Below are 56,920 nucleotides of genomic sequence, written 5' to 3'. Positions count from 1 at the left end.
GCGGGTCGGCGTGGAGCGACAGGTGGGTGAGGTCGGCGTCCCCGTCCGCGTCGATGACACGGGCGGGCCGCGGCTCGGGCACGGTGAGCGCCTTGACCGCGTACCCGGCCGCCGCCGCACAGCCGACGACGGCGGCCAATGACGTCAGACGCCGCACACGTTCCCCCCGAGGCGTGCCACGCATATTGCCTGGTCACAGGCCAGGCTACTCGCCGGGAGGCGGGAAGGCGATCACCCCATGTGGGGGTACCGGTGGTCCGTCGGCGGCGCGAACGTCTCCTTGACCGCGCGCGTGCTCACCCATCGCGTCAGGTTGAAGATCGAGCCGGCCTTGTCGTTGGTGCCGCTGGCCCGCGACCCGCCGAACGGCTGCTGCCCGACGACCGCGCCGGTCGGCTTGTCGTTGACGTAGAAGTTGCCGGCGGCGAACCGCAGCTTCTCCGACGCCTCGGCGATGGCCCGGCGGTCCTGCGCGATGATCGATCCGGTCAGGCCGTACGGCGCGGCGCCCTCCATCTGGGTGAGCACCGTGTCGTAGTCGGCGTCGTCGTAGACGTGCACGCCGAGGATCGGGCCGAAGTACTCCGTGGTGAAGATCTCGTCCTCCGGGTCGGCGCTCTGCAGCACCGTCGGCTGGACGAAGTAGCCCTCGGAGTCGTCGAGGCCGCCGCCGACCAGGAGGTCGATGGCGTCGTGGGACCGGGCCCGCTCGATCGCGGCCCGGTGCTTGGCGAACGCCCGGTCGTCGATCACGGCGCCCATGAACACCGACAGGTCCTCGGCGACGTCGCCCATCGTCAGCGACTCGACCGTGCCGAGGAAGTCGTCGCGCATGGTGTTCCACACCGAGCGCGGGACGTACGCCCGGGAGGCGGCGGAGCACTTCTGGCCCTGGTACTCGAACGCGCCGCGGATCAGCGCGGTGGACAGCACCCGCGGGTCCGCCGACGGGTGGGCGACGACGAAGTCCTTGCCGCCGGTCTCGCCGACGAGCCGCGGGTAGGTGCGGTAGCCGGCGATGTTCTCCCCGACGGTGCGCCACAGGTGCTGGAAGGTCGCGGTCGAGCCGGTGAAGTGGATGCCGGCCAGGTCCGGGTGCCGCAGCGCGATGTTCGAGACCGCCTCGCCGTTGCCGGTGACCAGGTTGATCACGCCGGGCGGCAGGCCGGCCGCCTCCAGGAGGCGCATCGTGAAGTGCGCGGCGAACGCTTGCGTCGGCGAGGGCTTCCACACGACGACGTTGCCCATGAGCGCGGCGGAGGTCGGCAGGTTCCCGGCGATCGCCGTGAAGTTGAACGGCGTGATCGCGAGGACGAAGCCCTCCAGCGGCCGGTACTCCAGGCGGTTCCACACGCCCGGCGAGCTGATCGGCTGCTGGGCGTACAACTCGCGGGCGAACGAGACGTTGAAGCGCAGGAAGTCGATGAACTCGCACGCCGCGTCGATCTCGGCCTGCTGCACCGACTTCGACTGCCCCAGGATGGTCGCGGCGTTCAGCGTGTTGCGCCAGGGACCGGACAGCAGGTCGGCGGCCTTCAGGAAGATCGCGGCGCGGTCGTCGAACGACAACGCCCGCCAGCCCGGTGCGGCCCGCCGCGCGGCGTCGATGGCCGCGCGCACGTCGTCGTCGGTCGCCTCACGTGCCTGGCCGAGGACGTGCCGGTGCTTGTGCGGCTGCACCGTGTCGATCGGCCGCCCGCCGCCGAGCCGCTGCTCGCCCCCGATGGTCATCGTGAGGTCGATCCGCTCGCCGGCGAGCTCCTTGATCTTCGCTTCGAGGCCGGTCCGGTCCTGGCCGCCGGGGGCGTACGCCCTCACCGGCTCGTTCACGGGGACCGGTACGTTCGTGACAGCGTCCATGAGGCAGCTCCCCGCAGTTCGTGACAGCGTCGTCAGAATGATCCGGGTGAGGATCGTGGGCACGGCCCCTCGTGAGGACCGCACTCCGCATCCTCGCACGTCACGGCCGACCCGACAAAACGCTCATTACGCAGGTCAGATGTACGCGGAGACCTCGGTCAGCCGCTCCACCACGGGAACCCCGAACCGGTCCAGTTCGGCCCGCCCCTGCATCCCCCCGGCGTACAGGATCGCGCGCGCCCCCGCGTGCCGGGCGGCGACGGCGTCGTCCACGCTGTCCCCGATCGCGATGACCTCCGACGGGTCGACCCCGAGCCGGGTCAGGTGCCGGACCATGAACTCCGCCTTCGACCCGCCGGCCTCCTCCGGCCGCAGGCCGTCGACCCGGCGGAAGATCTCACCGATCCCGTGCTCGCGCACCGCGACGGTCAGCCGGTCGTGATGCCACATCGACAGCAGGGACTGGCTGTGCCCGGCGCCGGCCAGCGAGTCGATCGCGTGCCGGGCGTCCGCCGCGAGCCGGCACCGCTCCATCAGCCGGTGGTAGGAGTTGTGGAACGCCGCGTCGAGCCGCTCCCACTCCCCGTCCTCCAGCGCGCGCCCCAGCATGCGCTCGTAACAGGCCCAGATGGGGCGCGTGTACACCGAGCGGAACCCCGCCAGATCCACGATCGGCAGGCCGTACGACGCGAAGATCTCATTCGTCGCGTCCACGATCGCGTCGAGATCGTTGAAGAGCGTGCCGTTCCAGTCCCAGACGATGTGCGCCATAGCCAATCGAGCATAAGCCAGGACACCCGCCGGCCGAAACGTCATGGGAACAGGTGCCGCAGCTCCTGGGTGGCGTACCACATGAGGTCGTGCCCGGCGGCGCCGTCGACGGTGAACCGCGCGTCGTCGTCGCCCGCGTCGGCGGCCTCGATCGCGGCGCGCGCCGCGCGGACGTCCGGCTCGGCCTCGGCGTCGTCGATGTGCCCGGACACGATCCGGCCGAAGGGAACCGGCTCGGAGATCCGCACGACGGCCCGGTCGTCGGCGTCGACGAGGTCACCGACGGCGAAGGTCACGGCCTTGTCGGGAATCTCCGCGGCGATGACGACCCGGCGGGACGGCGCCTCCGGATCGTCGGCCAGCAGCCGGAGGGACGCCTTCGCGGCGTCCGACATCGCGGCGTACTCGAGCTCCTCGAGGTCCGCGGAGGCGTACCACTCGCGCAGCGCCGGCGTAACGGCGTAGGCGGTCAGCGGCACCGGCCCGAGCTCCCGATCGTCGAGGATCCGGGCGAGGCCGTTCAGTGTTGACGGAAGATACACGCGCATGTTGCTGCAGAGTGTGCCAGCAGGAGGCCACGAATGCGCGCCGTATCCCGGCGACACCCCGTTCCGGGTCTCAACTGAGCGAGATGCCCAGCAGTCCCTCGAGCCGGGCGACCGTGCTCGTGGCATCGACGTAGTGAACGCCCGTGATGCCGAGCTCTTCCGCCGCGCGGACGTTGTGCTCGATGTCGTCGATGAACGCGCACTCCTCCGGCGACAGGCCGATCAGCTCCAGCGCGTGATGGAAGATCGCCGGGTCCGGCTTGCGTAGCCGCACCTCCGACGAGATCACGACCGCGTCGAACATCTCCGCGAACAGCTCACGCGGGTAGGTGTTGCCCCAGGAGTTGGACAGCAGGCAGGTACGGACGCCGGCGGACTTCACCCGGCGCAGCGCGTCGTACATCGGCTCGACCGGCTCGAACGCGAGGAACATCCGCGTCAGCAGCCCGTCGGCGGGCACCGGCGTGCCGGTCCGGGTACGCAGCCGCTCGGCCAGCAGCCGCTCGAACTCCGCGGGACTCAGCGACCCGTCCTCCAGCCCGTGGATCGGGTTGACCGCGCCGTCACCGGCGTACGCCTGGTCGACCCACTCCCTCATCACGAGCTTGTACGCGTCGGGATCGATGTCGTCCGCCTCGATCCACGCTGTGATCGTCTCTTTCAGCGGCGTGGTGAGCACGCCGCCCCAGTCGGTGATGAGCCCGCGAACCGTCACGCAGCCGATCGTAAGCCACCACCCCACAAGAACCGAACGCGGTTCTACGACACGGAGACCGGCTCCACCGCCACAGACGGCTGACCGAATCGGGCCCCGGCTCCGCTGGGCAGGGCCGGTACTCTTCGGCCGGTTCGAGGAGCCCGGTCCCCGCGGGCTTCATCAGCGCCGAGGATTGCCTGCGGGCTGGCCGGTGTGGTCGCCCAGACCGACTGAAGTCCCCTGATCCACTTCCCCGCGGAAGGAACCGAAGCGTGCGTTATGAGATCTGCCTGGAGTCGGCCGACGGCGTCGCCGCCGCGGCGGAGGCCGGCGCGGACCGGGTCGAGCTCTGTGCCGCCCTGCTGGAGGGCGGGATCACGCCGAGCATCGGAATGGTCGAACAGGCCGTCGCCGCCGCGGCCGGCCGGATCAAGGTCCATGTGATCATCCGCCCGCGCGGCGGGGACTTCGTGTACGGCCCGGCCGAGGCCGCGGCGATGCTGCGTGACATCGAGGCGGTCAAGGCCGCCGGGGTCGACGGCGTCGTCATCGGCGCCCTGACCCCGGACGCGGACATCGACACCGAACTGTGCGGACGGCTCGTCGAGGCCGCCCGCCCGCTCAGCGTCACCTTCCACCGGGCGTTCGACGTCACCCGCGACCCAGAGGCGGCGTTCGAGGACGTCGTCGGTCTCGGTGTCGACCGGCTGCTCACCTCCGGCGCGGCACCCTCGGCCCTGGAGGGCTCCGACCTGATCGCGCACCTCGTCGAGAAGGCCGCCGGACGGATCGTCATCCTGCCGGCCGGCGGCATCAACGAACGCACCGCCGCGCGCGTCGTCCAGCAGACCGGCGTGGAGGAACTGCACTTCACCGCCTCGGAGGCGCTGCCGTCCCCGTCTCGCTTCACCCGGCCGGGTATCCACATGGGCGGCGCGCTGTACCCGCCGGAGAGCGTCCGCGCTGTCACGAGCGCGGCCCGCATCCAGCGCGTCATCGCCGCCATCGGCTGACCGAAAGGCCCCGGAAGCGACCGAAATCATGCAAACTGCAAGGGATGAAGATTTCCGACGGCGAGCTACGGCGTATCCGGCTCGGCCCCACCGAGGATGACGACGAGGAAGGCCTGTTCCTCGTACGAGTGTTCTTCACGGCGACCGACCCGGAGGCCGTGATCGCCCGTGCGCGCGAGGTACTCGGCAGCGTCATCGAGCGGGTGGACTCATGGCCGGCGGACGAAGAGTGGCCGAAGATCCTTCCTTCCTGGTTCGTCGAACGGTTCGTGACGGAGGTCGAGCCACCCGCCCTGGAGCCGATCTTCGATCCCGCCGCCCGGGCCGCCGCCTGGCTGCAGCTCTGGCAGGCGGCGACTCCGGCAGAAGAGGCCACCCCCGACAAGGCGGACGACACGGACGAGGCGTCCTGGAGCCTTTCGGACTGGCTCTTCCATTTCGACCCGAGCGAGGAAGAGGGCGGCGGCGACCGGAGCTGGTGGTGGTGGGACGCCGGAATCGACGTGCTGGGCAACGGCTGGATCGACGTCGCCACGCCCAGGCTGCCTTTCGGGACCGAAACTTTGTACCGGCTGATCGTGGCGAGCGGCGGTGCGAACCCCGGCTACTGATGGCGGCCCGCCGCTCCTGCGGGCCGCCATCGGTTCAAAACCGGTCAGTCCTTGAGGATGCAGAGCACGCCGCAGGCGATCGCGGACGACGGGTCGGTGGTCGTCCGCGGGAAGTCCGCGGGTGCGCCCGCCGGGACGTACGACGCTGTGACGGTGTTCTTCAGCGGCAGGACCAGCAGGAACGTCGAGCAGTAGAACCGCTTCGTCTCCCCTGCCGCCAGGGTGAACTCCCCTGCCGCCGCCTCACACGACGACTCCTTCGGGTCGTCGAGCGTGACCTTCGCGGCGTCCAGCGGGCCGGTGTCGGTCACGGTGATCCGCCAGTAGGCCGTACCCAGCAGCCCGAGCAGGCCGCCCGGTGTCTGTTTGACCCACGGGCCGCAGCCGCACGGGCCGCACTTGCTCGCCGTCGTCGATGAGCAGATCTCCTTGTTCACGCTGACGTGGGGCATGCAGGCCGAGCCCGGCGTGATCCAGAGGTCGACGGTGTTGGACCGGAGATCCCCGGTGCTGTCCGAACCGGTGGCGGTGTTCGACACGCCGGTGACCGTGCAGGTGTCGGTGACCTTGGTCTGGAAGCAGACCTGCGGCGCGTCGCCGTGGAAGGCGACCACCAGCGCGGGATGGTTCGTTCCGGTGAAGTCGCTCCCGTTCCTCAGCACCAGATGGGTGGTGACGTTGATGGACGGATGGGCCGAGGCGGAGATGCCGGACAGGTCGAGCGATCCGTCCGCGCCGAACGACGGATTCGCGATCGTCGTCCCGTTGTCGGTCACCGTGGCCGTGGAGGCGGCCAGGTCGACATCGGCCACGTCGATGTTCTCCAGGCGGGCGTTCTGGTAACCCTGCACGTGCCCGGTGCCGCCGTCGCAGTAGTACGCCGACGGTTTCATCGTCACGCTCGCGCCGCTGTGCAGGCACGGCGTCCTGGCGGTGTCCGGGTCGACGGAGAACAGCACGCCGGCGTCACCGAGGCCGAACAGGCAGCCGCTGGTGGTGTCGTAGGCGTAGCCGTAGTCCCGCGTCGCCCCGCCGTTGACGGTGGGGTGCGTCGCCGGAAGCGGGAATCCGGCGCATGCCGCGCCGGCGGTCCAGTCGTGGCAGACCGTCGCGCCCGCCACCGAGCCGCCCCAGATACCGAAGTAGCTGCGCAGATGCCCATCCGACGTCGTGATCGTCTCCGGGCTGAACGCCTGCGCGCCGCTGGACAGCCCGTCGAACTCCGTGGGCGCGGTGACCGCCGTACCGCCGAAGTCGAAGCACGTGGACTTCATCGCCGGGCTGGTGACGGTGGCGCACACGCGGTCGGCGTGAGCTCCGGTGTCGTATCCGACATAGGCGTTGTAGGAGTACGAACCGGCGGAGCCGACGACGTGCGGCGTGGTCCAGCCGTCGCACGCGGCCTTCGTGCCCGGGTCGAAGCAGCCGATCGCGGGCGGGCGCTGGCCGGCCGAGGAGTCGAGCGGTGACGACGACGCGAAGACCTTGCCGTTCGCGGTGACCATCCAGCCGAGGTAGTCGCTCCTCGGGGTGGCGGGCCGGTCGCCGTTCGGGGGGACGATCGCGGCGTACGGCTGGCCGGCGCACGGCTGATGCGAGGCGATCACCAGGCACAGCACCTGACCGGTCGAGGCGATGCCGTACAGGTCGCCGTCGTGCTCGACCAGGCCGCCGATGTTGTTCACGCTCGACGGTGAACCGCCCCGGTCGATGAGGGGCCAGTATCCGCAGTTGGCCCGCGCCTGCAGGTCGAGGCAGGCGACGCCGACCGTGGCCGACGCGAACGCCGGGTAGTACACGAGGTTGGCGTGGTCCGGGTCGCGGATGATTCGTTCCATCGACGCGGTCGCCAGGTCCGACGTGGCGCCACTGCCGAGCGGCCCGGGCGCGGCGTTGATGGGTTTGGGCCACGGCCCGCCCGCGCACGCCTGCCCGGTGTTCAGGTCCGTGCAGACGACCACGGCCGCGGGGGCGGTGGAATGGTGGAAGAGGTTCCAGGCCTCCACCTTGCCGCCCGCCCGGTAGAGGATCGGTGTGTAGCCGTCTCCGCCGGTCGCGGTCGCGACGGACTGCAGCGGCGGAAGCAGGTCCGCCGAGAGGTTCGTGCCGCCCTGCCGCGCGGAGGGATTGCCGGCCCGTACGGCCGTCGTGGCCGCGCCGGTGTCACTGCCCTGGAAGGTGGTGCCGTCCGTCGACCAGGACGGGGACCAGCCCGGAGGAACCTTGAGGGAGCCGGGGACGTACGTCTGGGCGCTCGGCGCGCCGTTGATCGGGTCGGTGATGGTCGCGGACGCGGGCGCCGCGGACCCCTTGTCCGTGTAGTCGACCACCCAGTTGAGCACGTCGCCGTGGCCGGGATGAGCGGCGCCCGGATGGGTCACATTCTGCGCGCTCTTGTGGAGGACGGACGAATCGGCCGCGGGCGCCGGTGCGGCCGAGATTCCGACGAAAGTACCGGTGATGAGCAGTCCGGCGATCGCCGTGCAGCCCATCCGAAACGCGCGCGATAATGTGGATCTTCGCATGTTCAGTTCTCTCCACCCTCTGCGTTAATCGCGATGTGTGGCGGAATGCACCCCGTCGAACCGGATCCTCGGCAAATGTCGTCGAACGTCCGTTGTTGAGCAAGAGCGGTGGCCACGTGCGGTCAGGCTGTGACCCTCTGCCACGGCCCGGAGGTCCGCCGGCTCCGTCCGTCAGTCGTCGTCGACGGCCCCACCCGGCGGGCGGAGCTGGAAGCTCGATGTCGCCGGCGCCGTCGTCGCCAGGGCGGTGCGGGATGTCTCGGCCCGTTGCACTCGGGCGGCGACGACCGGAGCCGGTGGTGGGCTGCCGGAAGCCTACCGATCGCGCCCGCCACCCTGCGAAACCTCCGGTGAGCATTTCGCAATCTTCGTGAAACACGAAACATGCGGGTAACACACCTGTACGCGACCGGAAACCTGAGGTGGCGACCCTTCCCGAAGCTGCTCGGCATCGCCGTGCCGAGGGGAAGGACGACATACCGACATGCCGACCGGATTCAACGCCGGCGACACCGCCTGGCTGCTGACCAGCACCGCACTCGTTCTCCTGATGACGCCGGGCCTGGCGCTGTTCTACGGCGGCATGGTCCGGACCAAGAGCGTGCTCAACATGCTGATGATGAGCTTCGTCTCGATCGCCGTGGTGACCATCGTCTGGCTGCTCGCCGGCTACACGCTGGCCTTCGGTCCCGACTTGGGAGGCTGGGGGCTGCTCGGCGGCCTGCGGTACATCGGCATGCACGGCATCGGGCCGAGAAGCCTCACCGGGCACATACCGACCCTGATCTTCGCCGCGTTCCAACTGGCGTTCGCCATCATCACGGCCGCGCTGATCAGCGGGGCCATCGCCGATCGGGCCAAATTCGGCGCGTGGGCGGTCTTCGTCGCCGTCTGGACACTGCTGGTCTACGTACCGGTGGCCCACTGGGTCTTCGCGCCCGGCGGCTGGATCCTCACCCGGCTGCACGCGCTGGACTTCGCCGGGGGCACCGTGGTCGAAGTGAACTGCGGGACCTCCGGGCTGGCGCTCGCGTTGCTCCTCGGACCGCGCATCGGCTTCAAGAAAGAGGCCATGCGCCCGCACAACCTGCCGCTGGTGCTCCTCGGCGCGGGGCTGCTGTGGTTCGGCTGGTTCGGATTCAACGCGGGCTCGGCGATGGGCGCCAACGGCCTCGCGGCAGCCGCCTTCGTCAACACCCAGGCGGCGGGCTGCACCGGCATGCTGGGCTGGCTGGCGGTGGAGAAGCGCAGGGACGGCCACGCCACCACTCTCGGCGCCGCCTCCGGTGCGGTCGCCGGTCTGGTCGCCATCACCCCGTCCTGCGGCTCTGTGGGCGTCTTCGGTGCGCTGATGATCGGTCTGGCCGCCGGTGTGCTGTGTTCGTACGCGGTGAGCTGGAAGTTCCGTCTCGGCTATGACGACTCCTTGGACGTCGTCGGGGTCCATCTGGTCGCGGGCGTGGTCGGCACCGTGCTGATCGGGGTCTTCGCCACCGCGGTGATGACCGGGGGTGCCGCCGGACTGCTCTCCGGTGGCGGAGGAGGCCAGCTGCTCAAGCAGGTCACGGCGGTGCTCGCGGTGGGCGCGTACGCGTTCACCATGACCTACGGCATAGGGAAGCTGATCGACCGGATGATGGGCTTTCGGGCCTCGGCCCAGGACGAGCAGCTCGGCCTGGACCTTGCCGTACACGCCGAGAGCGCCTATGACCACGGCGTTCTGGGGCATGGCACGACGCAGAACGGCAACCGGCGCCCGTCGGCGCAGCCGGGCAGGACCCCGGCCTCGGATGTTGAGCGGCAGGATTAGAGGTCACCCGATCGCGAGGTCCGGACGCAGCGGCCCGGCCCGCTCGGGGATCAGCCGCTCCTCGCCCTCACCCGGCCCGAAGAGCAGCGATCCGGGCCGGCCGCGGGCCGGATCGCTGACGACGAGACCGCCGCGCCGGCGGCCGTCTCGTCGCGGTAGCGGTACTGCAGGTCGCGGAGCGCCTCGCCATGGTCGGCCCGGACCGCCGGGTAGCGCGAGGAGGCGTGGATGCAGCCGGGCGAAGCGCCATAGGCCGCGGCCGCCATCGGGAGGACGAGCGTGGAGGCGACCAGGTCCGCGATCTGCAGGCCGACGTGGTTGTCGCTGTGCGAGAACAGCGGGACCTCCAGCAGCGGCGGATAGGGGTCACCGGCGGTCCGCCACTTCTGGGTGAAGATCGAATGCGCGACCTTGACATTGAGCCCCGGAGTCCGCCCGTCCGCGATCATAACGCCCTTCGAGCGATACTCGAGAAGGAACTCGCTGGAGTGCCAGGCTATGTCTTGTACGGCATAACAGTAGGTAGCGTCTGATTTGAGTGATTTTCCCTTCTCCTTGACCCACACCCGGCCGATCACTCGGCATCCATAGCCATCGATCAGGTCGAGGATGGCATACCGCACCAAGCTCGCCTGACGCCGTCGATCGCGTGAGTTCTTGCGGGTCATCTGAAGGATGTCGCTGCCCTTGACCTCGGTCAGCGCGTGGTCGAGGGCAGGGCCGTAGCTGAACCGCCCGGGAAAGTGCCGGCGCTTAAGAGCGAGGAAGTCTCGCGTCAGGTCAGGAATCTGACTTGCCGGAATTATCAGGCCAAGGAGGACCATCGCCGGTGTAGCGTTCGAAGACTGATCGGGCGGCTCACAACCACCCGACTCGTCGAGATAACAGAAAAAACATGACCCAGAAAATACACTGAGGCCGCCCCAATGGGGACGACCTCAGGATGCGATGTTCGGCTTTCTCCTAGGCACCGGAATTAGAGTACCATGCTCGCTCTGATCAGGCGAGGGTAATGATGCGGCGCGGATAAATGGCGGCTATTTGGAAATTCCGGCCGTCAAGCCGGCGACGATCTGTTTGGTGGCGACGAGGAAGAGGACGACGAGCGGGATCGTCGTGATCACCAGGCCGGCGGACAGCGTCGCGTGGGCGGCCTCGAACTCGCCGAAGAAGCGGGTCAGACCGGTCGGCAGGGTCCACTGATCGTCCCTCAACAGCACCAGCGGGAAGAAGAAGTCGTTCCAGAGGGGAATGAACTGGAACAACGCCACGGTGGTCAGCGCCGGGCGGACCATGGGGACCATGATCCGGGCGAAGATCCGCAGCTCGCCGGCGCCGTCGATGCGGGCCGCCTCCTCCAGCTCCATCGGCAGCTGCCGGAAGAACGCCGTCAGGACGAAGACCGAGAACGGCACGCCGCTCCCCGCGTACACGCAGATCAGCCAGAAGCGCGCGTCGACCCCCGGCATCGACTGCGTGAGCGAGTTGACGAGGTAGAACACCGGCACGGCGCCCAGCCGGATCGGCAGCATGAGGCCGGCCAGGAAGTAGGACGACAGCACGCCCCGGCCGCGGAAGCGGTACCGGCCCAGCGGGTAGGCGGCGAGCACCGAGACGCCGGTGCCGAGCACCACCGAGGTGACCGTGATCAGGACGGAGTTCATGAAGTAGGTGCTGAAGTTGCCTTCCGACCAGGCGCGGGAGTAGTTCCCGAACGCCGGGTGCAGGGGCAGGCCGAGTGGCTGGTTCGCCAGGTCCTGCTCGGTGCGCAGCGAGTTGAACGCCATGATGACGAGCGGGGCCAGGGCCGCCAGGGCGTACACCCAGAGCAGGATGGCCGATGCCGCTCCGCCGGCCCGGATCCGCCGCCGGGGAGATCGCGGGCGTGCGGTGACGGTGGACCGCTCGCCGACCGTGAGGGTGGTCATGTGAGGCGGTCCTCCATCCGGCGGAAGATCTTGTTGGCCGCCAGCGACACCCCGAAGATCAGCACGAACATGCAGACGGCGAGCGCGCAGGACTGGCCGATGGCGTTCGGGTCGGGGTTCTGGAAGGCCGTCCGGTAGAACAGCAGCCCGAGCGTGTCGGTGGCGAACCCGGGATTGCCCTGCGAGCCCTGCAGCGCGAAGACCAGGTCGAGCACGTTGAACGTCCCGATGAAGGTCAGCACGGTGACGATGCCCAGCACCGGCGTGAGCAGCGGCAGCGTGACCCGCCGGAACACCTGCCACGACGACGCGCCGTCGACGCGGGCGGCCTGCTCGTACTCGTCGGGGATGCCCGCGAGCGCGGCGCCGAACAGCAGCATCGGGAAGCCGACCCACTGCCAGGCGTTGACGACGATCGCGACGGGCAGCGCCAGGTGCGGGTCACCGCGCCAGGGCTGCGCCAGCGCGCCGAGGCCGACGTCGCGCAGCGCGGCGTTGATCGCGCCGAACTGCGGGTTGAGCATGATCGACCAGAGGTAGCCGACCACGATGGGGCTGACCAGGTGCGGCAGCGTGTACGCGGTCTGCAGGAACCGCTTGCCGCGCCGGGACTTGTGCAGCAGCACGGCGAACGCCAGGCCGAGGGTGGTCTGGATCAGCATCGTGCCGATGAAGAACAGGCAGTTGTGGCCGAGGGCGCGCCACACCTGCTCGCTCAGCGGGTACTTGGTGAACAGCTGGTGGAAGTCGGACAGGCCGGTGAAGCCGTCCTGCCTGTTCCCCGACCAGGAGTACAGGCTGTACTCCGCGGCGGACACCAGCGGATAGATGATGAACACCGTGTACAGCGCCAGAGCGGGCAGCAGGAAGGTCAGCAGGACCCGGCGGCGGGGTCGCCCGCCGCCGGTGCCGACCGGACGCCTCAGCCTCCGCTGGGCTTGAACCACGCCGAAATGCCCTTCTGGACGAGCTTGCCCGCGTCCGCGGCCGAGGTGCCGCCCAGCATCTTCTGCAGGGCCTGCCCCTCCTGGTCACGGCCGAGCGGGTTCCCGTAGCCGAAGTCGACGACCATCATGTAGGTCGCGCCGTGCTGCTGGTAGCCCTGGTACGCCTGGGTGAGCAGCGGGTCGCCGGGGGTCGTGCCGGGCACGGTCGAGATCTGCTTGAGCGTGCTCGCGTACAGCTGCCCGAACTCGGGCGTCGCCATCCACTTGACCAGCTCGGTCGCCTCGGTCTTGTGCTCGGAGTGCGCGTTGATGCCGAACGATCCGTCGACGTAGCCGGAGGTCAGCGGCTGGTTCACCTTGGCGCCCGGGGCGGGCGGGGCGTCGAACCAGCCGATCTGCAGGTCCGGTGACGTCTTGGTGAACGGCCCGATCTCGTACGAGCCGCCCGGGTACATCGCGGCCTTGCCGCTGGTGAACAGCGTCTGCGCGTCGGGGTAGTCGACGGCGGCGACCTGGTCCGGGAAGTACTGTTTCAGGTCGGTGACGGTCTGCAGCGAGGCCGTGTAGTCCGGGTCGGTGAAATCCTTCTTGCCGGTGAGGACGGCCTGCTCGAAGTCGTTGCCGCCGAACCGCGTCGCGCCGAAGATCTGGTGGTCGATCGCCAGCACCCACGGCTGCAGGCCGCTGGTGGCCATCGGGGTGATCCCGGCCTTCTTGAGCTTCTCGCAGGCGGCGGTGAAGTCGGCCCACGTCTTCGGCGGCTCGATCTTCTGGTCCGTGAAGATCTTCTTGTTGTAGAGGATCCCGAGGGTCTGCAGGGCGTACGGGACGCCGTACAGCTTCCCGTCGTCCTTGCCCTTGGCCGCCTGCAGCACCTTGTCCTGCCAGCCGCTGACGTTCACCTGGCCGTCGAGCGGCACGAGGTTGCCCGCCTTGATGTAGGACTGCAGCGGGCCGTACGGCTTGAGCTGGACGACGTCCGGCCCGCCCGTCGACTTCTTCAGCTCGTTCGGCAGCACCGTCAGGTAGTCGGTGCTCTTGATCGGCTTGTAGTCGACGGTGACCTTCGGGTGGTTCTTCTCGTACGCGTCGAAGATCTTCTCGTAGCCCGCGGTGTCCTCCGGCCGCCAGGTCATGACGGTGAGGTGGACCTTGCCGCCGCCGCTGTTCGTACTCGGTGCGCACGCCGGAAGGGCGAGGGTTGCGCCCAGCGCCGCGACGAGCGCGCAGAATTTACGCATGAGGAGGTTGACCCCTTTCTCTGCTGCCCCCGACGTCTTACTACTGGTCCTCACGCCGGATCCTGCGCATCGCGTCCCGTACCGAGCCGCCGGTCTCCTCCAGCGCCACGGCGGCGCGGTCGGACGGCACCTCGCACAACAGGGACAGCAACGCGATGCGCGTGTCGCCGCCGGCCTCCGCCAGCGCCGCCGCGCACGTCTCGGCGTCCAGACCGGTCGCCTCGACCAGAATCTTGATCACGCGGCCGCGCAGCTTCGAGTTGAGCGCGTTGACGCTGACCATGAGGTTGGAGTAGGTGCGGCCGAGCCGCACCATCGCCGCGGTGGACATGGCGTTCAGCACCAGCTTGGTCGCGGTGCCCGCCTTCATCCGGGTCGAGCCGGTGACGGCCTCCGGCCCGGTCTCCACGGCGATGTTGACGTCGACCTCCGCGCCGAACGACGCGCGCGGGTTCGAGCTGATCAGCGCGGTGCGGGCGCCCTGCCGGGCCGCGGCGCGCAGCGCGCCCACGACGTACGGCGTGCGGCCGCTCGCGGTGATCCCGACGGCGAGCTCGCCGGGGCGCACGTCCGCGGCGTCGCGGCCGCCGAGGTCCTCGTCGTCCTCGACGTCCTCGATCGCCTGCGACAGCGCGCCGAGCCCGCCCGCGTGGTGGGCGACGAACAGGTCCGGGCTGACGCCGAACGTCGGCGGGAGCTCGGCGGCGTCCAGCACCGCGAGCCGCCCGGAGGTGCCGGCGCCGAAGTAGTGCACGCGCCCGCCGCCGCGCAGCGCGTCGACGGCGAAGTCGACGGCCTCGGCGATTTGCGGCAGCACCCGCGCCACCGCGCCGGGCACCTGCTCGTCCTCGGCGTTGATCAGGCGCAGCACGTCGAGAGTGGGCAGCAGGTCGATGTCGATGGTGCGCGGATTGCGGCCCTCGGTGGGGACCCCCCGCAGCACCCCGACGGAGAGGCGATCGGTCACCTGCGTCTCCGATCCGGACCGACGCGGCGGACCCGGACCGCTTCGCGGGTCGCCTCCAGGGCCTGGCGGGTCGGTTCGTACGTGCGCTGGGCGACGCCGACGAAGACGCAGTCGACGACGGTCAGCTGGGCCAGGCGGCTCGCCGTCGCGCCCGAACGGAAGGTGGTCTCGCGCGCCGCCGTGGTCAGCACGTAGTCGGCGACCTCGGCGATCGGCGAGCGCGGAAAGTTGGTCAGCGCGACGGTGGTCGCGCCGCGCCGCTTCGCGACGTTCAGCGCGTCGATCGTGTCGACCGTCGTGCCGGTGTGGGAGATGGCGACCGCGACGTCTCCGGGCTCCAGGATGGCCGCGCTGGTGAGCATGATGTGCGCGTCGGACCAGCCGTAGGAGATGCGCCCGATGCGGTGCAGCTTCTGCTGGAAGTCCAGGGCCACGAACGCGCTGGCGCCCACGCCGTAGATGTCGACCCGGCGCGCGTCGACGATCGCCGCGACGACCCGCTCGAGGGCCTCGATGTCGAGCTGGTTGGCGGTCTCCTCGACCGCCCGCGCGTCGGCGAAGGAGATCTTCTCCACGACCTGCTGGAGCGTGTCGTCGGTGCTGATGTCGCTGCCGACGACGCGCCCGCCGGTCACCCCCTGGGCGCGCCCGGCCTCCGTGGCCAGGGTCAGCCGCAGCTCCGGGTAGCCGGCGAAGCCGATCGCCCGGCAGAACCGGATGACCGTCGTCTCGGAGGTGCCGCACGCCTGCGCGAGCTCGGTGATGGTGGAGTTGGCCACCGCCTCCGGGTCGTCGATGACGCGCTGGGCGACGCGCGCCTCCGCGGGGGGCAGCGAGGGCAACAGGGAACGGACGCGAACGACCGTGCTGAGCGACGCTCCGGCACCGTCGGCCGCGGACCCGGCGTCGGGCCCGACCTTGCTCATGCAGGAAATTTTCCGACGAAAACGATTCCCTGTCAATATGCGATGTTCTACGGTCACAGTGTGTGTTCCAATGTGAGTGGCCCGTATGTCGTGGGAGTGGACGCCGGCGGCACCAACACTCGTGCCGCACTCGTCACGCTCGATGGCGTCGTCGCTGGTCGCGGCCGTGGACCTGGTGCCAATCCTAACTCCAGCGCCGACCCGGCGGGCGCCCTGACCAGCGCCGTCGGCGATGCTCTGGGCGGCCTGGACCGGCTACAGGTCGTAGGCGGCGTTTTCGGGATCGCCGGCGCCGGAGCGGCCGGACGGCCGAAGGCGGTCGCCGCCGCGAACGCCGCGTGGCGGGCGCTGGGCCTCCTGGGCGAGCCGGAAGTGGTCACCGACATCGCGGTCGCCTTCGCCGCGGGGAGTCCCGCGCCCGCCGGGCTCGTCGTCTTCGCCGGCACGGGAGCGGGCGCGGCCGTGGTCGACGACGGCGAGGTCGTGCGCCGCGCCGACGGCTACGGCTGGCTGGCCGGTGACGAGGGTTCCGGGGTCTGGATCGGCACCGAGGCGGTCCGCGCGGCGCTGCGTGCCTACGACGGGCGCGGCCGGCCCACCACGCTGGCCGAGAGCGTGCCGCGGCTGCTGCTCGGCGAGGCCGCGGGCCCGCTCCTCGCCGACGTCGATCTGAAGGCCCTGACCGTCGGGACCGGCGAGACCGGCGCCGCCGCGATGTCCTCCGGCGCCGCGCTGCCCCAGGCGGTGTTGCGGGAGGTGTACGACGGGCCGCCCGCCGGGCTCGGCCGCGCCGCGCCGCTGGTGACGGCCGCGGCGGCCGCGGGCGACGCGGTGGCGCGGCGGATCGTCGCGGAGGCCGCGGAGTGGCTGCTCGCCGACGTCGACGCCGTGCGCCCGGCCCTGGAGGAGATCATCGGCGCCGGCCGCGACGGGGAGTCCGGACCGGGCGTCGTCGTGGCGGGCTCGCTGTTGGAGAAGGGGCCCGTCGCCGAGGCCGTACGCTCCGGGCTGTGCGAGCGGTTCGGCGTCGAGGCGTCCGTGGCCGCCGACGGCACCCTCGGCGCCACCCGCCTGGCCCTCCGCCGGGCGAGGTCCCGGACGACGGACGAGTGATCGTTTCCAGGCGCGTGAGAGATCGCCCTCGCCCGCCGGAGTGAGCGCCTTTACGCGGTGGACCGGTTCGGGTGAGGATTCCCTTGGGGCGTGGGACGGCGACCGGCGGGGTCTCGCCGTCCCACGCCCCTCACCGGGGGACCTTCGGTCCGGGTGCCGCCTCATCGATCCGGACATCGATGAGGCGGGCACGCCGGCCGGGCCGCACTACTTACGGAAGGTCAGCCCGGTCCCGAAGGGGTAGAGGGTCGTGTTCGGGTCGCCCGCGACGGGGACCATGACGGGCAGCCTCCCCTTCGGGCTGATCTCGCCGAACAGCACCTTGGTCAGCGACTCGAGCGTCGCCGGCGTGTAGCCGTAGGTGGCCAGGTAGGTCTGCGCCTCGGGGAAGTAGGCGATGTCGTACGCGTCGCGCACCGCCGCCACGATCACCGGCTTGCCGGTGGCCACGAGCGCCTTGACGAGGTTCGCCTGGCCCGGGCCGTTGTGGCCCGACTCCGGCGAGACGTCCCAGGCGCGGTTGGTGGTGACGACGACGAGGTCGTTGTCCTCGGCCTTGGCGACGGCCTGGTCGATCGCCGCCTGCGACGGGCTCGTACCGGTCTGGTAGACGGTGGTGGCCGGGCCCCGCTTGCCGATGTCGGCGGCGAGCGTCTGGGTCGTCGCCGCGCCGTAGCCGGTCACGAGGACCTTGCGGCCGTCCTTCTTCAGCGGCAGCACGCCGTTCTTGACCAGCGTGATGGTGCGGTCGGTGACCCGCTGCTCAGTGGCGAGGTGCGCCGGCGTGCCGACCTTCTGGGCGACCTGGCCCTCGTCGACGTACGGGTTCGCGAACAGGCCGTGCTTCTTCTTCATCTCGAGGATCCGGTAGACCGACTCGTCGATCCGGGACTCGGTCAGCTCACCGCCCTTGACGGCGTTGATCACCGAAGTGAGCTGCAGGTCGAACAGGCCGTTGCCCTTGGCGTCCGTCGGCGGCTTCTCCAGCTCGTCCGCGCCGGCCTTGATGGCCAGCACCGGCACGCGGTCGTCGCCGTACTTCTCGCGGACGCCCTGCATGCCCAGCGCGTCGGTGGCGATGACGCCCTTGAAGTGCAGCTGGTCGCGCAGGATGCCGGTGAGGATGGGCTTGGACAGCGTCGCCGGGTCGCCGGACGGGTCCAGTGCCGGGACGACGATGTGCGCCGTCATGATCGAGTCGACGCCGTGCGCGATGGCGGCCTTGAAGGGCGGCAAGTCGAGCTTCTCCCACTGCGCCCGCGTGTGCTTGATGACGGGGACGCCGGTGTGGCTGTCGGTGGCGGCGTCGCCGTGGCCGGGGAAGTGCTTGGCCGTCGGGATGACGCCCGCGGCCTGGTAGCCGTCGACCTCGGCCGCCACGAACTTCGACACGAGCTGCGGATCCGAGCCGAAGGACCGCACGCCGATCACGGGGTTGGCCGGGTTGGTGTTGACGTCGGCGTCGGGGGCGTAGTCGGTGTTGATGCCGATCGCCCGCAGCTCCTGCCCGGTGATCTTCGAGGTGGCGTACGCGTCGCGGGGCCGGCGCCCGGCCCCGAGGGCCTGGCTGCCGGGGAACTGAGTGAACGGCGCCGGGACCCGCGTCACCACGCTGCCCTGCTCCTGGTCCGTGACGATCGTCATCGGGATCGGCACCCGCTGGCGCATCGCGGCCTGCTGAATGCCGTTGGACAGGTGCGCGATCTGCTGCGGGTTCGCGAGGTTGGGCGGATCCACGGAGTAATAGATGATCCCGCCGGGGTGGTACTTGTCGATGAGCTGCGCGGCGTTGTCGACGCCGTACAGCTTCCGGTTCGCCGCGACGGCGGCCGGGTCGGTGGTGTCGGCGCTGGTGCCGTACACCTGCAGGACGAACAGCTGGGCGACCTTCTCCTCAAGGGTCATCTTGTGGAGGATCCGCAGGACGCTCTGGTCCTTGCCGGGCGAGGACGCGGCCTGGGCGGTTCCCGCACCCAGGCCCGCGATCGCCACCAATGACGCCGTGCTGAGCGCGGCGAGCCGTCGGCGACGGGACATCGAGACTCCTTTTGCTCGCCCCCGAGACGAGATGTAAGAAAGTGACGGAGATAATCCGGCCTTGCGGAAGTTAGTCACACAATTGGACGCGCGTCAACGGTCTGCCGATCAATCGCTGGTCAGCGGCCCGCGCGGACGTGCGCGGCGACCCGCCGCGCGGCCGCCCGGTGCTCCGCCGAGCCCACGACGTCGGCGGCGCGCGACGCGTCGACGTACGGCGCGCGGAGGATCCCCCGGTCCTGCTTCATCCGCAGGATGCGGGTCACGGCCTCGTCGAGGCGGCTCTGCGGGATCCGGCCCGACCGCACCGCCGACAGCACGGCGCGGTAGGCGCTGTCCAGCCGGGGCGGCATGAGGAGCATGTCCGCGCCGGCCCGGACGGCCCGCACCGCCGCCTCCGGCGCGCCGTACTTCACCTGCGCGCCCGCCATGCTGAGCGAGTCGGTCACCACGACCCCGCCGTAGCCGAGCCTGTGGCGGAGCAGTCCCGTCAGCACCGTCCTGGACATCGTCGCCGGGTCGCCGGAGTCGTCCAGACCGGGGACGACGATGTGCGCCGTCATGATCATGTCGACGTGGTGCGCGATGGCGGTCTGGAACGGCGGCGCGTCGAGACGCTGCCACGTCGCCATCGAGTGCTTGATCACGGGCAGGCCGGTGTGGCTGTCGGTCGCGGTGTCGCCGTGCCCGGGGAAATGCTTGGCCGTCGCCACGACCCCGGACGCGCGGTAGGCGTCGACCGCGACACCGACGAGGTGGGCGACCTTCTTCGGGTCGGCCCCGAACGACCGCACGCCGATGACCGGGTTGCGCGGGTTGACGTTGACGTCGGCGACCGGCGCGAAGTCCTGGTTGATGCCGACCGCGCGCAGCTCCTCGCCGGTGACGCGCGCCGCCGCGCGCACGTCGTCGTCGGGATTCCTGGTCGAGGCGAGCGCCTTGTTGGTCGGGAACCGCGTGATGTACGGGACGCGGGAGACGATGCCCTGCTCCTCGTCGGTGCCGATGAGCAGTGGAACCCCGTCGTCCTTCTTCGCCGCGCGCTGCAGGCCGTTGGACAGCACCGCGGTCTGCCGCGCCGTGCGCAGGTTCTCCGGGAAGTAGATGACGCCGCCGGGGTGGTATTTCTCGATCATCGCGGCGCCGGTGGCCGCGGTGGTGCCCCGCACCGTCGGGATGAACAGCTGGCCGACCTTCTCCGCCGTGCTCATCCGCCGGACGAGCGACGTGACCGGGTCGGGCGTGGGCGTGGGAGCGGCGCTCGGGGTGGTCCGGCCGCCCGCCGCAGTGCGCCGAGCCGACCCGTCGTCCGAGCCGGCCGCCGATCCGCCGCACCCGGCCGCCGACGCCACGGCCGCCATCACGGCCACGGCGGAGACGAGCCGCGGCCCGCCGATCCGTCTCATCGCCGTCCTCCCCTGAGCCGTCATCACAACCCGCACGACGCTAACCCCCGGACCGGCCCGCGGCAAACGTCCCGGCCGCGCGGAGGCGGGAACACCGGCCGGCGACGCTGGGGACGGCGCGTCGGCCGGTGACCGGCCGGGGGAACGACCCGTCAGGCGGACGGGGCGCGGAAGTAGTGACCCTTGTCGAGGTCGTCGAGGAGCCCGGGCTGAGCCGGCTGCCACCCCACCAGCTCACGGGTCAGCACGCTCGAGGCGGGGCTGTCGGTCGCGACGAAGTTCGCCAGCCAGGTGAAGTGCTCCTCCGCCTTCTCCGGAGGGACGGAGACCGCCGGCACGCCGAGATGACGGCCGATGACCCCGGCGATCTCGCGGATCGGCACGCCCTCGTCGGTGACCGCGTGCAGCGCCGAGCCGGCCGGGGCCTGTTCCAGCGCCAGACGGAACAGGTGGGCGGCGTCCAGCACGTGCACCCCGGGCCAGCGGGCCGACCCGTCGCCGACGTAGCCGGAGACGCCCTTGGCGCGGGCGATGCCGACCAGGGCCGTCATGAAGCCGGGGTCACCCTCTCCGTACACCGTCGGGGCCAGGCGCACCACGGACGAGCGGACGCCGCTCGAGGCGAGGGAGAGCGTCAGCTGTGCGGTGCCCTGCCGGCCGGCCGTCAGCGACTCCGGAGCCGACTCGGATGGGCGCCCGTCCTCTTCCGTCGCCATCCGGCCCGGCGAGAGCCCGACCAGCCCCGAGGCGATGACGAACGGCCGGCCGGAGCCCGCGAGCGCCGCGCCGAACGTCTCGACGGCGCGGCGATCCGCGTCGGTGGCCTCCGCGAAGCCACCCGAGAAGGCGAGGTCGTGCTTGAAAGCGAGGTGGATCACGCCGTCCGAGGCCGCGGCCGCGTCCCGCAGGACGTCGAGGTCGTCGAGGGTGCCGCGAAGCGCCTCCGCGCCGGCCGCGGTGAGGGCGGCGGCCGAGGTGTCGGAGCGCGCGAGGCCGATGACCTGGTGACCGGCGCCGATGAGCTCCGGAACGACGGCGGAGCCGATCCAGCCGGACGCTCCGGTGACGAATACGCGCATGAGAGGACCTCCGATAGGCCGATGTCAGTGACTGCCATCAACATAGCAGGCGATGTCAGCCGCTGTCATCAGGCTACGATCAGGTCATGGGTCGATGGCAGCCGAACGCGCGCGGCCGCCTCACGCGGGCGGCATACGAGCTCTACGGCGAACGCGGGTACGAACAGACCACCGTCGCCGAGATCGCCAAGCGGGCGGGGCTGACGGAGCGCACCTTCTTCCGGCACTTCGCCGACAAGCGCGAGGTCCTGTTCGCGGGCTCGGAGGATCTGCAGGAGGCCCTCGTGGGCGCCGTCACCGGCGCCCACGAGTCCGTGGCGCCCGTCGACGCGGTCACCACCGCCCTGGAGGCCGCCGGCGCCGTGCTCACGGACCGGGAGTTCTCCCGGCAGCGGCAGCGCATCATCGATGCGAACACCGAACTGCGCGAGCGCGAGCTGATCAAGCTCGCGCGACTCGCCGCGGCCGTCGCCGGCGCACTGCGCCACCGTGGCGTCCCGGACCTGACCGCGAGTCTGGCCGCCGAGGTGGGGATGGCCGTCTTCAAGGTCGCGTGGCAGCGCTGGCTCGACGGAACCGGCGCCGAGGACCTGCGGGGCTGCGTCCGCGAGGCGGTCGGCGAGCTGAAGGGCACCACCACCCGCACCTGACCGCGGGCACGTGGAACCCGGGGCGGCCCGGCGTGCCGGGCCGGTGTCCGTGGCGGCCTACAGGCCGAGGGGCTCCAGGCCGGGGAGTTCGGCGCGCGCGCCCGTACGGGCGCCGTCGGCGTCGGTGGCGCGCAGGGCGGCCTCGGCCGCCCTGCGGCACTGGTCCAGCGTGTGCGCGGCCAGCGCGGCGCGTACGCGCGGCAGCGACCGGGCGCTCATCGACAGCGAGGTCACGCCGAGACCGGTGAGCACGCAGGCGAGCGCGGGGTCGCCGGCGGCCTCGCCGCAGACGCCGCAGTCCTTGCCCGCGGCGGTCGCGGCCCGTGCGGCCGGGGCGACCAGGTCGAGCAGCGCCGGCTGCCAGGGATCCTGGAACCGGGCCAGCCCGCTGATCTGCCGGTCGGCGGCGAAGGCGTACTGCGCGAGATCGTTCGTGCCGAGGCTGAAGAAGTCGGCCTCGGCCGCGAGATCCGCGGCCCGCAGCGCCGCCGCCGGGATCTCGATCATGACGCCGGCGCTGCTCAGCCCGGCCGCGCGGCAGGCCGCGACGAACGACCGGGTCTCCGCCACGTCGGCGACCATCGGCGCCATCACCCGCAGCTCGGTGTCCAGGCCGGCGGCGGCGCGGGCGAGGGCGCGCAGCTGCCCCGTCAGCACGCCGGGATGGCTGTGCATCAGGCGCAGTCCGCGTTCGCCGAGCGCGGGGTTCGGCTCGTCGTCCGGCGGCGGCAGGAAGGCCAGGGGCTTGTCGGCCCCCGCGTCCAGCGTCCGCACGACGACGTGCGGGAACGCCTCCAGGACGGCGCGGTAGGCCGCCTCCTGCTCCTCCTCCGAGGGCGCGGTCGTACGGCCGAGGAAGAGGAACTCGGTGCGGAACAGGCCCACGCCCTCCGCACCGCAGGACAGGGCCGCCTCGATGTCCTTCGGGCCGCCGATGTTGGCCAGCAGCGGCACCCGGTGCCCGTCGGCGGTGGCGCCCGGCCCGGTCCCCACGTCGAGCGCGGCCGCCCGCGCCTCGGCCGCCGCGTGGGCCGCCGCCGTCTCCTGTTCGGTGGGGTCGGGGCGCACCTCACCGGAGGTCCCGTCGACGAGCACCATCGTGCCGTCGGGGAGCTCCAGGCAGTCACCGCAGGCGACGACGGCGGGCACGCCCATCGCGCGGGCGAGGATGGCGGTGTGGCTGGTCGGGCCGCCGTCCCGGGTGACGAAGGCGAGGACCTTCGACGGGTCCAGCAGAGCGGTGTCGGCGGGGGCGAGGTCCCGGGCGACCAGGACGAACGGCTCGTCGGAGTCGGGGACGCCCGGCGCCGGCATGCCCAGGAGGAAGGCGACGGCACGGTCCCGGATGTCGTCGAGGTCGGCGGCCCGGGCGGCCATGTACTCCCCCGCGCGGCTCAGCGCCGCGTGGAAGACGTTGAACGCCTCGAACACCGCGCGCGGCGCCGGCAGACCCTCGGCGATCCGGTCGGTCACGACGCCGGCCAGCCCGGGATCCCGGGCCATCATCGCCTGGGCGGCCAGGACGTCCCGCGCCTCACCGCCCGCCCGCGCGCCGCGCTCCTCCAGGTCCGCGCCGACGGTCTCCAGCGCGGCCAGCGCACGGTCGCGCTCGGCGTCGGCGTCACCGGCGTGGCGCCGCCCGGCGGGCGGTTCGGGCACCGCCCCGGTCATGACGCGCACGGGCCCGGCCGCGACGCCGGGGCTGACGCCCGTGCCGCGCAGCACCTCAGGCACTCTGCTCGGTGACCAGTCCCGCCAGCTCGTCCAGCACGGCGTCGGCGCCGTCGCCCTCCGCGCGGATCACGATCTCCTCGCCCTGCTGGGCGTCGAGCGCGAGCACGGACAGAATGCTCTTGGCGTTCACCGGGTCCTTGCCCGGCTTGGCCACGGTGACGTCCAGGGGCGTCCTCGTGGCCGCCTGGACGAAGAGCGCGGCCGGGCGCGCGTGCAGCCCCACCTTCGTCTCGACCCTGACACGGCGCTCGGCCATGTGGTCCTCCTGCCTCATTGATCCGTCTGGGTCACCTTGTCGAGGCCGCGGGGGACATCGGGGTCGATGCCCAGCCCACGGGCCAGCGCCTCGGTCAGCAGCTGGCCTGGCACGATCAAGGCCAGCGGCGATACCCACTCTGGCAGATCCGGACCAGGTAGTGCACACGAGGTCGCTTCGGACAGTGCCCGGCCGCCGCCGATCCCGTACGCCCGGGCGCCCGCCGCCACCACGCGCTCGGCCAGCGCCACCGTGCCGGGCAGCGTGGGGCCGGAGTCGGCGGCGACCAGGACCGCGGGCGTCTCGTCGTCCACGACGGCGATCGGGCCGTGCAGCAGATCAGCGTAGGACAGGCCCATGGCGTGCAGGTAACAGGCTTCTTTCAGCTTGAGGGCCAGTTCGAGTGCGGTGCCGTACGCGATGCCGCGCCCGGACACCACGACGCCCTTCACCCCCGCGAGGCCGTCGACGATCGGCCCGAGCGCGCCGGACTCCTCGGTCGCCGCGATCAGGCGCTCGACCTCGTCGGGCGCGCGGCGCAGGTCCGCGACGTCGACCTCGGCGCCGAGCGCGATGCCCAGCACGGCCAGCGCCGCGAGCTGCGTGGTGTAGGTCTTGGTCGCCGGGACCGCCACCTCCGCGCCGGCCTTCGTCACCAGGGCGACCTGGGCGGCCTCCGCGAGCGGCGATCCCTCGCCGTTGGTGACGGCGACCGTACGGGCGCCGCAGTCGGCGGCCCAGTCCAGCGACTCGACGATCTCCTCCGTCTTGCCCGACTGGCTGATGGCGACCGCGAGGACCCCCGACAGGTCGATCCGCTTCTTGTAGGTCGTGGCCACCGACGGCGAGGCGAGGGTCGCCAGCCGACCGGCGTGCGTCTGGATCAGGTAACCGCCGTAGACCGCGGCGTTGTCGGACGACCCGCGCGCGATGAACAGCACCTGGCGGGTCTCCCGCGCCAGCATCCCGATCTCCGGTATCCGGGGGAGCAGGGCGTCGAGGGTGGCCCGCAGGGCGGCGGGCTGCTCACCGATCTCCGCCCGCATGCGCGATGTGCTCACCGGAACCTTCCCATCTCTTCGGCCTGTGATCTCGTCGTTACGTCTTCGTAGTGCTGACCTGCATTGACAGTGAGTTCTGACCTGTGGTCTAGTCCGGACTAGACCAGTCTGAACCATACTTCAACCCCCACTTCGCTGCCAGAGGTACCCCAATGGGGAAGATCGACCCCAACAGTCCCGTACCCAAGTACTTCCAGCTCCGCGGCATCCTCCTCGACCTCATCGATGACGCGGAGCTGCCCGTGGACGCGCCGATCCCCTCGGAGCGCGAGCTCTGCCAGCGGTTCGGGCTGTCGCGGATGACGGTCCGTCAGGCGGTCGACCACCTGGTCACGGAGGGCCGGCTGTACCGGGTGCCCGGAAAGGGCACGTTCGTCGCGCGGCCGAAGATCGAGATGCCGCTCCGCCTCGTGTCCTTCACCGAGGACATGCGGGCGCGCGGCCTCGAACCCGGCGCCCGTGACCTCGACCACCGCACCACGCAGGCGAACAGCAACCTCGCGCGGGTGTTCGGCATCCCGGTGGGCGCGGGAGTGCACGTCATCGAGCGGCTGCGGACCGCCGACGGCGAGCCCATGGCGGTCGAACGCTCCCAGATCCCGGCGAACGTCGCCCCGGGACTCCTCGACATCCCCCTCCGGGACGTCTCGCTGTACGACGTGCTGGAGACGCGCTTCGGGGTGATCTTCGACGCCGGCGAGCAGACGATCGAGGCGGGCCTGGCCGACGCGGCCGACGCCCGGCTTCTCGACCTGCCCCGCGGCAGCGCCGTCCTGCTGTTCCAGCGCCGGTCCTTCATGAACGGCAAGTGCGTCGAACTCGCCGTCTCCACCTACCGCGCCGACCGGTACCAGATCCGCGGCGCCCTGGAGATCCCCCGCCGCGCCCGCCCGCGCCAGTGACGCGCTGAGCTTGATTCCGAAGGCCGATGCCGAAAGGGGTCTCAGCCGGCACCGATGACACGGGCCTCGCGTCACGGCGCGACCGCCCGGCGCTGGTCGCGCGCCGTGACGCGAGGCTCACGTGATCAGAGCGCTGCGGCTCAGTCGCAGTACCAGTAGGACATGAAGTAGTGACAGCTCGTCGCGCTCGCGGGCGCGGCGGTCTGCCGGCTCTGCGCGGAAGCGGCTGACGCACCGGACAGGGACAGCGCCGCGGCCGCGGCGGTCACGCCGACGGCGATGCCGAGCCTGGCGAGAACAGCACGTCGCATGAGGTCCTCCTCATCGTCAGGGATCCGGAGACTCCTTGCCGGAACAGGCGGTCCGCCGAGGGAACCCCACCGGCTGCGCGGCGAGCGGCGGACCAAGATCGAGCCTGCCATCGCCCGAGGCGGCCGGGGTATCGGCACCAATGCCTATTCGTCTTTTTCGGCACCTTCCACCGCGTCCGCGCGAATCACCCGGGGTTGGGCCTCACTCGGTCCGAAGACCGGAGGATCATGGCGAGGCCAGGAGCGGCCCCGGTCGCCATGGCCCCTTGACCGGCACCTGCACCAGCCAGAGCAGGTCCGTCCGAATCCGGCCACGGATGTATCAGGCCGCCGCTTCAGGCCTCTTTGTTGGCTGCCGCCCTCCCCGCGGCAGACACCGAGGAGGCCCTCCATGCGCAGGAACACGTCCGCCCGCCGCCCCGCCCCGATCCGGCTCATCCCGTACGGCTCGGGCCGGTCCGCCGAGATCGCCGTTCACGGCTCACTGGCCGTCGCCCTGGACGCCGGTCCGCCACCGCGGACCCGCCCGCCGCTCGGCGTCGTACGCCCCGGCGCCCCGGACGTCACCGCGGACGCCCGGCTCCTCGCCCGGCTGGTCCTGGAGGTCCTCGCCGGCGTGCGCCCGTACCACCACCTCGCCGGCCGTACGACGCCGGAATTGTTCGAGCACCTGGACGGGTTCGCCGCCCGGATGCGGACCCGGGTGTTCCCCCGGCTCGGCACGGTGCGGGTCTGCGCCCCCGCTCCCGGCGTGGCCGAGGTCACCGCGATCGCGTCCTTCGGGTCACGTGTCCACGCCCTGGCGCTCCGGCTGGAGCAGGACCGCGGCCGATGGCGCTGCGCCGCCATCGAGACCGCGCTCCCGGCCTGAGACGACCGGGGCCCGGCCCCGCGTGATCGCGTGTCCCGGCCCGCCGGACGCTTCGGCGCGGAGTCCGGACGGCCGGGCGTTTTGGACCGGGGAAGCCGGACGGCCCCGGGCGGGAGCGCCCGGGGCCGTTCGTTCGGTGTGCGTCAGCCGGCGTGCTTCGGGTCGCCGTGGCAGCGCTTGTACTTCTTGCCCGAACCGCAGGGGCACGGGTCGTTGCGCGAGACGTTCGCGAACGCGTCCTCGGCCTCTTCGGTGTGGGTCTCGACCCCGCCCTCACCGTCGACGGTCGGCGCGGTGTAGCTGAGCGTCTGCGGGCGGGCGGCCTCCTCCAGGCCCTTGGCGACGATCTCGGGCGCCTCGTCGGAGGTCGCGGCCAGCTCGACCGGCGCCTCGCCGACACCGGCCACCGCCGGACCCTGGTCCTCCTCGGCCACCTCGACCTCGAGGTTGAACAGGTAGCCGACCGACTCCTCCTTGATGCCCTCGAGCATCGCGGTGAACATGTCGTAGCCCTCGCGCTGGTACTCCACCAGCGGGTCGCGCTGCGCCATCGCCCGCAGGCCGATGCCCTCCTGGAGGTAGTCCATCTCGTAGAGGTGCTCGCGCCACTTGCGGTCCAGGACGGACAGGACGACGCGGCGCTCCAGCTCGCGGAGCACCTCCCCGCCGAGCTCCTCCTCGCGCCGTTCGTACGCCGCCTGGGCGTCCTCGGCGATCTTCTCGGTGAGGATCTCGGCGGTCAGGCCGGCCTGGCCGCCCACCTCCTCGACGAGGTCCTCGGCGCTGATCGAGATCGGGTAGAGCTGCTTGAACGCCTTCCACAGCTTGTCGAGGTCCCACTCCTCGGGGAAGCCCTCGGCGGTCGCCGCGGTGACGTACCCGGCCACGACCTCGTCGATCATGCGCACGATCTGGTCGTGCAGATCGGCGCCCTCGAGGACCCGGCGGCGCTCGGCGTAGATCACCTTGCGCTGGCGGTTCAGCACCTCGTCGTACTTCAGGACGTTCTTGCGGATCTCGAAGTTCTGCTGCTCGACCTGGTGCTGGGCGGACCGGATGGCGTTCGACACGATCTTCGACTCGATCGGCACGTCGTCCGGGATGTTCAGCCGGGTCATGATCGCCTCGACCCGCGCGGAGTTGAACAGCCGCATCAGGTCGTCCTCGAGCGACAGGTAGAAGCGGGACTCGCCCGGGTCACCCTGCCGGCCGGACCGGCCGCGCAGCTGGTTGTCGATGCGCCGCGACTCGTGCCGCTCGGTCGCGAGGACGTAGAGGCCGCCGAGCTCCCTGACCTCGTCGTGCTCGGCCTTGACCGCCTTCTTGGCCTTCTCGATCGCCTCCGGCCAGGCCTTCTCGTACTCCTCCGGAGTCTCGAGCGGAGACAGGCCGCGGGCGTGCAGCTCCTTGTCGGCGATGTGGTCCGGGCTGCCGCCGAGCATGATGTCCGTACCACGGCCGGCCATGTTCGTCGCGACCGTGACGGCGCCCTTACGGCCCGCCTCGGCGACGATCATCGCCTCCTTCTCGTGGTACTTGGCGTTCAGCACCTCGTGCGGGATGCCGCGCCGCTTGAGCATGCGCGACAGCTTCTCGGACTTGTCCACCGACGTGGTGCCGACCAGGACCGGCTGGCCCTTCTCGTGCCGCTCCATGATGTCCTCGACCACGGCCTCGAACTTGGCCTGCTCGGTCTTGTAGACCACGTCGGAGACGTCCTTGCGGATCATCGGCTTGTTCGTCGGGATCGGGATGACACCGAGCTTGTAGATCTTGTTGAACTCGGCCGCCTCGGTCTGGGCGGTACCGGTCATGCCGCCGAGCTTGTCGTACAGCCGGAAGAAGTTCTGCAGGGTGATCGTGGCGAGCGTCTGGTTCTCGTCCTTGATCGGCACGCCCTCCTTGGCCTCGATGGCCTGGTGCATGCCCTCGTTGTAACGCCGGCCGTGCAGGATGCGGCCGGTGAACTCGTCGACGATCAGGACCTCACCGTTGTTGACGATGTAGTCCTTGTCCTTCTTGTACAGCTCCTTGGCCTTCAGCGCGTTGTTCAGGAAGCTGACCAGCGGCGTGTTGACCGAGTCGTACAGGTTGTCGATGCCGAGCCAGTCCTCGACCTTCTCGACACCGGACTCCAGGATGCCGACCGTGCGCTTCTTCTCGTCGACCTGGTAGTCGCCGTCCTCGCCCTCGGGACCGTCGGTCGCGCGCTTGAGCCGCGGCACGATCTTGGCGAACTCGACGTACCACTTGGAGTTCTGCTCGGCCGGGCCGGAGATGATCAGCGGCGTCCGCGCCTCGTCGATGAGGATCGAGTCGACCTCGTCCACGATCGCGAAGTTGTGCTCGCGCTGGACGCACTCGTCCAGGCTCCAGGCCATGTTGTCGCGCAGGTAGTCGAAGCCGAACTCGTTGTTCGTGCCGTACGTGATGTCGGCGGCGTACGCCTTGCGGCGCTCCTCCGGCGTCATGTCGGCCAGGATCACGCCCACCTCAAGGCCGAGGAACTGGTGCACGCGGCCCATCCACTCCGCGTCACGCTTGGCCAGGTAGTCGTTGACCGTGACGACGTGGACGCCCTTGCCGGACAGCGCGTTGAGGTACGCCGGCAGCACGCAGGTCAGGGTCTTGCCCTCACCGGTGCGCATCTCGGCGATGTTGCCCATGTGCAGGGCGGCGCCGCCCATGATCTGCACGTCGAAGTGGCGCTGGCCCAGCGTGCGCTTGGCCGCCTCGCGAGCGGTCGCGAACGCCTCGGGAAGCAGATCGTCGAGCGTCTCGCCATCGGCGAGGCGCTCCTTGTAGGTCTCGGTGAGCGCGCGCAGCTCCGCGTCGCTCATGTCGACGAAGTCTTCCTCGATCGAGTTGACCTGGTCGGCGATCCGCTTGAGCTTGCGCAGAACTTTGCCCTCGCCAGCGCGAAGGATCTTGTCGATGACTACTGGCACTCTCGGAAGCTCCTCGAACCATTGCTGGAATCGCCGGGGGTCATGTCCGACGGCGCATACACGACCCGTACGGTGTCATCGTAGGCGAGTCCAACCGTACAGCGGGACCACCTCGATATCACGGGACTCGGCCGCAGCGGCCGTGAACCCCGGGTTTATCGTTGACCCTGCGAGGAACCGCAGCATAAAGCACAACGTAGGACCGCGTTCGGGGACGAACGCAGATGCCCCTGGGAGGAAAACACATGGCCGGCAGTTCTCACGCAGGCCGCCTCAGTTCGTGGGTCGCGGTCGTCGTGATGTGGATCGGCTTCATCGTCGGGGGCGTCGCGATGGTCAGCGGACCGTCCTGGTGGCTCTTCTGGACCGGGATCGGCATCGTCGCGGTCGGCGGTGTCATCGGGCTGATCGTGCGCATCTTCGACGACGTCATCATCGACGCGCCGCGGATCCTCCCGGAGGAGGCCCACCCGGCCGTGCTGCACGCGCGCGCGACCTCCGGCGAGGGCCCCGCCATCGCCACCGACCCGCAGACGACGCACCCGCACGGCTGAGCGAACGCGACCGGCCGCCCCGTGCGGCCGGTCGCCGGATTCCGGCGTGAACGGCCACCGTGCGGCCGGACTCCGGCGCCGGCGGCGCGGCCGCGCCGCCCGTCTCAGGGCCCGCTCCGATCATCGGACGAGCGGGCCCTTCGGCGTTCCCCGGCCACTCCCCTCCTGTGATCGCCCCGCCTCTGGGATCGTTCGGGTTCTTTGATCGCTCAACCCGCATAAGCGTTTTGTCGGTGTCGCCACCTACGATCGGGCCATGCCGACCCACGAGCTGACCGCCGACGAGGCGCGCCGGATCCAGCTGCACGCCCAAGGTCTGATGGGACGGGTCTCGCCGGCCCCGGCGCCCGGCCTGCGCGGCGACCCGGACGCGCGCCGGGCGCTCGGCGCGCTCCGTCACCTCGGCGCGATCCAGCTCGACACCATCTCCGTGCTCGCCCGTTCCCACGAGCTCGTCGCCTACGCCCGGCTCGGCGCGGTCGGGCGCACGAGCGTCGAGCGGGCCTACTGGGGCGGCACCGCCGCGTTCGAGTACTGGTCGCACGCCGCCTGCGTGCTGCCCATCGAGGACTGGCCGCTCTACGCCTTCCGCCGCCGCGCCTACCGGCTGCGCGGCCGGCACTGGCACCGCACGCCGGAGAAGGTCTGCGAGGACGTCCTGGCCCGGCTGCGCGCCGAGGGCCCGCTCACCGTCACGGGCCTGGGCGGCGCCAAGAAGGGCGGCGAGTGGTTCGACCGCACCGACGAGAAGATCGCGGCCGAGTTCCTGCTCGCCACCGGCGACGTCGTCTGCACCCGCCGGGTCGGCTGGCGGCGCGTGTACGACCTGCCGGAGCGGGCCGTCCCGGCCGAGCTGCGCGCCCGTGACCTCGACGACGCCGAGTGCGTCACGACGCTCGTACGGCGGGCCGGGCGGGCGCTGGGCGTCGCGACCAGGGCGGACCTCGCCGACTACGTCCGTGTCCGTGGTGAGGACGTGGACGCCGCCGTCGAGGCGGCCGGCCTGATCCCGGTCACCGTGGCGGGCTGGGCCAACGGCAACGGCGCGGGCCGCGGCGGCGCCGCCTGGGCGCATCCGGACGCGCTCACCGCACCGCCGCGAGGCCGGCACCGCACCACCCTGCTGTCGCCGTTCGACTCGCTGGTCTGGGATCGCAAACGCACGCAGCGGGTGTTCGGCTTCGACCACCGGCTGGAGGCGTACGTCCCCCGCGACAAGCGCGTCCACGGCTACTTCACGATGCCGCTCCTCGCGGGCGGGCGGCTCATCGGGCGCGCCGATCCGGCGCGTGAGGGAAGCACGCTGGTGGTGCGCAAGGCGTCGCTGGAGCCCGCGGCCGTGAGCACCCCGGCCCGCGCGGAGAGCGCGGTGACGCGGCTGGCCGACGCGCTCGTGGAGGCCGCCGCCTGGGTCGGGTGCGACGACGTACGCGTGGAGCGGCTCGATCCGCCGGAGCTCGCGTCGCTGCTCGGCACCGCCCTGAAGGAGGCGGGACCCGACCCGTCTCCCGCGGTCAGCTGATCTCGAGCAGCTTCTCGCGCACCGCGTAGACCACCGCCTCCATCCGCGAGTGCAGCTGAAGCTTCTCGAGGATGTTGCGAATGTGGTTCTTGACGGTGTTCTCGGAGATGAACAGCTCCTTGGCGATCTCCCGGTTGCCCAGGCCGCGCGCGACGAGACGGAGCACCTCCATCTCCCGCTCCGTGAGCTTGGGCGCCGGGACCTGCTGCTGCCGCTCCTCGCCGCGCTTGGCCAGTGCGGCGAACTCGGTGATCAGCTTGGACGCCATCGACGGGCTGATGAAGGACTGGCCGTCGTGGACGGCGCGGACCACGTCGGCGACCTCGTCGATCGAGACGTCCTTCAGCAGGTAGCCGGTGGCGCCCGCCTTGATCGCCTCGAAGAGGTCCTCCTCCTCGTCGCTGATGGTCAGCATCACGATCTTGGCGCTCGGCACCTGGTCCTTGATGGCGGTGCACGCCTCGATGCCACCGCGGCGCGGCATCCGGATGTCCATGAGCACGACGTCCGGCAGCAGGTCACCCACCTGCTCGACGGCCTCCTGGCCGTCGCCGCACTGCCCGACGACCTCGACGCCGTCCTCATCCTCGAGCACCATCTCCAGACCACGGCGGAACAGAGCGTGGTCGTCGACGATCATCACGCGGATGGGATCACCGGCGACCGCGCCACGAGTCTCGGGGGTCTCGCTCAACTCATCCTCCAAAGGGTGCGCCTGCCCATGATCAAATCCTGGGCGTGTCGCAGGGCTGAGAGCAAGCTCGGGGAGTCTGAGCGTCCCACCGCGGAACGCTTTCGAGTCCAGAGTGGTCGAGGCGGTGGCGCGGCGCAAGCGGGAGGTCACTCTTCGACGAGGCGAATGACGCCGTAGTCCCATCCACGCCGCCGGTAGACCACGCTGGCGTCACCGGAGTCCTTGTCCCGGAAGAGGAAGAAGTCGTGACCGACCAGCTCCATCTCGAAGAGGGCCTGGTCGATCGTCATGGGCTGGGCCTTGTGCGACTTCTCCCGCACCACGAGCGGCCCCTCCCCCTCCATCGGGATGGGAACGATGCCCTCCTCGGCCTCCGGCCGCTCCCGGGCCTCCTCGCGCGCGGCGCGGGCCTCCTCCGCGGCCGGCTCCACGATGGAGGTGGCGGGGGTCGTCCCCACCGGCTCCGGGGCCAGGGCCGTCGCGAGGCGGGCGCGCCCGTGGCCACCGTGGCCACCATGGCCGCCGTGCGGCTTACGCCGGTCGGACACCCGGCGGAGCCGGGCCTCAAGCTTGCCGATGGCCATGTCGAGCGCCGCGACCCGGTCGTCGGCGGCGGCCTCGGCCCGGATCACCGGGCCGCGCGAGTGGATGGTGAGCTCGACACGCTCACGGCGGGCCGACTGGCGGGGATTGCGCTCCTGGGAGACCTCGACGTCGATCCGCATGACCTTAGGGTCCAGCTTCTCGACCTTGGTGAGCTTGCTGTCCACGTGACGGCGGAAACGGTCGCTCACGTCCGTGTGACGACCCTTGACGATGATTTCCACGGGGGACCCCCCTTCTCCCCGGTCGCTGACCTGTCAGCGACGGGAACGCCGGGCTCGGTAGATTGTTCGGGTCCGGCCTTCCGTCGCCGGACCCCTAGGGGACAACACCCGCCCGGCCGACCTGGTCTTCGTCCCCACATCCGCCTGCTGAGGGTCTCGCGGCGCTCTCGCCACTACTCCCCTTCTCCCGGTCCGGAGGACATCTGATCCCCCGGCGAGGCAGGACTTACCTCTAAGCCGCACCGTGATCGGTCGACGAAAAGTCGCCTTACGTGGGCCGTTTCGCCTGCGGCTGGCATCGGCTTGCCGGGCCGGTAGGGGCTCGGCGCAACCACGGACCCGGGCGGGTGTCATGTGAGGAACGCTAACCCCTCTCCGGGCGAATGTCAGGGGGGTGTGACGGAGAAAACCACGGATAGTCATGAACGAAGGCCGTTTCGGGCCGCCGGTTCGGCCCGCCGGACCATCCGCCCGACCGCCGCCGACCGGGCGAAACGCGCCGCCGCAGGGGCCTCGGCGACGCCGCGACGCCGTGAAAATCGCACTTCGGACACGACGGGACGCCGACCGTGACCTCTCGGGCACCGCCGCCCGCCGAGAGGGACGGCCGGTAATCGGCTACGTAAAGTGACCAAACTCACCAGTCCCCGCGCCGTCGTCGTACCGGCGTGTCGCCGCGACCACCGCGGCCGCCAGGACCCGCGCCCCGCCCGACCGCAGGGCGCGGGCGGCCTCGGCGAGCGTCGCCCCGGTGGTGATCACGTCATCGACCAAGACCACCGGCGCTCCCCGCACGTCGCCCCGGGCCTCGAGCGCGCCCGCGAGGTTGGCGGCCCGGGCCACCGCCGTCAGGCCGGCCTGGTCGGCGACCCGCCGCCGGTGCGCGAGCATCCGCGCGACCGACACGGCCGCGCCCGAACGGGCGGCCTCGCGGGCGGCGGCCAGCGCGATGCGCAGCGTCGGGTCATGTCCCCGGCGGCGGACCGACGCCGGAGAGGAAGGCACCGGGACCAGCAGCACGGGGCACGCGGCGTCCCCGGCGGCGTCCCCCGCGGCGGCCAGCGCGGCCGTGGCGAGGCAGGAGCCGAGAGGCCGTGCCAGGCCCGTGCGCCCCTGCTCCTTGTGCGCCACGATCACCTGCCGGACCGCGCCCGTGTAGGCGGCGACGGCCCAGGGCCGCGGCAGACCCGGCGGCGCCGGCCGGGGCGGGCGGACCCGTGCCGGGCCGCCGAACAGGGCGGCGCAGGCGGGGCAGAGGAGCCCGCCGGCCCGGCCGCAGCCGGCGCACCGCTGGGGCAGCAGGAGGTCGAGGGCCGCGCCGAGAAGTCCCACGGTCCGAAGCCTGCCCGGGCGCGCCCCGGGCCGCCAGTCCCGTTCCACGACCTGTGGACGACGCCGGCACCGCTCGGCCGCGCGCCGGCCGGACCGTGACCGGTAGGCGGGCGGTGGCCGCATCGTGGCCGGGAGCCGGACCGTGGCCGGGGGCCGAACCGTGGCCGGGGGTCGGGCGGCGCGTCAGCCGGGGTAGGCGGGGTTGGACGTGCCATTGATGCACTTCCACTCGTCGAACTGGACGCTGAGCCGGCAGACGTTCAGCGTCTTGTCCCCCGAGAGGCGCTGGGTGACGAGCAGCGGCGAGCCGGGCGAGGCCGTGATCGTGGTGATCTCTCCGCCCGGGCCGATCATCGGCGAGATCGGGGCCCCGCTCACCGGCACGTCGAACAGCGACGGCGACGGGTTCCCCTGCGTCATGCCGACGACGGCGAGGTGGTCGGTGGTGCTCCACGCCAGGTCGATGGCGCTCTCCAGCTCCGAGCTGATCGAGATGAAACCCTCCGCCTGCAGCCCGCCGGACGGGGCGCGGTCGATCCGGCCGAGCTGGACCTGCCACCGGCCGTCCACCTTGACGATGACCGCGGCGCGCGTGCCGTCGCGGGAGACGCGCAGCGCCTTCACGGGGTAGGGGACCAGCGCCCAGCCGTCGACCGTGACGGGCCGGGTGCCGCCCTCGATGACCCAGAGCTGGGAGCCCGTCGCCGTCGACTCGACGACCCAGACGTTTCCTCGTGAGTCCCAGGAGGGCGGCGTGAACCGGCCGCCCTTCGCGGTGGCCCGCAGGGTCGTGCGGACGGCGCCGCCGAGCAGGTCCGTGACGGTCACCGTGTCCGCCGCGTCGTTCAGCGAGGCGACCTGCCGGTCGTCGTAGGAGATCGCAGGGTGGCCGGTCTGCAGTTTGGCCACGGGCTGTCCCCGGTCGGTGCCCAGCCGGCCGAGGTGCCCGTCGACGAGCCGGACGTACGCGGACTGCGGTTCGCCGCCGCCGTTGGGGTTGTAGGCCGCCCAGTCCCGGGTCGACTGCAGGGACCCGCTCACGCCCGGGACGTCGACCACCTTGCCGTCGATCCTCAGTTGCATGCGCTGGACCTCCCGCAGCTGCCGGAGCGTCCACATCAGCTGGATCGACATGTTGTTCAGGTCACCGGCGCGGGCCTGCCGGGTCAGGTCGACCGTGGCCACGCCCCCGCTGATCCGCAGCCCGCGCAACCGCGTCCCGGCCGGGAACGCCGAGCGTACGAGGGCGCTCTTGAGCCAGGTCGTGGGACCGCCGATCAGCTGCTTCACCAGCTGCGCCGGGAGCCAGGACCGGCTCACCAGCGGGATGAACACGGGGTTCGGCACGAGCGTCTGGGAGTCGGGCGCGAAGAAGTACAGGTCGAGGGTGCGGAAGGCGCGGGTGACGTCGTCCCGGCTGAGCAGCAGCTCCGACGGCAGGTCGGTGATGCGCCACTGCCGCTGGGCGTCCTGGCGCACGTGGAACTCTTCCTTGAAGTCGCTGGCGTCCGCGATGTACTGCCCGTCGGCGCCGATCCGGCCGAGCTGGGTGCCCTGGAGGGTGACCGTCCCCCGGGTGGGGCCGTCCGCCTCGAACGTCGGCGGATCCAGCCTGCTGTACACGATCGAGGCGACGCCCGGCCGCCAGCAGGACGCGCAGGCGAGGTAGGAGCGGGCGACCTGGTGGTCGCCGTTCGGCCCGTCGAAGCTGGAGGAGGCCGTGCGGAACCCCTCGACGATCTCGGTGGGCGCCCAGTCGCGTTCCGGTCCGACCGGGATGATGCCGACGTACGGGTCGTCGGCCGGCTGTTCGGTCCCGCCGGCGTTCCCGCCCAGCACCCGGCCGCCCTGCGGCACGCCGACGCAGCCGCCCGCCAGGAGGGCGGCGAGGGCGACGGTCAGGAGACGGAGCCTCATGCGTCCGCCTCCAGTGGCAGCTCGGCGTACGGCGCCCGCTGCAGTTCGATCTCCGGCGGCACCAGCGGCAGCGGCGACCCGCGCAGCTCCGCCCCCGCCACCCGGGGCAGCGACAGCCGGAACTGCGAGCCCTGGCCGGGCTCGCCCCACGCCTGCAGCCAGCCGCCGTGCAACTGCGCGTCCTCCATCGAGATCGACAACCCGAGACCGGTGCCGCCCGTCGTACGGGCCCGCGCCGGGTCGGCGCGCCAGAACCGGTCGAACACCATGTTCGCCTCGCCGGGCCGCAGGCCGCAGCCGTGGTCGCGGACGGCGATGGCGACGGCGTCCCGGTCGGCCGCGACACTGACGACGATGTCCTTGCCCTCGCCATGCTCGATCGCGTTGACCAGGAGGTTGCGCAGGATGCGCTCGACGCGGCGGCGGTCCACCTCCGCCATGGTCGCCTCGCCGGGCAGCTGCTGGATGATCTTGCTTCCCTTGCGCTCGGCCAGGTCCTCGGTGTAGCCGACGGCCCGCAGCACCAGCTCGCGGACGTCCATCGGCTCGATGTCGAGGGTCGCCGCGCCGGCGTCGTACCGGCTGATCTCAAGGAGGTCGGCCAGCAGCCCCTCGAAGCGTTCGATCTGGCTCTGCAGCAGCTCGGCCGAGCGTGCCGCCATCGGGTCGAAGTCCGCGCGCGCCTCGTACAGCACCTCGGCGGCCATCCGGACCGTGGTGATCGGCGTGCGCAGCTCGTGGGAGACGTCGGAGACGAACTGCCGCTGCACCTGCGACAGCTCCTGCAACTGAACGATCTTCTCCTGCAGGTTCGCGGCCATGTCGTTGAAGGACGTCGCGAGCCGGGCCAGGTCGTCCTCGCCGCGCACCCGCATCCGCTCCTCGAGGCGGCCCGCCGCCAGGCGCTCGGCCGCCTGGGCCGCCATCCGCACGGGGATGACCACCTGGCGCGTGACGATCGACGCGATCGCCGCGAGGAGCAGGACGAGCGCCGCGCCGACGCCGAGGATCGTCTGCTGGACGACCCCCAGGCTCTGCCGCTCCTGGGTCAGCGGGAACAGGTAGTACAGCTGGTACCGGCTGACCTTCTTGCCGACGATCAGCCCCGGCTTCGAGGAGCCGTCGTCGTAGGTCAGCGTGCCGTAGGTGCGGTAGGGCTTGCTCGCGTTCGACGCCTCGACCTGCCGCATCAGCACGGCCGGGACGCTCTTCAGCCGAACCCAGTTCGAGCTGAACCCGACACTGCCCGGGTCGTCCCGGTCGATGATGATGACCTCGTACAGGCCCGACGGCCCGCTCCGGTGCGCGAGCGCGGTGACGATGCCGTTGAGGGTGCTCTTGGTGCTGTCGGGATTGTCGGTACCGGCGGTGGCCAGCCGCCCCTGGGCCACGCCCACGCCCTCATCGAGCTGGAGGAGCGCCGCGCGTTCCTTGGCCTCCAGCAGCGCGGTCGTGATCTGCTGCATCAGGAACATGCCGAGGACCGCGACGACGAGACCGGACACGAGGAGGGTCGACGTCACGACACGGGCCTGCAGCGACCGCCGCCAGCTCACATAGGCCCGGCGCACCGCCGCTCCGGCGTAGCGGCGGATCAGGTGCAGGCCTCGGCGGGCCGCCGACGGCAGCGTCGGCCATCTGTTCATGGACTGCTCGGGGGGAGTCGGAAGGGGCCGTTACGCCGGCCCGGCCTTGTAACCGACACCGCGTACGGTGACGACGATCTCCGGATGCTCGGGGTCCTTCTCGATCTTGGCGCGCAGCCGCTGGACGTGGACGTTCACCAGTCGCGTGTCGGCGGCGTGGCGGTACCCCCACACCTGCTCGAGCAGCACCTCACGGGTGAAGACCTGGCGCGGCTTGCGGGCCAGCGCGACGAGCAGGTCGAACTCCAGCAGCGTCAGCGGGATGTGCCGATCCGCCCGCTTCACCGAGTGGCCCGCCACGTCGATCGAGATGTCGCCGATCTGCAGCAGCTCCGGCGTCGGGTCGTCGGTACGGCGGAGCCGGGCGCGGACCCGCGCCACCAGCTCCTTCGGCTTGAACGGCTTGACGATGTAGTCGTCGGCGCCGGATTCGAGGCCGAGGACGACGTCGACCGTGTCACTCTTGGCGGTCAGCATCACGATCGGCACGCCGGACTCGGCGCGGATCTGACGGCAGACGTCGATCCCGTCGATGCCGGGGAGCATCAGGTCCAGCAGCACGAGGTCGGGCCGGGTCTCCCGGAAGGCCTCGAGCGCCTTGTCACCGTCGTGCACGAACGACGGCTCGAAGCCTTCGCCGCGGAGCACGATGCCGAGCATCTCGGCCAGAGCCAGGTCGTCGTCGACGACCAGCACGCGTCCCTTCATGAGCCCTCATCGTCGCTTATCGGAGGCGGGTCGCCCAGGGCAGCCAGGTTACCCTCGTTCACCGGCGCGATGACCCCGCGTTCGGTGACGATGGCCGTCACCAGGTCACCCGGGGTCACGTCGAAGGCCGGATTGTAGACAGGACTCCCGAGCGGTGCCGTCGGTTGTCCGGCGAACGCGGTGACTTCTCCCGGATCGCGTAGCTCGATCGGGATGTCGCCGCCCGTCCGCGTAGCCAGATCGACGGTACTCGTCGGCGCGACCACCACGAACGGCACGCCGTGATGGCGGGCCAGCACCGCGAGGGAGTACGTCCCTACCTTGTTTGCCACGCTTCCGTCCCGGGCGATGCGGTCGGCGCCCAGCACGACCAGGTCGACCTCCCCGGCGGCGAACAGCGAGGCCGCCGCGCCGTCCGGCAGCACGGTGTGCGGCAGGCCGTGCCGCGCCGCCTCGTACGCCGTCAGCCGGGCGCCCTGCAGCAGGGGCCGGGTCTCGTCCACCCACAGCATCGTGAGCCGCCCGGCGCGGTGCGCCGCGATCACGACGCCCAGCGCCGTCCCGTCACCCCCCGCCGCGAGGGCCCCGGTGTTGCAGTGCGTGAGAACGCGGCCGCCCTCCGGCACCAGCTCCAGGCCGTGCGCCGCCATCCGCGCGGAGGCCGCCGCCTCCTCGTCCGCGATCGCGTGCGCCTCGGCCAGGGCCGGCCGCCCCTCCCGGTGTGCCCGCAGGACCCGCTCGGCGCCTCGCGCGAGGTTCACCGCCGTGGGCCGGGCTCCGGCGAGGGCACGCGCCGCCGCCTCGACGTCCTCGCCGAGCGCGGCGGCCAGCGCGACGCCGTACCCGGCGGCGATCCCCAGCAGCGGCGCCCCGCGGACGGCGAGCTCCCGAACGGCCCTGACGACGGCGGGGACGTCCCGGCAGACCAGAACGGCCTCCTCACGCGGCAGCCGGGTCTGGTCGAGCAACAGGAGCGCGGGCCCTTCGGGGGGATCGCTCCATCGCAGCACGTCCACGTGCCTCAGTCTGCCTCATCGGGTGCGCCGGATCAGCGGGCCCGACCGACCCCGGCCACCACACGGCGCACGCGAATCGAGCGGACCGCGGCGAGCGATCACCGGCGCTCTCGCCGCATGGCAGGATTGGCCGGGTAATCGGCGGGCGGGAGCAGGCGATGACCGACGCACCGGGTTGGGCGGCTCCGGGCTCCGCCATGCCCGAAACCGCCGATGCCGCCGCGGCTCCGCCGCCGGCACCCCCGCCCGTCGCCGACGACACGCCGGTGACCGAGATCCCCCTGCGGCCGCTCGGCGTCTCCGAGCTCCTCGACGGAGCGATCACCTACGTCCGCCGCAGCCCGCGCGCCGCGCTCGGCCTGTCGGCGATCCTCACGTCGATCGTCCAGGTGATCCTCACGGCCGCGCAGTTCATCGTGCTCGGCGGCCGGCTCCACGTCGACGTCGAGAGCCCCGCGGACCTGGTCGGCGTGCTCGGCCCGGCGTCGATGACCTCACTCGTCGGGCTGTTCCTCACCGCGTACGTCGTGCTCCTGCTCAGCGGGCTCCTCGCCCCGGTCATGGGCCGTACGCTGCTGGGCCACGGCACCTCGTTCGGGCAGGCCTGCCGTGACGTGCGCGCCGTGAAGGGCCGCCTCGCCGGCACCGCGACGGCCATCCTCGCGGTCGTGCTGCTCGCCATCGCGCTCCCCATCGCCCCGCTCGTCGCGTCGGTGCTGGTCCACGCCCCCACCGGCGTCCAGGCCCTCACGGCCGTCCTCGGCATCCCGCTGGCGCTGGGACTGATGGTCGTCGGCTACGTCTGGTTCGCCCTCGCCACCCCCATCGCCGTCCTCGAGCGCCGGGGCGTCCGCGCCGCGCTGCGCCGTTCGACGGAGATCGTGCGGGGCCGCTGGTGGCGGGTGATGGGCGTGCTCACCCTGGCACTGGTCATCACGATCTTCGTCGAGTTCCTGGTGCTGCCCGTGCCGTTCGCGATCGCGCAGCAGATCTTCCTCGCCTTCGACAAGGAGCCGCACGGCTGGCTGCTCGTGGCCGTCATCGCGGTCGGCGGGGTCGGCCGCATCATCGCCGGCACGCTCGTCAACCCGTTCAACGCGGGAGTGATCACCCTGATCTACGCCGACCGGCGCATGCGGCGTGAGGCGTTCGACCTGGAGTCGCAGCTCGAACCGGCGGACGATCCGCTCGCCGCCTGGCTGCCCGGCCCGCTCACGGCCGCCGGGTCCGGCCCCCAGCCGAAGACGCCGCGCCCGTCGTTCGTGGCGCCCCCGCCCCCGGGATGGCACCGATGACGCCGACGCTCTGGTACGGCGGCGGTCCGCCGATCGCCCGTGACCCCGCACGCGAGCTGGCGCGCCGCGAGCTGAACAAGCCGGTCTACCACCAGGACGACCCCTCGTTCTTCGAGCGGATCCTGTTCAGGATCCAGGACTGGCTCAACGGCCTCTACCACCGGTTCACCGACGTCGGAGGCGGCGCGGGCGGCGGCTGGCTCGGTATCGTCGTCCTGCTCGTCATCCTGGCCGTGGTGGTCGCCGCCGTCTGGTGGCGGATCGGCAGCGTGCGCCGCAACGCCGCCGCGCCCGAGGCCCTGCTCGCCGAGACGGTCACCACCGCCGAGGACCACCGCGCCACGGCCGAACGCCACGCCGCCGCCGGCCGGTGGCCCGAGGCCATCCGCGAACGCCTCCGCGCCATCGCACGCGATCTGGAGGAGCGCGCCATCGTCCCGCCGCGGCCCGGCCGTACCGCCGACGAACTCGCGGCCGAGGCGGGGACGGCGCTGCCCGACCACGCTGACGCCCTCACCGCGGGCGTACGCCTGTTCGACGACGTCTGGTACGGCGGACGGCAGGGCGACGCCGACGGCTACCGGGCGCTCGCCGACCTCGACGACCGCCTGCGCGCCGCGCGCCCGGTCCCGCTCGGAGGCGTCCCATGACCGAGCGGAGCGAGGGAATCAATCAGCACAGCACCTTGGTCATGAGGCCGACGAAGGAGGCCCCATGACCGAGCGGAGCGAGGGAATCAATCAGCACAGCACCTTGGTCATGGGACCGACGAAGGAGGCCCCATGACGGCGGTGCAGGCCCCTCCGGGTGAGCCGGCCACCGCGGGGCAGGTCGCGCGGCGCCGCTGGCGGCGGTCCCGCGGCATCCTCGTCGCGGTGCTCGCCCTGCTGGTCCTCGGTGTGCTGCTCGCCCTGATGCGCCCGCGCACCGGCTCGGAGACCCTCGACCCGGACTCGCCGGGTCAGGACGGCGCCCGGGCCCTCGTGGAGATCACGCGGCGGCACGGCACGCCCGTGACCGTCGCGCACACGGCGTCCGACGCCGCCGAGCGCCTGCGCTCCCAGCCCGACGCCGTCCTCGTGGTCGTCCGCTCCGAGCGCCTCGTGGCCGCCGACCTGACCGCGCTGCGCGGCGCGCCCGGCGACCGGCTCCTCGTCACCCCCTCCAGCGAGACGCTGAGCGCGCTGGCCCCGGGCGTCGAGGCGTCCGGGTCCGCGTGGAGCACTCCCGCGCCGGGCTGCACCCTGCCGGCGGCGGCGTACGCCGGCGACGCCGACTTCCTCGGCGCGACCACCTACAAGGCGCCCGGTGAGGCCACCACCTGCTATTTCGACGGACTCGGCGGGGCCGGGCTGGTCCAGCTGCCGATGGGCGGCGCGACGGTCACCGTCCTCGGCTCGTCCCGCCTGCTCACGAACCAGCACCTGGCCGAAAACGGCAACGCCGCGCTGGCCATGAACCTGATCGAGGGGCGGGCCGGCGTCGTCTGGCTGCTGCCGGACCTGCCCGCGCCGGGCAGCGGCGGGCACAAGTCGTTCAGCGAGCTCCTCCCGTTCGGCGTCAAGCTCGCGGTGCTGCAGATCGTGATCGCCGTGGTCCTGGTCGCGCTCTGGCGGTCCCGGCGCCTCGGCCCGGTCGTGGTCGAGCCGCTCCCGGTCGTCGTGCGCTCCGCGGAGGCCGTCGAGGGCCGGGCCCGGCTCTACCGCTCCCGCCGGGCCACCGACCGGGCTGCGGAGGCCTTGCGCGCGGGCGCGCTCGAACGGCTCACCGCGCTGCTCGGCATGCCGCGCAGTGCCGCCTCCGACCCCGCGATGGCCGCCGAGATCGTCGCCGCGGTCGCGGCGCACACCGGCCAGGAGCAGGCCGTGGTCGGCGCCGCCCTGTACGGTCCTCCCCCAGTGGACGACGCCGGGCTCGTGAGCCTCGCGGGCGTCCTCGACGACCTGGAAAGGCTGGTTCGCAACTCTTGACGGAAACTCCACACGACATCGGGGGCGAGGACGCCCGCACGGCGCTGACCGCACTGCGCGGCGAGGTCGCCAAGGCGGTCGTCGGCCAGGACTCCGTCGTGACCGGCCTGGTCATCGCCCTGCTGTGCCGGGGGCACGTGCTGCTCGAGGGCGTTCCGGGTGTCGCCAAGACGCTCCTGATCCGCACGCTCGCCCAGGCGCTGAAGCTCGATTTCAAGCGGGTGCAGTTCACGCCCGACCTCATGCCGGGTGACGTCACCGGCTCTCTCGTCTACGACAACCGCACGTCGGAGTTCGAGTTCCGCGAGGGCCCGATCTTCACGAACCTGCTGCTCGCCGACGAGATCAACCGCACGCCGCCGAAGACCCAGGCGTCCCTGCTCGAGTCGATGGAGGAGCGGCAGGTCTCGGTGGAGGGGCAGCCCCGTCCGCTGCCCGACCCCTTCGTCGTCTGCGCCACCCAGAACCCCGTCGAGTACGAGGGCACGTACCCGCTGCCGGAGGCGCAGCTCGACCGGTTCCTGGTCAAGCTGAACGTTCCGGTGCCGTCGCGCGAGGACGAGATCGCGGTGCTGCAGCGCCACGCCTCCGGGTTCGACCCGCGCGACCTCGGCGCGGCGGGCGTCACGCCCGTCGCGGGGCCGGAGGACCTGGCCGCCGGCCGGGAGGCCGTGCGCCGCGTCCACGTCGACCCGAAGGTCAGCGGGTACATCGTCGACCTGTGCCGCGCTACGCGGCAGTCGCCGTCCCTGCAGCTGGGCGTGTCGCCGCGCGGCGCGACGGCGCTGCTGGCGACGGCCCGGGCGTGGGCGTGGCTGTCCGGCCGCGACTACGTACGGCCCGACGACGTGAAGGCACTCGCCCGGCCGACGCTGCGGCACCGCGTGCAGCTGCGGCCCGAGGCGGAGCTGGAGGGCGCGACCACGGACGGCGTGCTCGAGGGCATCCTCACCACCGTCCCCGCTCCCCGGTGAGCGGGAGCCGGGCATGACGCTGACCGGGCGTACGGGGCTGCTGGCCGCCCTCGGGGCGGTGGTCCTCGTGATCGTGCCGAGCTGGTGGACGCTGCTCGCCGTCGACGGCGTGCTCGCCGCGCTCGTCGTCGCCGATCTCGTGCTGGCGGGCAACGTGCGGCGGCTGCGTCTGCACCGGTCGGGCGACACGAACGTCCGTCTCGGCGAGGAGGCCACCGTCGCCCTGATCGTCGAGAACCCGGGCCCCCGGCCGCTGCGGGCCCGGCTACGGGACGCCTGGCCGCCCAGCGCGGGCTCGTCGCCGCGTACGGTCACCGTGACGATCCCGCCCGGTGAGCGGCGCCGCGTCGAGACCCGGCTCGTCCCCACGCGCCGGGGCGACCGCGCGGCCGTGGCGGTCACCTTCCGCTCGTACGGCCCCCTGGGGCTCGCGGCCCGCCAGCTGAACCGCGCCGCGCCCTGGACGGTACGGGTCCTGCCCGCGTTCCCGTCGCGGCGTCACCTGCCCGCCAAGCTCGCGCGGCTGCGGGAGCTCACCGGGCAGCACGTCGCGCTGATCCGCGGCCAGGGCACCGAGTTCGACTCGCTGCGGGAGTACGTCGACGGCGACGACGTCCGTTCGATCGACTGGCGGGCGACCGCGCGCCGCGCCGACGTCGTCGTCCGCACCTGGCGCCCCGAGCGCGACCGGCGGATCTACCTCGTGCTCGACACCGGCCGTACGGCCGCCGGGCGCGTCGGCGACATCCCGCGCCTGGACTGCTCGATGGACGCCGCGTTGCTGCTCGGCGCGCTGGCCTCCCGCGCCGGTGACCGCGTCGACCTGCTGGCCTACGACCGGCGGGTCCGCGCCCGTGTCGAGGGCGCCGCCCGTACCGAGGTGCTGACCGCGATGGTGCGGGCGATGGCGCCGCTGGAGCCGGAGCTGATCGAGGCGGACGCCGCGGGCATGGTCTCGGCGCTGCTGTCCCGGGTCCGGCAGCGGTGCCTAGTGGTGCTGCTGACCGACCTCAACACGACCGCGATCGAGGAGGGCCTGCTGCCGCTCCTCCCCCAGCTGACCGCCAAGCACCTCGTCGTCGTCGCGGCGGTGAGCGACCCGCGGGTGACCGAGATGGCGGCGGCGCGCGGCGACTCGGCGGCCCTCTACGACGCCGCGGCGGCCGAACGCGCCCGCGCCGACCGCCGGCGCGTCACCGTCGAACTCCGCAAGTACGGCGTCGAGGTCGTCGACGCGCCCCCGGACGAGATCGCCCCCGCCCTCGCCGACGCGTACCTCTCCCTCAAGGCCGCCGGCCGCCTCTGAGACAGAAGGATCGCCCCGTCAACGCGGTACTTCTAAGATGAGAGCAGCAGGGAGAGCGACCCTGGCAACAGGAGGGCCATTATGACGGCTTTGCCGGAATGGATGTTGAGCCTTCCGGAGGAAGGCGTCACCGCGGAGGAATACGATCGGATGCCGGAAGAGATCTGCCGGCGCATTGAGATCGTTGACGGGAGCATTATCGTGTCGCCCTCCGCGACCCCGCGGCACAATAAAATCGCGCGCCTGTTCGCCAACGCCCTGGAGGCGGCCGCACCGGCTCCCTGGCAGGTGACCACGGACGTCGACCTCCGGCTCGCGGACGTTCCGCTGCACAACCGCCGGCCGGACGTGCTGGTGTTCGACGGCGACCCGGACGTGCTCCCCGTCCGCCCGCACCAGGTTCTGCTGGCGGTCGAAATCATGAGCAAGGGCAGCGTCAGCGCCGATCGCCTCGACAAACCGGCCGAGTACGCCACAGTAGGCATTCCCCATTATTGGCGCATCGAGCAGCAGAATTCTGGATTGGTTACTTATACCCACATCCTGAATGCGACGACAAAGAGTTACGTCTCATCCGGCGCCCACACCGGTGTGTTGAAGACCGAACAGCCTTTCCCTGTCGCCATCGACCTCGACGCGTTGAGCTGAACCTCCACTGCCGAGGATTCTGGTCGCTCACACGATCACGATCCTCGGCAGAGGGCCGATGGCTCCATCACCGGCGGGCTACGGGCCGGTCAGGCGGCGACCGGGGCGGTGTCGGGGACGAGCTCGGCGTCGCCGGTCTCGCCCGCCCTGGCGGCGCGGCGGCCGAACACGATGACGTACGCCAGGAAGGCGGTCTCGGCGACGACACCGATGACGATGCGCAGCCACGTGACGTGCACGTGGCCGGTGACGAAGCCCTCGATGGCGCCGGACACGGCGAGCACGCCGATGAGGCCGAGGGCGATGCTCATCGCCGCCCGCCCCTCCTCGGCGAGGGCCTGTCCCCGCCGGCGCGGACCCGGGTCGATGACCGTCCAGCCGAGCCGCAGCCCCGCCGCAGACGCGAGGTACACCGCCGTCAGCTCCAGCAGACCGTGCGGCAGGATCAGTCCGAAGAAGATGGCGCCCTTGCCGTGGGCGAACATCAGACCGGCGGAGACGCCGAGGTTCAGCTGGTTGGCGAACAACGCGAGGATCGTCGGGATGCCGAGCAGGATGCCGAAGATCAGCGTCTCCGCGGAGACCCAGACGTTGTTGATCCACACGTGGAACGCGAACGCACCGGCGGCGTGCTCGGTGTAGTAGTTGGCGAAGTCGTGGTCGACGAGCTGCTTGATCTGCTCAGGGGACAGCAGCGAGGTCTGCACCTGCGGGTTGCGGGCGATCCACACCGCGAGGATCAGGGAGACGATGTTGGACAGCACCGCCGATCCCAGCCACCACCAGCGCATGCGATAGGCGGTCACCGGGAACGCCACGGTGAGGAAGCGCGCGGCGTCCCGCCACATGGGGGCCTGCGCACCGGTCACCGCCGCCCGGCCCCGCGCGACCAGCCCGGACAGGCGGCCGACGAGGGCGGGCTCAGGGGAGCTGGAGCGCACCACCGACAGGTGGGTGGCCGCCCGCTGGTAGAGCTCGACCAACTCGTCGATCTCCGCGCCGCTCAGCTTGCGCGTGCCGCGGTTGACGAGCTGCTCGAGGCGCCGCCACTCGGCGTTGTGCGCGGCCACGAAGGCGTCGACGTCCACAACCCGGCAGACTACCGTTCAATGGGAATCTCCAGGCTCGAACGGATCCGCGACCGGAAGGGGCAGTGTGCCCGTCGAACTCGTCACAGGTGAGGCCGTCGCACTCGACATCCGGGTCGCGCGGCTGGCCAGCCGCGCGCTGGCCCTGCTCATCGACGTGCTGCTGCAGGTGATGGTGCTCTACTTCTGCCTGATCTTCATCAGCCTGTCCGCGCGCGTGTCGGACTCCGCGGTCACGGTCGGGCTGTCGATCCTCGCGCTCGTCGGCGTCCTGGTCGGCTACCCGACGATCACCGAGACGCTCACCCGGGGCCGTACGCTCGGCAAGCTCGCCCTCGGGCTGCGGGTGGTCGCGGACGACGGCGGCCCGGAGCGGTTCCGGCAGGCGCTGGTACGGGCCCTGGCCGGGTTCGTCGAGTTCTGGATGCTGGCGGGCTCTCCGGCGCTGATCGCGTCCCTCCTGAGCCGGCGCGGGAAGCGGCTCGGCGACATCTTCGCGGGCACGATCGTGATTCAGGACCGGGTTCCGGTAAGCGTCATGTTCGGCCCTGTCGCGATCATGCCGCCGCAGCTCGCGCCCTGGGCGGCGTCCCTGGAGCTGTCGCGGCTGCCGGACACCACCGCGCTGGCGGCACGGCAGTACCTCACGCGGTTCTGGGAGCTCGCGCCGCTCGTCCGGGACGAGATGGGACGACGGCTCATGGACGAGGTGCTGACGTACGTCAGCCCGCCGCCGCCGATGGGCTTCCGGCCGGAGATCTACCTGTCGGCCGTGCTGGCCGAACGCCGACACCGTGAGGAGCGCCGGCTGGCCGAGCGCGCCGCGCGGCGGGCCGCGATCGCCCGGCGCGGACTGCCGCTCGCGGTGAGCCTCCCGCCCGGCGCGGGCCGGCCCGGCGGCCCGGCCGTCATCCCGGTGGGCGGGCCGCCGCCGGTACCCCCGTCGTACGGTGGCGGTCCCGTGCCCGTCCCGGAGTGGCTCGGCGGCGCACCGGGCACCGCGAACCCGCCGCGGTTCCTCCCGCCCGCGGGCCGGCCCGGGGACGGATTCAGCGCACGGTGACGCGGACCGTCGGGGACGGCCCGTACGTCCGGTGCGCCTTGTGCTTCTTGTGACGCGGGCTCACGCCGACGGCGCGGAAGGAGTACCTGCCGCGCGTGAGCAGGCGGGTGTCGAATCCGAAGTCGGCGGTCCAGCCGTCGACGCGGTACGGCGACACGCACTTGCCGACCTGGCTCCAGTGCCCGGCGTCCCGCACCTGCAGGCAGAACCGGCTCTCGCGCAGCCCCGCGTCATCCCCGGCGAATCCCGCCAGGTGCACGGTCTGACCTCGATGGATCACGTTACGCGCGGCCCTGAGGCCGAGATCGGACTTGGCCATCGCCGACCCTCCGGACGCCACGACCAGCCCGCCGCTGAGAAGCCCCACCACACCGGCGCTGACGAACACACGCATCATGATCCTTATGACAGCGCACACGCTCCCGAGGTTGTCAGAGATTCCTAGGAAAAGTTCGGGGGATTCTCAAGGTTGACCAGTTCGATACCGGGAGCAGCCACGACGACGTCGCCGGCCAGGTGGAACTCCGAGACCTCTCCGGTCTCCAGGTCGGTGACCTCGTACCGCTCGACCGGGACGCGCTCCCCGTCGGCGTCGTGCCAGGCGATCTCGGCGAGGGCCCAGCGCCGCGGCACCGTACGGACCGCGAGCGACGGCGTGGTGACGAGCAGGACGCGCACGTCGGCGCGCTCGCCCTCGGCCAGGCGCAGCGACCGGGCCACGGCGACCAGCAGGCCCGGGGACTCGCCGAGGAACCCGGTGGCCCGCGCGGCGTGCTGCCGCCCGGCGGTCACCCACAGGAGCTCGGCCCCGGCGGCGCCGCCCCGCAGGACGTGCTCCCCCGCGGTCACCTGCAGCCGGGCGGGCCGCCACCGGCTGTCGGCGACCAGCTCGATCGTGCCGCCGTCGGACCGCTCGGCGGAGTAACGCCACCCGCCGCCGTCCAGGTCGCAGGCGAACCGCTCCTCGACGCCGGGCTCATGGACGTACGTACCGCGCGGCATGCTGAGAATCTACGCGATCGGCACCAGGTCCCGATCGAGCGCACCCGGCACGGGCCGGTGAGCGGCACGGTCAGGAGGCGTAACCGGTGTCCTGCAGGTAGGCGCGGACGCGATCGACCAGAGTCGTCCCGGAGGCGACGATCCTGTTCAGCAGGGAACCCTCCGGTTCCGCGAGCCGCTGCCGGATCGACGCCTTCTCCTTGGCCTCGATCGCCTTCCGCCCGAGGGCGAGGAGCTCCTCCGCGCTCAGACGCTCGGCCAGCAGCGGGAAGAGCCACTCTTCCTCGGTCTGCATGTGCCGGCGCGCCTCGGCGGGCATGCGCACATGGAGGGCGTCGAACTCGGCGCGGGTCAGACCGGGCCGCTCCAGCTCCCGCATCATCTGTTCGAGCTTCGCGTGCGCGGCGATCTCCTGCTCGACGACCAGGTCCCCCTGGGGCAGGTGCGTCCGGGCCACCGGATAGACGAAGGACTCCTCGGCGACGATGTGCCGCACCAGCTCGGCGGTCATCAACTCGCCCAGCGCGTGCGCCAACGGCTCGGACGGGCTCAGGCAACTCAGCTCGGTGCCCAGTTGCCACAGGTCGCGGTGCTCCTCTATCAGCACACTGATCAGGTCTTCTGGCTCGTCCATTCCGGCCCCCGGAGTCGCCACCGCTCTGCCCCGGTCAGGGGCTGCGAAACTTCCCCCGGGCAGGCCCGCGCCGAGGTCCGGCGGCGGAGCCGGCCGCTTCGCCGCCGGCGGCGGACACCGGCGTACCGCGATGGACGCCTCAGGAGCCCTGGCGCCAGGAGGACAGATACTCCTCCTGACCGGGGGTCAGGGCGTCGAGCTCGACGTCCATGGAGGCGAGTTTGAGGCCGGCGACCTCGGTGTCGATCTCCTTCGGGACGTCGTACACCCCGGGGAGCAGGGTCTGACCGACGAGCCACCCGCAGGTGAGCGCCTGGTCGGCGAAGGACATGTCCATGACGGCCGCCGGGTGGCCCTCGGCGGCGGCGAGGTTGACCAGGCGGCCCTCGGCGAGCAGGACGAGCCGGCGGCCGTCGGCGAGGACGTACTCGTCGGCCTGCGGGCGCACGCCGCGGTGGACGTCCACGGCGAGGTCGGCCAGCGCCCGTACGTCGATCTCCACGTCGAAGTGGCCGGAGTTGGCGAGGATCGCGCCGTCCTTCATCCGGGCGAGGTGCTCGCCGCGGATGACGTCCCGGTTGCCGGTGACGGTGATGAAGACGTCGCCGTGCTCGGCGGCCTGGGCCATCGGCAGGACGCGGTAGCCCTGCAGGACCGCGTCGAGGGCCTTCACCGGGTCGATCTCGGTGACGACGACGCGGCCGCCCATGCCGCGGGCGCGTTCGGCCAGGCCGCGGCCGCAGTAGCCGAACCCGGCGATGACGATCGTCTTCCCGGCCAGGAGCGTGTTGGTGGCGCGGACGATGCCGTCGAGGGTCGACTGGCCGGTGCCGTACCGGTTGTCGAACATGTGCTTGGTGTCGGTGTCGTTGACCGCGACCATCGGGAAGCGCAGCGCGCCCTCGCGGGCCATCTGGTGCAGGCGGATGACGCCGGTCGTGGTCTCCTCGCAGCCGCCGCGTACGCCGTCGAGCAGGTCGAGGCGCTCGGTGTGCAGGATGTTGACCAGGTCACAGCCGTCGTCGAGGACGAGGTCGGGGGCGATCTGGAGCGCCTGGTGGATGTGCCGGTAGTACCCGTCGCGGTCGATCCCCTGCCGGGCGAACACCGCGGCGCCGTACTCGTGGACCAGCGCGGCGGCGGTGTCGTCCTGGGTGGACAGTGGGTTCGAGGCGGCGAGGGCCACCTCGGCGCCGCCGGCCTGGAGGGTGCGGATCAGGTTGGCGGTCTCCGTGGTGACGTGCATGCACGCCGCGACCCGCAGGCCGTCCAGGGGACGCTCGGCGGCGAAGCGCTCGCGGATGCGCCGCAGCACGGGCATGGACCGGTCGGCCCACTCGATGCGCCGGACCCCGGACTCGGCGAGCCCGGGGTCCGCGATGTCGTACGTCACGACAGGGTCGACCTCAGTAGCGGTAGTGGTCCGACTTGTAGGGGCCCTCGACGTCGACGCCGATGTAGGCGGCCTGCTCCTTGGTGAGCTTGGTCAGCTTGACGCCGAGCGCGTCGAGGTGCAGGCGGGCGACCTTCTCGTCGAGGTGCTTCGGCAGGGTGTACACGCCGACCGGGTAGTTCTCCGTGCGGGTGAACAGCTCGATCTGCGCGATCACCTGGTTGGTGAAGGAGTTCGACATCACGAAGCTCGGGTGGCCGGTGGCGCAGCCGAGGTTCATCAGCCGGCCCTCGGCGAGCACGATGATGGAGTGGCCGTCGGGGAAGGTCCAGGTGTGGACCTGCGGCTTGACCTCCTCCTTCACGATGCCGGGGATCTTCGCCAGGCCGGCCATGTCGATCTCGTTGTCGAAGTGGCCGATGTTGGAGACGATCGCCTGGTGCTTCATCCGCTCCATGTGGTCGGCGCGGATGATGTTGAAGTTGCCGGTGGTCGTGACGAAGATGTCGGCGATGTCGACGACGTCCTCGAGCGTGGTGACCTGGAAGCCGTCCATCGCGGCCTGCAGCGCGCAGATCGGGTCGATCTCGGTGACGATGACGCGGGCGCCCTGGCCGCGCAACGCGTCGGCGCAGCCCTTGCCGACGTCGCCGTAACCGCAGACGACGGCGACCTTGCCGCCGATCAGCACGTCGGTGGCGCGGTTGAGGCCGTCGATGACGCTGTGCCGGCAGCCGTACTTGTTGTCGAACTTGGACTTGGTGACCGAGTCGTTGACGTTGATCGCCGGGAAGAGCAGCGCGCCGTTCTTGTGCATCTCGTAAAGGCGGTGCACGCCGGTGGTGGTCTCCTCGGTCACGCCCTTGATGCGCTCGGCGATCGCGGTCCACCGGCCGGAGCCGTCGACCGTACGGTGCAGCAGGTCGAGGATGACCTTCCACTCCTCGGCGTCGTCCTCGGCGGCCGACGGCACGGCGCCGGCCTTCTCGTACTCGGCGCCCTTGTGGACGAGGAGCGTGGCGTCGCCGCCGTCGTCGAGGATCATGTTCGGGCCGTCACCACCGGGCCAGGTGAGCGCCTGCTCGGTGCACCACCAGTACTCCTCCAGCGTCTCGCCCTTCCAGGCGAACACCGGGACGCCCTGCGGGTTCTCCGGGGTGCCGTTCGGGCCGACGACCACCGCGGCGGCGGCGTGGTCCTGGGTGGAGAAGATGTTGCAGCTCACCCAGCGGACCTCGGCGCCGAGCGCGACCAGCGTCTCGATCAGCACGGCGGTCTGAATGGTCATGTGCAGCGAGCCCATGATCTTCGCACCGCGCAGCGGCTGGTCCTTGGCGTACTCCTCGCGTACGGCCATGAGACCCGGCATCTCGTGCTCGGCGAGCTGGATCTCCTTGCGGCCGAACGCCGCCAGCGACAGGTCGGCGACCTTGTAGTCCATGGTTCGTTTGCTCCCTGGGATCGATGTCATCAGCGAGTCTAGGCGGGGCCGGTCGGGGATCGCACGAGCCGGGCACCGTATCTGACACTGATTTGTCAGAATAGGGCGCATGCGTATCACGGAGGCCGCCCGGCGCCTCGGCACGTCCCCCCGGATGCTCCGCTACCGCGAGACCCTCGGTCTCCTCCCGCCGACCCGCGAACGCCAGGGCCATCGCCGCTTCGGCGAGGACGAGCTGCGCGCCGTGGCGCTCGCGCTGGCGCTGGAACGCAGGTACGACATCAGCCCGGCGGAGCTGGCGTTCGGGCTGCGCGTGCTGGCCGACCCGGAGGTGCGCGCGGACGTACGAGAGCTCGGCGAACGGGTCGGCCGGCTGTCGGCGCCTCCGGCGCGCGCCCTGGACTTCGAGAAGGAGAAGGCGCTGCGCCTCCTCCGCGGCCGGCCCTGAGGCCCCCGCCGCCGTGATCCGCTGCCGCGCCGCCGTGATCTGATCCGCCGGCGGCGCGGCACCGATGTCACATTCCGCCGGGCCGTCCCGTCAATGAGGTGACAGCACGGACACGGCAAGGAGATCACGATGGAAGCCCGGCTCAACTTCTATGGCAGCCCCGTCGCGGCGAAGTTCGCCAAGTACATCAACTCGGCCGGCAAGGTCATCACCGATTCGAGCCTGCCCGCGACCACGCAGGAGCTGGTGAAGATCCGCGCCAGCCAGATCAACGGCTGCGGGGTCTGCCTCGACATGCACACCAAGGACGCCGCGCACGCCGGGGAGACCTCGCTGCGCCTCAACCTGATCGCGGCCTGGCGGGACGCGAAGGTCTTCACCGAGGCCGAGCGGGCCGCGCTGGAACTCACCGAGCAGGGCACCCGCCTCGCCGACGCCGGTGGCGTCACCGACGATGCCTGGGCGAACGCCGCCAAGCACTACGACGAGGAGCAGCTCGCCGCCCTGGTGTCGCTCATCGCCCTCATCAACACCTACAACCGCATGAACGCCATCACCCAGCAGCCCGCCGGCGACTACGAGCCCGGCCAGTGGGGATGATCATCGCTTCGCGGCGGGCCGCGCGGACACACCGCACAGGCCCGCCGCCGGCGCGTCCGCCGGGGTGATCGGCGGGCCATCGTGTGCAGCCCTCGCCGAGGAGGCCGGATCGGGGCCTTCCCCAGCCCATGGTCGCCCCGACCGGCCGTCCACGGGACATACCCGCGGGAGACCCGGACGGACTGCGGCCACCTCGGCGAGGGACGTCGGCCGTGCCATCCGAACCCCCGAGATCCGGATGACCCGACCCGGGCGCCGGCGACCTCGGACCCCCTAGTGCGAGGACGCCGGCGCCCCGTCACAATGCAAAGGTACGCCGCGGATCGCGGCGGGTCGTCCCCCGCAAGGATGGATCCGAGATCGTCCCAGAGGTGGACATCGGGGGACTGACGGCCGAGACGAAATCGCTCCCTGCGGTGAGGCGAACACCCCCGGGGAGGGGCGATAGTAAAGAGTGACCAGCGACAAGCCTGACTTCCTCCACGAGGCCGGACCGGCGGCGTGGCGCGTGGCCGCCCAGGTCGTCACCGCGGTGGGTCAGGTCCTTCTGTGGATCCTCACCGGGATCGGCCGGCTCCTGCGCCCGATCACCAACCGCCTCGTCGCCGCCCTGTACGGCCGGAGCACTCCGCCTCCGGCGTCTCCGCCGTACGGCGGACCGCCCCCGTACGCCACGCCCGACGGCACGCTCTTCACCCGGCAGCCGCCTTATCCGGCCGGAGCCCCCGCCCCGCCGCCCAGGCCGCCCAAGACGCCGCCGCTGCTGCGCTGGGTGCACGCCTGGCGCCGGTTCGGGGAGTCGTGGGCGTACGGCCCGGTGACCGGGGCGATCCTCGCCGTGGCGGCCCTGATCGAGCTGCCCCTGCACCATCTGCGGGTCGTGAGCCTGTCCGGCGCGTTCGCGCTGGCGGCGACGCTGCCGCTGATGTTCCGCCGGGAGTCGCTGCGCCCCGCGTCGGCGATCGTGCTGGGCGCGCTCGCGGCGAGCCTGCTGTCCGGGCAGCAGGTCCTGCTCACGACGGCCTTCGCCGGGCTCTACACGCTGTACATCCTCGCCCAGCAGCTCCCCCGCCAGTCCACGGGCGTGCTCGGCGTGTGCAGCGTCGTCGCCGTCGGCGTGGTCTACCTCGCCTCCGGCAGCCTGGACGACATCCCGTGGCTGGCCGGGTTCACGGCCGTCATCGCCGCCATCGGCCTGGGCGACGCCCGCCGTACGGTGGAGACCGCCGAGGCCAGCGTGGACGAGGAGCGGGAGCGCAGCAGCGAGACCCTCACCCGGCTCAACGCCGCCCAGCGCGAGCAGGCCGTCCTGCGGGAGCGCGCCCGCATCGCCCGGGAGCTCCACGACGTGGTCGCGCACTCGGTCTCGATGATCGCCGTGCAGGCGGAGACGGCCCCGTACACCATGCGGGACCTGTCCCCCGAGGCCAAGAAGGGCTTCGGTGAGATCGCGGGCGCCGCGCGGGAGGCCCTGGAGGAGATGCGCCGCCTCCTCACCGTGCTGCGCGCCGAGCCCGGCGCCGAGCCGGAGGTGACGCCGCAGCCGCGGCTGGACCGCCTGAACGAGCTCATCGACTCCCACCGCGGCGCGGGCGGCGACGCGCGGCTGACCGTGCGCGGCAGCGCCCGGCCCCTATCCACCACGATCGAGCTGTCGGCGTACCGCATCGTGCAGGAGGCCCTGACGAACGCGCGACGGCACGCGCCCGGCTCCCGGGTGAACGTCGAACTGGAATACCAGGGCGACCGGCTCGCCGTCCGCGTCACCGACGACGGCGCGACGGTCCCGCCCACGACGACGGTCAACACCGACGGCCGTACGAAGGTGATGGGCCACGGCCTCGTCGGCATGCGGGAGCGGGCCACGATGCTCGGCGGCCGGTTCGCGGCCGGGCCGCGGCCGGAAGGCGGATTCGCGGTGCAGGCGGAGCTTCCGGTAGGCCAGAATCGTCGATCGTGATCCGAGTGCTGATCGTCGACGACCAGACGATCGTCCGGGCCGGTTTCGCCGCCCTCCTGGCCGCCCAGCCGGACATCGACGTCGTCGGGCAGTGCGGTGACGGGCAGGAGGCCGTGAGGCTCGCCGCGTCCCACCGGCCCGACGTCGTCCTGATGGACATCAGGATGCCGAAGATGGACGGCATCGACGCGACCCGGCGCATCCTCGCCGACCCGGCGGGCGCGTCGACGCGCGTGCTCGTGCTGACGACGTTCGACGTGGACGAGTACGTCTACGAGGCGCTGTCCGCCGGGGCGAGCGGCTTCCTGCTGAAGGACTCGACCGCCGATGACCTCGTGGCCGCGGTCCGCGTGGTCGCCCGGGGCGACGCGCTCCTGGCCCCGCAGGTGACGGGGCGGCTGATCCGGGAGTTCGCGCGCCAGCGCCGGGACCGGCCGACGCCCGTCCCCGCGCTGGCGACGCTGACCGCCCGGGAGACCGAGGTCCTCCAGCTGATCGCCGGGGGTCTGTCCAACTCCGAGATCGCCGCCCGTCTCGTGGTGAGCGAGCACACGGTGAAGACGCACGTGGCCCGGGTGTTCACCAAGCTCGGCCTGCGCGACCGCGCCCAGGCCGTCGTCCTGGCCTACGAGTCCGGTCTGGTCACCCCGGGCGGCGGGGCGGGGGGGGC

Annotated in this window: 52 protein-coding genes and 1 pseudogene (1 of these 53 cut by a window edge); 20 read left to right on the top strand and 33 right to left on the bottom strand. The window is 71.6% G+C overall.

What is annotated here, in order from left to right; genetic code table 11:
* From NE235_RS32840 to NE235_RS32820, 5 genes are all read right to left on the bottom strand, one after another.
* Nucleotides 1-157 carry the 5' portion of a methane monooxygenase/ammonia monooxygenase subunit B gene (locus NE235_RS32840; protein ID WP_252809959.1) on the bottom strand. The gene continues 389 nt to the left of window position 1, outside the view, so only the first 157 of its 546 coding nucleotides appear in the window; the start codon lies at nt 155-157; its stop codon lies off the left edge, out of view.
* 74 nt (nt 158-231) lie between these two features.
* Complete coding sequence (gene pruA, locus NE235_RS32835; protein ID WP_252809957.1) at nt 232-1,860, bottom strand: L-glutamate gamma-semialdehyde dehydrogenase; 1,629 nt, start codon at nt 1,858-1,860, stop codon at nt 232-234.
* Nucleotides 1,861-1,995: 135 nt separating this feature from the next.
* Entirely contained in the window at nt 1,996-2,631 is a 636-nt protein-coding gene (locus NE235_RS32830) for an HAD family hydrolase (RefSeq protein ID WP_252809955.1), read from the bottom strand.
* 41 nt (nt 2,632-2,672) lie between these two features.
* Nucleotides 2,673-3,179, bottom strand: a complete 507-nt coding sequence (locus NE235_RS32825; protein WP_252809953.1) for a DUF6912 family protein — start codon at nt 3,177-3,179, stop codon at nt 2,673-2,675.
* Nucleotides 3,180-3,249: 70 nt separating this feature from the next.
* Nucleotides 3,250-3,894, bottom strand: a complete 645-nt coding sequence (locus NE235_RS32820; protein WP_252809951.1) for an HAD family hydrolase — start codon at nt 3,892-3,894, stop codon at nt 3,250-3,252.
* A gap of 254 nt (nt 3,895-4,148) precedes the next feature.
* On the opposite strand from NE235_RS32820, the gene NE235_RS32815 reads away from it, so the two are divergent.
* Nucleotides 4,149-4,889, top strand: a complete 741-nt coding sequence (locus NE235_RS32815) for a copper homeostasis protein CutC (RefSeq protein ID WP_252809949.1) — start codon at nt 4,149-4,151, stop codon at nt 4,887-4,889.
* Nucleotides 4,890-4,933: 44 nt separating this feature from the next.
* A complete protein-coding gene (locus NE235_RS32810; RefSeq protein WP_252809947.1) occupies nt 4,934-5,500 on the top strand; it encodes a hypothetical protein in 567 nt (188 codons plus the stop codon).
* 44 nt (nt 5,501-5,544) lie between these two features.
* Here NE235_RS32810 and NE235_RS32805 read toward each other — a convergent pair whose 3' ends face one another.
* Nucleotides 5,545-7,992, bottom strand: coding sequence for a DUF7617 domain-containing protein (locus tag NE235_RS32805; protein WP_252809945.1), 2,448 nt, complete (start codon nt 7,990-7,992; stop codon nt 5,545-5,547).
* Between the two features lie 517 nt (nt 7,993-8,509).
* Between NE235_RS32805 and NE235_RS32800 the strand changes: the two genes are divergently transcribed.
* Nucleotides 8,510-9,835: an ammonium transporter gene (locus NE235_RS32800; protein WP_252809943.1), complete on the top strand. Its 1,326-nt coding sequence runs from the start codon at nt 8,510-8,512 to the stop codon at nt 9,833-9,835.
* Nucleotides 9,836-9,885: 50 nt separating this feature from the next.
* On the opposite strand, the pseudogene NE235_RS32795 reads toward NE235_RS32800, so the two are convergent.
* The 6 genes and pseudogenes from NE235_RS32795 to NE235_RS32770 form a co-directional block, all read right to left on the bottom strand.
* Nucleotides 9,886-10,713, bottom strand: a pseudogene (locus NE235_RS32795) (DUF3800 domain-containing protein); the annotation flags it as partial.
* A gap of 159 nt (nt 10,714-10,872) precedes the next feature.
* Nucleotides 10,873-11,763, bottom strand: coding sequence for a carbohydrate ABC transporter permease (locus tag NE235_RS32790; protein ID WP_252809941.1), 891 nt, complete (start codon nt 11,761-11,763; stop codon nt 10,873-10,875).
* Entirely contained in the window at nt 11,760-12,710 is a 951-nt protein-coding gene (locus tag NE235_RS32785) for a carbohydrate ABC transporter permease (protein ID WP_252809939.1), read from the bottom strand. The genes NE235_RS32790 and NE235_RS32785 overlap by 4 nt, the downstream gene beginning before the upstream one ends.
* The gene (locus NE235_RS32780; protein WP_252809937.1) at nt 12,686-13,951 is read right to left on the bottom strand and encodes an ABC transporter substrate-binding protein; all 1,266 of its coding nucleotides are present in this window, start codon (nt 13,949-13,951) and stop codon (nt 12,686-12,688) included. Before NE235_RS32780 ends, NE235_RS32785 begins: the two co-directional genes overlap by 25 nt.
* 40 nt (nt 13,952-13,991) lie before the next feature.
* Entirely contained in the window at nt 13,992-14,918 is a 927-nt protein-coding gene (gene murQ, locus NE235_RS32775) for an N-acetylmuramic acid 6-phosphate etherase (RefSeq protein ID WP_252809935.1), read from the bottom strand.
* The gene (locus NE235_RS32770) at nt 14,915-15,844 is read right to left on the bottom strand and encodes a MurR/RpiR family transcriptional regulator (RefSeq protein ID WP_252809933.1); all 930 of its coding nucleotides are present in this window, start codon (nt 15,842-15,844) and stop codon (nt 14,915-14,917) included. Before NE235_RS32770 ends, murQ begins: the two co-directional genes overlap by 4 nt.
* Nucleotides 15,845-15,904: 60 nt before the next feature.
* Here NE235_RS32770 and NE235_RS32765 point away from each other — a divergent pair, with 60 nt between their 5' ends.
* Nucleotides 15,905-16,957: a BadF/BadG/BcrA/BcrD ATPase family protein gene (locus NE235_RS32765; protein WP_252809931.1), complete on the top strand. Its 1,053-nt coding sequence runs from the start codon at nt 15,905-15,907 to the stop codon at nt 16,955-16,957.
* 207 nt (nt 16,958-17,164) lie between these two features.
* Here NE235_RS32765 and NE235_RS32760 read toward each other — a convergent pair whose 3' ends face one another.
* The 3 genes from NE235_RS32760 to NE235_RS32750 all read right to left on the bottom strand — a co-directional run bounded on the left by NE235_RS32760 (nt 17,165) and on the right by NE235_RS32750 (nt 21,479).
* Complete coding sequence (locus NE235_RS32760) at nt 17,165-18,994, bottom strand: glycoside hydrolase family 3 protein (protein WP_252809929.1); 1,830 nt, start codon at nt 18,992-18,994, stop codon at nt 17,165-17,167.
* A gap of 119 nt (nt 18,995-19,113) precedes the next feature.
* On the bottom strand, nt 19,114-20,400 hold the full coding sequence (locus tag NE235_RS32755; RefSeq protein WP_252809927.1) for a glycoside hydrolase family 3 protein: 1,287 nt from the start codon (nt 20,398-20,400) through the stop codon (nt 19,114-19,116).
* A 152-nt stretch (nt 20,401-20,552) separates the two neighbouring features.
* Complete coding sequence (locus tag NE235_RS32750; RefSeq protein ID WP_252809924.1) at nt 20,553-21,479, bottom strand: SDR family oxidoreductase; 927 nt, start codon at nt 21,477-21,479, stop codon at nt 20,553-20,555.
* 86 nt (nt 21,480-21,565) lie between these two features.
* On the opposite strand from NE235_RS32750, the gene NE235_RS32745 reads away from it, so the two are divergent.
* Nucleotides 21,566-22,129: a TetR/AcrR family transcriptional regulator gene (locus NE235_RS32745; protein WP_252809923.1), complete on the top strand. Its 564-nt coding sequence runs from the start codon at nt 21,566-21,568 to the stop codon at nt 22,127-22,129.
* Nucleotides 22,130-22,186: 57 nt separating this feature from the next.
* Here the strand turns inward: NE235_RS32745 and ptsP are convergent, their stop codons facing one another.
* From ptsP to NE235_RS32730, 3 genes are read right to left on the bottom strand one after another with little or no spacing between them, the layout of a single operon-like run.
* Nucleotides 22,187-23,800, bottom strand: a complete 1,614-nt coding sequence (ptsP, locus tag NE235_RS32740; protein WP_252809993.1) for a phosphoenolpyruvate--protein phosphotransferase — start codon at nt 23,798-23,800, stop codon at nt 22,187-22,189.
* A 55-nt stretch (nt 23,801-23,855) separates the two neighbouring features.
* Entirely contained in the window at nt 23,856-24,119 is a 264-nt protein-coding gene (locus NE235_RS32735; RefSeq protein WP_252809921.1) for an HPr family phosphocarrier protein, read from the bottom strand.
* A gap of 14 nt (nt 24,120-24,133) precedes the next feature.
* Nucleotides 24,134-25,165, bottom strand: coding sequence for an SIS domain-containing protein (locus tag NE235_RS32730; protein ID WP_252809991.1), 1,032 nt, complete (start codon nt 25,163-25,165; stop codon nt 24,134-24,136).
* A gap of 167 nt (nt 25,166-25,332) precedes the next feature.
* Here NE235_RS32730 and NE235_RS32725 point away from each other — a divergent pair, with 167 nt between their 5' ends.
* Nucleotides 25,333-26,082, top strand: a complete 750-nt coding sequence (locus NE235_RS32725; protein WP_252809919.1) for a GntR family transcriptional regulator — start codon at nt 25,333-25,335, stop codon at nt 26,080-26,082.
* A gap of 140 nt (nt 26,083-26,222) precedes the next feature.
* Here the strand turns inward: NE235_RS32725 and NE235_RS32720 are convergent, their stop codons facing one another.
* A complete protein-coding gene (locus tag NE235_RS32720) occupies nt 26,223-26,393 on the bottom strand; it encodes a hypothetical protein (RefSeq protein WP_252809917.1) in 171 nt (56 codons plus the stop codon).
* Between the two features lie 391 nt (nt 26,394-26,784).
* Here NE235_RS32720 and NE235_RS32715 point away from each other — a divergent pair, with 391 nt between their 5' ends.
* On the top strand, nt 26,785-27,264 hold the full coding sequence (locus NE235_RS32715; protein ID WP_252809915.1) for an Rv3235 family protein: 480 nt from the start codon (nt 26,785-26,787) through the stop codon (nt 27,262-27,264).
* A gap of 143 nt (nt 27,265-27,407) precedes the next feature.
* Here the strand turns inward: NE235_RS32715 and secA are convergent, their stop codons facing one another.
* Nucleotides 27,408-30,212 (bottom strand): preprotein translocase subunit SecA, encoded by a 2,805-nt coding sequence (secA, locus tag NE235_RS32710; protein ID WP_252809913.1) that lies wholly within the window; start codon nt 30,210-30,212, stop codon nt 27,408-27,410.
* A 245-nt stretch (nt 30,213-30,457) separates the two neighbouring features.
* Here secA and NE235_RS32705 point away from each other — a divergent pair, with 245 nt between their 5' ends.
* Nucleotides 30,458-30,766: an HGxxPAAW family protein gene (locus NE235_RS32705; RefSeq protein WP_252809911.1), complete on the top strand. Its 309-nt coding sequence runs from the start codon at nt 30,458-30,460 to the stop codon at nt 30,764-30,766.
* Nucleotides 30,767-31,022: 256 nt separating this feature from the next.
* The gene (locus tag NE235_RS32700) at nt 31,023-32,288 is read left to right on the top strand and encodes a winged helix-turn-helix domain-containing protein (protein WP_252809910.1); all 1,266 of its coding nucleotides are present in this window, start codon (nt 31,023-31,025) and stop codon (nt 32,286-32,288) included.
* Here NE235_RS32700 and NE235_RS32695 read toward each other — a convergent pair.
* The 7 genes from NE235_RS32695 to mtnA all read right to left on the bottom strand — a co-directional run bounded on the left by NE235_RS32695 (nt 32,281) and on the right by mtnA (nt 40,428).
* Entirely contained in the window at nt 32,281-32,982 is a 702-nt protein-coding gene (locus tag NE235_RS32695; RefSeq protein WP_425542389.1) for a response regulator, read from the bottom strand. The genes NE235_RS32700 and NE235_RS32695 overlap by 8 nt on opposite strands.
* A 146-nt stretch (nt 32,983-33,128) precedes the next feature.
* The gene (hpf, locus tag NE235_RS32690) at nt 33,129-33,809 is read right to left on the bottom strand and encodes a ribosome hibernation-promoting factor, HPF/YfiA family (protein WP_252809908.1); all 681 of its coding nucleotides are present in this window, start codon (nt 33,807-33,809) and stop codon (nt 33,129-33,131) included.
* Between the two features lie 618 nt (nt 33,810-34,427).
* Nucleotides 34,428-35,141, bottom strand: a complete 714-nt coding sequence (locus NE235_RS32685) for a ComF family protein (protein WP_252809900.1) — start codon at nt 35,139-35,141, stop codon at nt 34,428-34,430.
* A 183-nt stretch (nt 35,142-35,324) separates the two neighbouring features.
* Complete coding sequence (locus NE235_RS32680; RefSeq protein ID WP_252809898.1) at nt 35,325-37,058, bottom strand: LpqB family beta-propeller domain-containing protein; 1,734 nt, start codon at nt 37,056-37,058, stop codon at nt 35,325-35,327.
* The gene (gene mtrB / locus NE235_RS32675) at nt 37,055-38,704 is read right to left on the bottom strand and encodes an MtrAB system histidine kinase MtrB (protein ID WP_252809897.1); all 1,650 of its coding nucleotides are present in this window, start codon (nt 38,702-38,704) and stop codon (nt 37,055-37,057) included. Before mtrB ends, NE235_RS32680 begins: the two co-directional genes overlap by 4 nt.
* Nucleotides 38,705-38,734: 30 nt before the next feature.
* Nucleotides 38,735-39,412, bottom strand: a complete 678-nt coding sequence (gene mtrA / locus NE235_RS32670) for an MtrAB system response regulator MtrA (protein ID WP_252809890.1) — start codon at nt 39,410-39,412, stop codon at nt 38,735-38,737.
* Nucleotides 39,409-40,428, bottom strand: coding sequence for an S-methyl-5-thioribose-1-phosphate isomerase (gene mtnA, locus NE235_RS32665; protein ID WP_252809888.1), 1,020 nt, complete (start codon nt 40,426-40,428; stop codon nt 39,409-39,411). The genes mtrA and mtnA overlap by 4 nt, the downstream gene beginning before the upstream one ends.
* Before the next feature lie 158 nt (nt 40,429-40,586).
* Between mtnA and NE235_RS32660 the strand changes: the two genes are divergently transcribed.
* From NE235_RS32660 to NE235_RS32635, 6 genes are all read left to right on the top strand, one after another.
* Nucleotides 40,587-41,723, top strand: coding sequence for a hypothetical protein (locus tag NE235_RS32660; protein ID WP_252809886.1), 1,137 nt, complete (start codon nt 40,587-40,589; stop codon nt 41,721-41,723).
* Nucleotides 41,720-42,373: a DUF4129 domain-containing protein gene (locus NE235_RS32655; RefSeq protein ID WP_252809884.1), complete on the top strand. Its 654-nt coding sequence runs from the start codon at nt 41,720-41,722 to the stop codon at nt 42,371-42,373. The genes NE235_RS32660 and NE235_RS32655 overlap by 4 nt, the downstream gene beginning before the upstream one ends.
* Nucleotides 42,374-42,505: 132 nt before the next feature.
* Entirely contained in the window at nt 42,506-43,693 is a 1,188-nt protein-coding gene (locus NE235_RS32650; RefSeq protein WP_252809882.1) for a DUF4350 domain-containing protein, read from the top strand.
* Complete coding sequence (locus NE235_RS32645) at nt 43,690-44,667, top strand: AAA family ATPase (RefSeq protein ID WP_252809880.1); 978 nt, start codon at nt 43,690-43,692, stop codon at nt 44,665-44,667. The genes NE235_RS32650 and NE235_RS32645 overlap by 4 nt, the downstream gene beginning before the upstream one ends.
* Nucleotides 44,668-44,680: 13 nt before the next feature.
* On the top strand, nt 44,681-45,973 hold the full coding sequence (locus tag NE235_RS32640; RefSeq protein WP_252809878.1) for a DUF58 domain-containing protein: 1,293 nt from the start codon (nt 44,681-44,683) through the stop codon (nt 45,971-45,973).
* Nucleotides 45,974-46,054: 81 nt separating this feature from the next.
* Nucleotides 46,055-46,621, top strand: a complete 567-nt coding sequence (locus tag NE235_RS32635; protein ID WP_252809876.1) for a Uma2 family endonuclease — start codon at nt 46,055-46,057, stop codon at nt 46,619-46,621.
* An 89-nt stretch (nt 46,622-46,710) separates the two neighbouring features.
* Here the strand turns inward: NE235_RS32635 and NE235_RS32630 are convergent, their stop codons facing one another.
* Entirely contained in the window at nt 46,711-47,709 is a 999-nt protein-coding gene (locus NE235_RS32630) for a stage II sporulation protein M (protein ID WP_252809874.1), read from the bottom strand.
* 67 nt (nt 47,710-47,776) lie between these two features.
* Here NE235_RS32630 and NE235_RS32625 point away from each other — a divergent pair, with 67 nt between their 5' ends.
* Entirely contained in the window at nt 47,777-48,772 is a 996-nt protein-coding gene (locus NE235_RS32625; RefSeq protein ID WP_252809872.1) for an RDD family protein, read from the top strand.
* Here NE235_RS32625 and NE235_RS32620 read toward each other — a convergent pair.
* From NE235_RS32620 to ahcY (NE235_RS32600), 5 genes are all read right to left on the bottom strand, one after another.
* Complete coding sequence (locus tag NE235_RS32620) at nt 48,759-49,169, bottom strand: hypothetical protein (RefSeq protein ID WP_252809870.1); 411 nt, start codon at nt 49,167-49,169, stop codon at nt 48,759-48,761. The genes NE235_RS32625 and NE235_RS32620 overlap by 14 nt on opposite strands.
* Before the next feature lie 44 nt (nt 49,170-49,213).
* The gene (locus NE235_RS32615; RefSeq protein ID WP_252809868.1) at nt 49,214-49,774 is read right to left on the bottom strand and encodes a hypothetical protein; all 561 of its coding nucleotides are present in this window, start codon (nt 49,772-49,774) and stop codon (nt 49,214-49,216) included.
* A 70-nt stretch (nt 49,775-49,844) separates the two neighbouring features.
* Entirely contained in the window at nt 49,845-50,408 is a 564-nt protein-coding gene (locus tag NE235_RS32610) for a hemerythrin domain-containing protein (protein WP_252809866.1), read from the bottom strand.
* Between the two features lie 139 nt (nt 50,409-50,547).
* Nucleotides 50,548-51,801 (bottom strand): adenosylhomocysteinase, encoded by a 1,254-nt coding sequence (ahcY, locus tag NE235_RS32605; RefSeq protein WP_252809863.1) that lies wholly within the window; start codon nt 51,799-51,801, stop codon nt 50,548-50,550.
* A 13-nt stretch (nt 51,802-51,814) separates the two neighbouring features.
* Nucleotides 51,815-53,242, bottom strand: a complete 1,428-nt coding sequence (gene ahcY / locus NE235_RS32600; RefSeq protein WP_252809861.1) for an adenosylhomocysteinase — start codon at nt 53,240-53,242, stop codon at nt 51,815-51,817.
* A 109-nt stretch (nt 53,243-53,351) separates the two neighbouring features.
* Here ahcY (NE235_RS32600) and NE235_RS32595 point away from each other — a divergent pair, with 109 nt between their 5' ends.
* The 4 genes from NE235_RS32595 to NE235_RS32580 all read left to right on the top strand — a co-directional run.
* Complete coding sequence (locus tag NE235_RS32595; protein ID WP_252809859.1) at nt 53,352-53,690, top strand: MerR family DNA-binding transcriptional regulator; 339 nt, start codon at nt 53,352-53,354, stop codon at nt 53,688-53,690.
* 129 nt (nt 53,691-53,819) lie between these two features.
* On the top strand, nt 53,820-54,290 hold the full coding sequence (locus NE235_RS32590; protein ID WP_252809858.1) for a carboxymuconolactone decarboxylase family protein: 471 nt from the start codon (nt 53,820-53,822) through the stop codon (nt 54,288-54,290).
* Nucleotides 54,291-54,744: 454 nt separating this feature from the next.
* A complete protein-coding gene (locus tag NE235_RS32585; RefSeq protein ID WP_252809855.1) occupies nt 54,745-56,250 on the top strand; it encodes a sensor histidine kinase in 1,506 nt (501 codons plus the stop codon).
* The coding region (locus tag NE235_RS32580; protein WP_252809854.1) for a response regulator at nt 56,247-56,920 on the top strand (674 nt) is incomplete at its 3' end. The genes NE235_RS32585 and NE235_RS32580, both read left to right, overlap by 4 nt.

The organism is Actinoallomurus spadix (genome assembly GCF_024055725.1).
GTDB lineage: Bacteria > Actinomycetota > Actinomycetes > Streptosporangiales > Streptosporangiaceae > Actinoallomurus > Actinoallomurus spadix.
Note: the sequence above shows the minus strand (reverse complement) of the source record. Positions and strands in the feature narration are given on the sequence as shown.

Bases quoted from the DNA above. Each gene is read 5' to 3' on its own strand.
- pruA (WP_252809957.1), bottom strand. From the start codon at position 1,860: ATGGACGCTGTCACGAACGTACCGGTCCCCGTGAACGAGCCGGTGAGG.
- NE235_RS32830 (WP_252809955.1), bottom strand. From the start codon at position 2,631: ATGGCGCACATCGTCTGGGACTGGAACGGCACGCTCTTCAACGATCTC.
- NE235_RS32825 (WP_252809953.1), bottom strand. From the start codon at position 3,179: ATGCGCGTGTATCTTCCGTCAACACTGAACGGCCTCGCCCGGATCCTC.
- NE235_RS32810 (WP_252809947.1), top strand. From the start codon at position 4,934: ATGAAGATTTCCGACGGCGAGCTACGGCGTATCCGGCTCGGCCCCACC.
- NE235_RS32805 (WP_252809945.1), bottom strand. From the start codon at position 7,992: ATGGGCTGCACGGCGATCGCCGGACTGCTCATCACCGGTACTTTCGTC.
- NE235_RS32800 (WP_252809943.1), top strand. From the start codon at position 8,510: ATGCCGACCGGATTCAACGCCGGCGACACCGCCTGGCTGCTGACCAGC.
- NE235_RS32790 (WP_252809941.1), bottom strand. From the start codon at position 11,763: ATGACCACCCTCACGGTCGGCGAGCGGTCCACCGTCACCGCACGCCCG.
- NE235_RS32780 (WP_252809937.1), bottom strand. From the start codon at position 13,951: ATGCGTAAATTCTGCGCGCTCGTCGCGGCGCTGGGCGCAACCCTCGCC.
- NE235_RS32770 (WP_252809933.1), bottom strand. From the start codon at position 15,844: ATGAGCAAGGTCGGGCCCGACGCCGGGTCCGCGGCCGACGGTGCCGGA.
- NE235_RS32760 (WP_252809929.1), bottom strand. From the start codon at position 18,994: ATGTCCCGTCGCCGACGGCTCGCCGCGCTCAGCACGGCGTCATTGGTG.
- NE235_RS32755 (WP_252809927.1), bottom strand. From the start codon at position 20,400: ATGAGACGGATCGGCGGGCCGCGGCTCGTCTCCGCCGTGGCCGTGATG.
- NE235_RS32750 (WP_252809924.1), bottom strand. From the start codon at position 21,479: ATGCGCGTATTCGTCACCGGAGCGTCCGGCTGGATCGGCTCCGCCGTC.
- NE235_RS32745 (WP_252809923.1), top strand. From the start codon at position 21,566: ATGGGTCGATGGCAGCCGAACGCGCGCGGCCGCCTCACGCGGGCGGCA.
- ptsP (WP_252809993.1), bottom strand. From the start codon at position 23,800: ATGACCGGGGCGGTGCCCGAACCGCCCGCCGGGCGGCGCCACGCCGGT.
- NE235_RS32735 (WP_252809921.1), bottom strand. From the start codon at position 24,119: ATGGCCGAGCGCCGTGTCAGGGTCGAGACGAAGGTGGGGCTGCACGCG.
- NE235_RS32730 (WP_252809991.1), bottom strand. From the start codon at position 25,165: ATGCGGGCGGAGATCGGTGAGCAGCCCGCCGCCCTGCGGGCCACCCTC.
- NE235_RS32725 (WP_252809919.1), top strand. From the start codon at position 25,333: ATGGGGAAGATCGACCCCAACAGTCCCGTACCCAAGTACTTCCAGCTC.
- NE235_RS32720 (WP_252809917.1), bottom strand. From the start codon at position 26,393: ATGCGACGTGCTGTTCTCGCCAGGCTCGGCATCGCCGTCGGCGTGACC.
- NE235_RS32715 (WP_252809915.1), top strand. From the start codon at position 26,785: ATGCGCAGGAACACGTCCGCCCGCCGCCCCGCCCCGATCCGGCTCATC.
- NE235_RS32705 (WP_252809911.1), top strand. From the start codon at position 30,458: ATGGCCGGCAGTTCTCACGCAGGCCGCCTCAGTTCGTGGGTCGCGGTC.
- NE235_RS32700 (WP_252809910.1), top strand. From the start codon at position 31,023: ATGCCGACCCACGAGCTGACCGCCGACGAGGCGCGCCGGATCCAGCTG.
- NE235_RS32680 (WP_252809898.1), bottom strand. From the start codon at position 37,058: ATGAGGCTCCGTCTCCTGACCGTCGCCCTCGCCGCCCTCCTGGCGGGC.
- mtrB (WP_252809897.1), bottom strand. From the start codon at position 38,704: ATGAACAGATGGCCGACGCTGCCGTCGGCGGCCCGCCGAGGCCTGCAC.
- mtrA (WP_252809890.1), bottom strand. From the start codon at position 39,412: ATGAAGGGACGCGTGCTGGTCGTCGACGACGACCTGGCTCTGGCCGAG.
- NE235_RS32660 (WP_252809886.1), top strand. From the start codon at position 40,587: ATGACCGACGCACCGGGTTGGGCGGCTCCGGGCTCCGCCATGCCCGAA.
- NE235_RS32655 (WP_252809884.1), top strand. From the start codon at position 41,720: ATGACGCCGACGCTCTGGTACGGCGGCGGTCCGCCGATCGCCCGTGAC.
- NE235_RS32650 (WP_252809882.1), top strand. From the start codon at position 42,506: ATGACGGCGGTGCAGGCCCCTCCGGGTGAGCCGGCCACCGCGGGGCAG.
- NE235_RS32640 (WP_252809878.1), top strand. From the start codon at position 44,681: ATGACGCTGACCGGGCGTACGGGGCTGCTGGCCGCCCTCGGGGCGGTG.
- NE235_RS32635 (WP_252809876.1), top strand. From the start codon at position 46,055: ATGACGGCTTTGCCGGAATGGATGTTGAGCCTTCCGGAGGAAGGCGTC.
- NE235_RS32620 (WP_252809870.1), bottom strand. From the start codon at position 49,169: ATGATGCGTGTGTTCGTCAGCGCCGGTGTGGTGGGGCTTCTCAGCGGC.
- NE235_RS32615 (WP_252809868.1), bottom strand. From the start codon at position 49,774: ATGCCGCGCGGTACGTACGTCCATGAGCCCGGCGTCGAGGAGCGGTTC.
- NE235_RS32610 (WP_252809866.1), bottom strand. From the start codon at position 50,408: ATGGACGAGCCAGAAGACCTGATCAGTGTGCTGATAGAGGAGCACCGC.
- ahcY (WP_252809861.1), bottom strand. From the start codon at position 53,242: ATGGACTACAAGGTCGCCGACCTGTCGCTGGCGGCGTTCGGCCGCAAG.
- NE235_RS32595 (WP_252809859.1), top strand. From the start codon at position 53,352: ATGCGTATCACGGAGGCCGCCCGGCGCCTCGGCACGTCCCCCCGGATG.
- NE235_RS32590 (WP_252809858.1), top strand. From the start codon at position 53,820: ATGGAAGCCCGGCTCAACTTCTATGGCAGCCCCGTCGCGGCGAAGTTC.